Annotated in this window: 53 protein-coding genes and 3 pseudogenes (2 of these 56 cut by a window edge); 46 read left to right on the plus strand and 10 right to left on the minus strand. The window is 62.9% G+C overall.

Going from position 1 to position 56,224, the window contains the following annotated elements:
• The 10 genes from AC1RDS_RS14470 to AC1RDS_RS14515 form a co-directional block, all read left to right on the plus strand.
• A protein-coding gene (locus tag AC1RDS_RS14470) for a succinate dehydrogenase/fumarate reductase iron-sulfur subunit (protein WP_026437780.1) crosses the window boundary here: on the plus strand, window positions 1-262 show its end. 473 nt of this gene lie to the left of the window's left edge; 262 of the gene's 735 nt are visible here — the last part of the coding sequence; its start codon lies beyond the left edge, outside the window; its stop codon occupies window positions 260-262.
• Between the two features lies 1 nt (window position 263).
• Window positions 264-599, plus strand: coding sequence for a succinate dehydrogenase (locus AC1RDS_RS14475; protein ID WP_348682519.1), 336 nt, complete (start codon window positions 264-266; stop codon window positions 597-599).
• A complete protein-coding gene (gene sdhC, locus AC1RDS_RS14480; RefSeq protein WP_348682518.1) occupies window positions 596-943 on the plus strand; it encodes a succinate dehydrogenase, cytochrome b556 subunit in 348 nt (115 codons plus the stop codon). The genes AC1RDS_RS14475 and sdhC overlap by 4 nt, the downstream gene beginning before the upstream one ends.
• Complete coding sequence (locus AC1RDS_RS14485; RefSeq protein WP_348682517.1) at window positions 944-2,695, plus strand: L-aspartate oxidase; 1,752 nt, start codon at window positions 944-946, stop codon at window positions 2,693-2,695. It abuts the gene before it with no gap.
• 9 nt (window positions 2,696-2,704) lie between these two features.
• Complete coding sequence (locus tag AC1RDS_RS14490) at window positions 2,705-3,643, plus strand: fumarate hydratase (protein WP_348682516.1); 939 nt, start codon at window positions 2,705-2,707, stop codon at window positions 3,641-3,643.
• Window positions 3,637-4,326: a fumarate hydratase C-terminal domain-containing protein gene (locus AC1RDS_RS14495; protein WP_348682515.1), complete on the plus strand. Its 690-nt coding sequence runs from the start codon at window positions 3,637-3,639 to the stop codon at window positions 4,324-4,326. Before AC1RDS_RS14490 ends, AC1RDS_RS14495 begins: the two co-directional genes overlap by 7 nt.
• A 25-nt stretch (window positions 4,327-4,351) precedes the next feature.
• The gene (locus AC1RDS_RS14500; protein WP_348682514.1) at window positions 4,352-5,185 is read left to right on the plus strand and encodes an amidohydrolase family protein; all 834 of its coding nucleotides are present in this window, start codon (window positions 4,352-4,354) and stop codon (window positions 5,183-5,185) included.
• A 35-nt stretch (window positions 5,186-5,220) separates the two neighbouring features.
• On the plus strand, window positions 5,221-6,147 hold the full coding sequence (locus AC1RDS_RS14505; protein ID WP_348682513.1) for a LysR family transcriptional regulator: 927 nt from the start codon (window positions 5,221-5,223) through the stop codon (window positions 6,145-6,147).
• A gap of 85 nt (window positions 6,148-6,232) precedes the next feature.
• On the plus strand, window positions 6,233-7,267 hold the full coding sequence (locus tag AC1RDS_RS14510) for a Bug family tripartite tricarboxylate transporter substrate binding protein (protein WP_348682511.1): 1,035 nt from the start codon (window positions 6,233-6,235) through the stop codon (window positions 7,265-7,267).
• Window positions 7,268-7,351: 84 nt separating this feature from the next.
• Window positions 7,352-8,110, plus strand: a complete 759-nt coding sequence (locus AC1RDS_RS14515) for a sulfite exporter TauE/SafE family protein (protein ID WP_034713422.1) — start codon at window positions 7,352-7,354, stop codon at window positions 8,108-8,110.
• Between the two features lie 118 nt (window positions 8,111-8,228).
• Here the strand turns inward: AC1RDS_RS14515 and AC1RDS_RS14520 are convergent.
• Together AC1RDS_RS14520 and AC1RDS_RS14525 are read right to left on the minus strand one after the other, a co-directional pair.
• A pseudogene (locus AC1RDS_RS14520) lies at window positions 8,229-8,699 on the minus strand (IS3 family transposase); the annotation flags it as partial.
• A 105-nt stretch (window positions 8,700-8,804) separates the two neighbouring features.
• Window positions 8,805-9,398 (minus strand): transposase, encoded by a 594-nt coding sequence (locus tag AC1RDS_RS14525; RefSeq protein ID WP_238323243.1) that lies wholly within the window; start codon window positions 9,396-9,398, stop codon window positions 8,805-8,807.
• A gap of 138 nt (window positions 9,399-9,536) precedes the next feature.
• On the opposite strand from AC1RDS_RS14525, the pseudogene AC1RDS_RS14530 reads away from it, so the two are divergent.
• Window positions 9,537-10,225 (plus strand): annotated as a pseudogene (locus AC1RDS_RS14530) (IS3 family transposase); the annotation flags it as partial.
• Between the two features lie 14 nt (window positions 10,226-10,239).
• Here AC1RDS_RS14530 and AC1RDS_RS14535 read toward each other — a convergent pair.
• Window positions 10,240-11,104, minus strand: a protein-coding gene (locus tag AC1RDS_RS14535) for an IS5 family transposase (RefSeq protein ID WP_155885285.1) whose coding sequence is annotated in 2 segments (ribosomal slippage) — window positions 10,240-10,699 and window positions 10,698-11,104 — 867 coding nt in all. Because the reading frame shifts where the segments join, the coding sequence is not laid out codon by codon here.
• A 68-nt stretch (window positions 11,105-11,172) separates the two neighbouring features.
• Between AC1RDS_RS14535 and AC1RDS_RS14540 the strand changes: the two are divergent.
• Window positions 11,173-11,673 (plus strand): annotated as a pseudogene (locus tag AC1RDS_RS14540) (IS3 family transposase); the annotation flags it as partial.
• A gap of 126 nt (window positions 11,674-11,799) precedes the next feature.
• Here the strand turns inward: AC1RDS_RS14540 and AC1RDS_RS14545 are convergent.
• Both AC1RDS_RS14545 and metK read right to left on the minus strand, forming a co-directional pair.
• Window positions 11,800-12,837 (minus strand): bifunctional nicotinamide-nucleotide adenylyltransferase/Nudix hydroxylase, encoded by a 1,038-nt coding sequence (locus AC1RDS_RS14545; protein ID WP_026437103.1) that lies wholly within the window; start codon window positions 12,835-12,837, stop codon window positions 11,800-11,802.
• 253 nt (window positions 12,838-13,090) lie between these two features.
• Window positions 13,091-14,272, minus strand: coding sequence for a methionine adenosyltransferase (gene metK / locus AC1RDS_RS14550; RefSeq protein ID WP_026437104.1), 1,182 nt, complete (start codon window positions 14,270-14,272; stop codon window positions 13,091-13,093).
• 132 nt (window positions 14,273-14,404) lie between these two features.
• Between metK and AC1RDS_RS14555 the strand changes: the two genes are divergently transcribed.
• Both AC1RDS_RS14555 and AC1RDS_RS14560 read left to right on the plus strand, forming a co-directional pair.
• Entirely contained in the window at window positions 14,405-15,250 is an 846-nt protein-coding gene (locus AC1RDS_RS14555) for a lysophospholipid acyltransferase family protein (RefSeq protein WP_026437105.1), read from the plus strand.
• A complete protein-coding gene (locus tag AC1RDS_RS14560) occupies window positions 15,247-16,113 on the plus strand; it encodes a lysophospholipid acyltransferase family protein (RefSeq protein ID WP_026437106.1) in 867 nt (288 codons plus the stop codon). The genes AC1RDS_RS14555 and AC1RDS_RS14560 overlap by 4 nt, the downstream gene beginning before the upstream one ends.
• Before the next feature lie 125 nt (window positions 16,114-16,238).
• Here AC1RDS_RS14560 and AC1RDS_RS14565 read toward each other — a convergent pair whose 3' ends face one another.
• Both AC1RDS_RS14565 and yihA read right to left on the minus strand, forming a co-directional pair.
• Entirely contained in the window at window positions 16,239-17,159 is a 921-nt protein-coding gene (locus AC1RDS_RS14565) for an alpha/beta fold hydrolase (protein ID WP_026437107.1), read from the minus strand.
• 50 nt (window positions 17,160-17,209) lie between these two features.
• The gene (yihA, locus tag AC1RDS_RS14570) at window positions 17,210-17,953 is read right to left on the minus strand and encodes a ribosome biogenesis GTP-binding protein YihA/YsxC (RefSeq protein WP_026437108.1); all 744 of its coding nucleotides are present in this window, start codon (window positions 17,951-17,953) and stop codon (window positions 17,210-17,212) included.
• A gap of 72 nt (window positions 17,954-18,025) precedes the next feature.
• On the opposite strand from yihA, the gene AC1RDS_RS14575 reads away from it, so the two are divergent.
• The 5 genes from AC1RDS_RS14575 (at window position 18,026) to msrQ (ending at window position 24,124) form a co-directional block, all read left to right on the plus strand.
• Window positions 18,026-18,667 (plus strand): c-type cytochrome, encoded by a 642-nt coding sequence (locus AC1RDS_RS14575; protein WP_026437109.1) that lies wholly within the window; start codon window positions 18,026-18,028, stop codon window positions 18,665-18,667.
• Window positions 18,668-18,800: 133 nt separating this feature from the next.
• On the plus strand, window positions 18,801-20,957 hold the full coding sequence (locus tag AC1RDS_RS14580; RefSeq protein ID WP_287877621.1) for a cytochrome c biogenesis protein ResB: 2,157 nt from the start codon (window positions 18,801-18,803) through the stop codon (window positions 20,955-20,957).
• On the plus strand, window positions 20,954-22,288 hold the full coding sequence (gene ccsB / locus AC1RDS_RS14585; protein ID WP_287877623.1) for a c-type cytochrome biogenesis protein CcsB: 1,335 nt from the start codon (window positions 20,954-20,956) through the stop codon (window positions 22,286-22,288). Before AC1RDS_RS14580 ends, ccsB begins: the two co-directional genes overlap by 4 nt.
• A 142-nt stretch (window positions 22,289-22,430) precedes the next feature.
• The gene (msrP, locus tag AC1RDS_RS14590) at window positions 22,431-23,435 is read left to right on the plus strand and encodes a protein-methionine-sulfoxide reductase catalytic subunit MsrP (protein ID WP_492227115.1); all 1,005 of its coding nucleotides are present in this window, start codon (window positions 22,431-22,433) and stop codon (window positions 23,433-23,435) included.
• Between the two features lie 47 nt (window positions 23,436-23,482).
• A complete protein-coding gene (msrQ, locus tag AC1RDS_RS14595) occupies window positions 23,483-24,124 on the plus strand; it encodes a protein-methionine-sulfoxide reductase heme-binding subunit MsrQ (protein WP_492227116.1) in 642 nt (213 codons plus the stop codon).
• 71 nt (window positions 24,125-24,195) lie between these two features.
• Here the strand turns inward: msrQ and AC1RDS_RS14600 are convergent, their stop codons facing one another.
• Entirely contained in the window at window positions 24,196-25,023 is an 828-nt protein-coding gene (locus AC1RDS_RS14600; RefSeq protein WP_287877654.1) for an oxygen-binding di-iron domain-containing protein, read from the minus strand.
• A gap of 123 nt (window positions 25,024-25,146) precedes the next feature.
• The gene (gene lptM, locus AC1RDS_RS14605; protein WP_348682390.1) at window positions 25,147-25,338 is read right to left on the minus strand and encodes an LPS translocon maturation chaperone LptM; all 192 of its coding nucleotides are present in this window, start codon (window positions 25,336-25,338) and stop codon (window positions 25,147-25,149) included.
• A gap of 11 nt (window positions 25,339-25,349) precedes the next feature.
• Here lptM and cyaY point away from each other — a divergent pair, with 11 nt between their 5' ends.
• A complete protein-coding gene (cyaY, locus tag AC1RDS_RS14610) occupies window positions 25,350-25,679 on the plus strand; it encodes an iron donor protein CyaY (protein ID WP_348682391.1) in 330 nt (109 codons plus the stop codon).
• A 119-nt stretch (window positions 25,680-25,798) separates the two neighbouring features.
• Here the strand turns inward: cyaY and AC1RDS_RS14615 are convergent, their stop codons facing one another.
• Window positions 25,799-28,195 carry a penicillin-binding protein 1A gene (locus AC1RDS_RS14615; protein WP_092699608.1) on the minus strand — a complete coding sequence of 799 codons (2,397 nt, stop codon included), beginning with the start codon at window positions 28,193-28,195 and terminating at the stop codon, window positions 25,799-25,801.
• Between the two features lie 262 nt (window positions 28,196-28,457).
• Here AC1RDS_RS14615 and AC1RDS_RS14620 point away from each other — a divergent pair, with 262 nt between their 5' ends.
• The 26 genes from AC1RDS_RS14620 to hisG form a co-directional block, all read left to right on the plus strand.
• Window positions 28,458-29,537: a pilus assembly protein PilM gene (locus AC1RDS_RS14620; RefSeq protein ID WP_092699610.1), complete on the plus strand. Its 1,080-nt coding sequence runs from the start codon at window positions 28,458-28,460 to the stop codon at window positions 29,535-29,537.
• Window positions 29,534-30,154 (plus strand): PilN domain-containing protein, encoded by a 621-nt coding sequence (locus tag AC1RDS_RS14625; protein WP_092699612.1) that lies wholly within the window; start codon window positions 29,534-29,536, stop codon window positions 30,152-30,154. Before AC1RDS_RS14620 ends, AC1RDS_RS14625 begins: the two co-directional genes overlap by 4 nt.
• A 3-nt stretch (window positions 30,155-30,157) precedes the next feature.
• Window positions 30,158-30,826 carry a type IV pilus inner membrane component PilO gene (locus AC1RDS_RS14630; RefSeq protein WP_287877633.1) on the plus strand — a complete coding sequence of 223 codons (669 nt, stop codon included), beginning with the start codon at window positions 30,158-30,160 and terminating at the stop codon, window positions 30,824-30,826.
• Complete coding sequence (locus AC1RDS_RS14635) at window positions 30,823-31,365, plus strand: pilus assembly protein PilP (protein ID WP_348682392.1); 543 nt, start codon at window positions 30,823-30,825, stop codon at window positions 31,363-31,365. The genes AC1RDS_RS14630 and AC1RDS_RS14635 overlap by 4 nt, the downstream gene beginning before the upstream one ends.
• On the plus strand, window positions 31,362-33,521 hold the full coding sequence (locus AC1RDS_RS14640) for a type IV pilus secretin PilQ (RefSeq protein ID WP_492227117.1): 2,160 nt from the start codon (window positions 31,362-31,364) through the stop codon (window positions 33,519-33,521). Before AC1RDS_RS14635 ends, AC1RDS_RS14640 begins: the two co-directional genes overlap by 4 nt.
• Window positions 33,522-34,225: 704 nt before the next feature.
• Window positions 34,226-35,329, plus strand: a complete 1,104-nt coding sequence (aroB, locus tag AC1RDS_RS14645) for a 3-dehydroquinate synthase (RefSeq protein WP_287877639.1) — start codon at window positions 34,226-34,228, stop codon at window positions 35,327-35,329.
• 86 nt (window positions 35,330-35,415) lie between these two features.
• Window positions 35,416-36,585 carry a deoxyguanosinetriphosphate triphosphohydrolase gene (locus AC1RDS_RS14650; RefSeq protein ID WP_287877656.1) on the plus strand — a complete coding sequence of 390 codons (1,170 nt, stop codon included), beginning with the start codon at window positions 35,416-35,418 and terminating at the stop codon, window positions 36,583-36,585.
• Window positions 36,586-36,673: 88 nt separating this feature from the next.
• Window positions 36,674-37,303 carry a DUF1415 domain-containing protein gene (locus AC1RDS_RS14655; protein WP_348682305.1) on the plus strand — a complete coding sequence of 210 codons (630 nt, stop codon included), beginning with the start codon at window positions 36,674-36,676 and terminating at the stop codon, window positions 37,301-37,303.
• Window positions 37,300-38,214 carry a class I SAM-dependent methyltransferase gene (locus AC1RDS_RS14660; RefSeq protein WP_348682304.1) on the plus strand — a complete coding sequence of 305 codons (915 nt, stop codon included), beginning with the start codon at window positions 37,300-37,302 and terminating at the stop codon, window positions 38,212-38,214. The genes AC1RDS_RS14655 and AC1RDS_RS14660 overlap by 4 nt, the downstream gene beginning before the upstream one ends.
• A 72-nt stretch (window positions 38,215-38,286) precedes the next feature.
• Window positions 38,287-38,991 carry a transposase gene (locus tag AC1RDS_RS14665; RefSeq protein WP_348682303.1) on the plus strand — a complete coding sequence of 235 codons (705 nt, stop codon included), beginning with the start codon at window positions 38,287-38,289 and terminating at the stop codon, window positions 38,989-38,991.
• A gap of 175 nt (window positions 38,992-39,166) precedes the next feature.
• Window positions 39,167-43,900, plus strand: coding sequence for a glutamate synthase-related protein (locus tag AC1RDS_RS14670; RefSeq protein ID WP_348682301.1), 4,734 nt, complete (start codon window positions 39,167-39,169; stop codon window positions 43,898-43,900).
• A 51-nt stretch (window positions 43,901-43,951) separates the two neighbouring features.
• The gene (locus AC1RDS_RS14675) at window positions 43,952-45,430 is read left to right on the plus strand and encodes a glutamate synthase subunit beta (protein ID WP_092699959.1); all 1,479 of its coding nucleotides are present in this window, start codon (window positions 43,952-43,954) and stop codon (window positions 45,428-45,430) included.
• A 274-nt stretch (window positions 45,431-45,704) separates the two neighbouring features.
• The gene (locus AC1RDS_RS14680) at window positions 45,705-46,499 is read left to right on the plus strand and encodes an amino acid ABC transporter substrate-binding protein (protein WP_092699957.1); all 795 of its coding nucleotides are present in this window, start codon (window positions 45,705-45,707) and stop codon (window positions 46,497-46,499) included.
• A gap of 89 nt (window positions 46,500-46,588) precedes the next feature.
• Complete coding sequence (locus tag AC1RDS_RS14685; protein ID WP_092699955.1) at window positions 46,589-47,242, plus strand: amino acid ABC transporter permease; 654 nt, start codon at window positions 46,589-46,591, stop codon at window positions 47,240-47,242.
• On the plus strand, window positions 47,223-48,005 hold the full coding sequence (locus AC1RDS_RS14690) for an amino acid ABC transporter ATP-binding protein (RefSeq protein ID WP_092699953.1): 783 nt from the start codon (window positions 47,223-47,225) through the stop codon (window positions 48,003-48,005). Before AC1RDS_RS14685 ends, AC1RDS_RS14690 begins: the two co-directional genes overlap by 20 nt.
• Window positions 48,006-48,301: 296 nt before the next feature.
• A complete protein-coding gene (locus tag AC1RDS_RS14695; RefSeq protein WP_287880329.1) occupies window positions 48,302-49,135 on the plus strand; it encodes an ABC transporter ATP-binding protein in 834 nt (277 codons plus the stop codon).
• A complete protein-coding gene (mlaE, locus tag AC1RDS_RS14700) occupies window positions 49,132-49,914 on the plus strand; it encodes a lipid asymmetry maintenance ABC transporter permease subunit MlaE (RefSeq protein ID WP_287880330.1) in 783 nt (260 codons plus the stop codon). Before AC1RDS_RS14695 ends, mlaE begins: the two co-directional genes overlap by 4 nt.
• A 33-nt stretch (window positions 49,915-49,947) precedes the next feature.
• Window positions 49,948-50,436: an outer membrane lipid asymmetry maintenance protein MlaD gene (gene mlaD / locus AC1RDS_RS14705; RefSeq protein ID WP_092699947.1), complete on the plus strand. Its 489-nt coding sequence runs from the start codon at window positions 49,948-49,950 to the stop codon at window positions 50,434-50,436.
• The gene (locus AC1RDS_RS14710; protein ID WP_431603968.1) at window positions 50,433-51,221 is read left to right on the plus strand and encodes an MlaA family lipoprotein; all 789 of its coding nucleotides are present in this window, start codon (window positions 50,433-50,435) and stop codon (window positions 51,219-51,221) included. Before mlaD ends, AC1RDS_RS14710 begins: the two co-directional genes overlap by 4 nt.
• A gap of 127 nt (window positions 51,222-51,348) precedes the next feature.
• A complete protein-coding gene (locus AC1RDS_RS14715) occupies window positions 51,349-51,990 on the plus strand; it encodes an MlaC/ttg2D family ABC transporter substrate-binding protein (protein ID WP_287880334.1) in 642 nt (213 codons plus the stop codon).
• A 16-nt stretch (window positions 51,991-52,006) separates the two neighbouring features.
• Window positions 52,007-52,279 carry an STAS domain-containing protein gene (locus AC1RDS_RS14720; RefSeq protein WP_092699941.1) on the plus strand — a complete coding sequence of 91 codons (273 nt, stop codon included), beginning with the start codon at window positions 52,007-52,009 and terminating at the stop codon, window positions 52,277-52,279.
• 101 nt (window positions 52,280-52,380) lie between these two features.
• Window positions 52,381-53,319: an ABC transporter ATP-binding protein gene (locus AC1RDS_RS14725; protein ID WP_287880338.1), complete on the plus strand. Its 939-nt coding sequence runs from the start codon at window positions 52,381-52,383 to the stop codon at window positions 53,317-53,319.
• Window positions 53,316-54,071 carry an ABC transporter permease gene (locus tag AC1RDS_RS14730; RefSeq protein ID WP_287880340.1) on the plus strand — a complete coding sequence of 252 codons (756 nt, stop codon included), beginning with the start codon at window positions 53,316-53,318 and terminating at the stop codon, window positions 54,069-54,071. The genes AC1RDS_RS14725 and AC1RDS_RS14730 overlap by 4 nt, the downstream gene beginning before the upstream one ends.
• A 13-nt stretch (window positions 54,072-54,084) precedes the next feature.
• Window positions 54,085-54,327 carry a BolA family protein gene (locus AC1RDS_RS14735; RefSeq protein ID WP_092699938.1) on the plus strand — a complete coding sequence of 81 codons (243 nt, stop codon included), beginning with the start codon at window positions 54,085-54,087 and terminating at the stop codon, window positions 54,325-54,327.
• 93 nt (window positions 54,328-54,420) lie between these two features.
• A complete protein-coding gene (murA, locus tag AC1RDS_RS14740; protein ID WP_092699937.1) occupies window positions 54,421-55,707 on the plus strand; it encodes a UDP-N-acetylglucosamine 1-carboxyvinyltransferase in 1,287 nt (428 codons plus the stop codon).
• A gap of 2 nt (window positions 55,708-55,709) precedes the next feature.
• A protein-coding gene (gene hisG, locus AC1RDS_RS14745) for an ATP phosphoribosyltransferase (RefSeq protein WP_026437142.1) crosses the window boundary here: on the plus strand, window positions 55,710-56,224 show its 5' portion. Its footprint extends 133 nt past the window's final position; the window shows 515 of its 648 coding nt (coding positions 1-515); the start codon lies at window positions 55,710-55,712; its stop codon lies off the right edge, out of view.

Consider the following 56,224-nt stretch of genomic DNA (forward strand, 5'->3'; position numbering starts at 1 on the left):
GTGCTACGCCGCGTGCGACGTGGTGGCTTGGGACAAGGAATACCTGGGGCCCGCCGCACTGAACCGCGCCTGGACCCTGTTCAATGATGAGCGCCACGCCGACCCCAAGGGCGTGCTGCGCCAGGCCACCTCGGGCAGCGGCTGCAATTCGTGCCACAGCCAGGGCAGTTGTATGACGCACTGCCCGGTGAGCCTGAGCCCCACCGGCAGCATTGCGGGCCTGAAGAAAAACGCGCTGCTGAGCTTCTTCAAGGGGGACTGACGTGGAGCAACGCTTGTTCGTTCTGCAGCGTCTCACGGCAATGCTCATGGCTCCCCTGGTGCTGGGCCACCTGGCGGTGATTCTGTACGCGGTGCGCGGCGGACTCACGGCCTCGGAGATCCTGGCCCGCACCCAAGGCAACGCCTGGTGGATCGGCTTCTACGGCCTGTTCGTGCTGTGCGTTGCGGTGCACGTGCCGATTGGCATGCGCAACATCCTGATCGAGTGGCTGCGCCTTGGGCGCGGCGCTGCCGGTGCCGTGGCGCTGGTGCTGGGCCTGCTGCTGCTTGGCTTGGGTCTGCGCGCAGTGGTGGCCGTGGGAGGGTTGGCCGCATGAACTCGCCCCGTCGCCACAGGGCCTACTGGGCCTTCATCGGACACCGCGTGTCCGGCCTGCTGCTGGGGCTGTTCCTGCCGGTGCACTTCTATGTGCTGGGCATGGCCCTGGAAGGCGCGCAGCGCCTCGATGGATTCCTGAAGTTTTCCGAGATGCCCGCTGTGAAGTTCGGCGAGTGGGGCTTGGTGCTGCTGTTGACGGTGCACCTGGGCTTTGGCCTGCGCCTGCTGGCCATGGAGCTCTTGCCCTGGAGCTCGACGCGCGATGCCCGGCTGTCGTGGATCGTGCCGAGTGTCCTGGTGTCTCTGGTCGTTGGCCTGGTCTTCCTGGCAGGAGTTGTTTGAATGCAAATTGAAAACCACAAAACCGACATCCTCATCCTGGGCACCGGGGGGGCCGGTCTGTTCGCGGCGCTGCACGCGAAGAAGGCCAACCCCGCGCTGAAGGTGACTGTGGCCGTGAAGGGCCTGCTGGGCAAGTGCGGATGCACGCGCATGGTACAGGGTGGCTACAACGTGGCCTTGTCGTCCGGCGATTCGGTGGAGCGCCACTTCATGGACACCATTGAAGGCGGCAAGTGGCTGCCCCGCCAAGACTTGGCCTGGCGGCTGGTGGAGGGCGCGATCGAGCGGGTGCGCGAACTGGAGAACGAGATCGGCTGCTTCTTTGACCGCAACCCGGATGGCACGCTGCACCAGAAAGCGTTTGCCGGCCAGAGCTTTGACCGCACGGTGCACAAGGCTGATCTCACCGGCATCGAGATCATCAATCGGCTTATGGAGCAGGTGCGCGCGCTGGACGTGGAAGAGTTGGAGGAGCACCGCGCCATCGAGCTGGTGCCCGCCGCCGACGGCTCGGGCATTGCGGGCGTGCTGTTCATCGACATGCGCAGCGGCGTCTACCGCTTCGTGCAGGCCAAGGCCGTGCTGCTGGGCACGGGCGGCGGCCCCACCATGTACCGCTACCACACGCCTTCGGGCGACAAGACCTGCGACGGCATCGCCATGGCTTTGCGCTACGGCCTGAAGGTGCGCGACATGGAGATGGTGCAGTTCCATCCCACCGGTCTGCTGGGGGGCGCCAACACGCGCATGACTGGCACCGTGCTGGAGGAGGGCCTGCGCGGCGCGGGTGGCTACCTCATCAACGGTGAGGGAGATCGCTTCATGACGAACTACGACGCCCGCGGCGAGCGCGCCACGCGCGACGTGGTGAGCCGTGGCATCTACGCCGAGATGCGCGCTGGGCGCACTGGCCCTATGGGTGGCATCTACATCCAGATGAGCCACCTCGGCCCCGAGAAGGTGGCAAAGTCCTTCCCGGGCATGGTCAACCGCTGCAGCGACTGCGGCTTCGACCTGGCCGGTGGCCGCGTGGAGGTGGTGCCCACAGCGCACTACCTGATGGGAGGGGTGGAGTTCAACATCGACGGCTCCACCGCCTCGCCGGGCCTGTACGCCGCCGGTGAAGACTGCGGCGGCGTGCACGGCGCCAACCGCCTGGGCGGCAACGGCGTGGCCAACAGCACGGTGTTCGGGGGCATTGCCGGTGACTCGATGGCGGACTTCGTGGCCAGGGAAGGGCGCTGGCGCGACCCCGACGCCCGTGTCATCCAGCAAGGCGTGGCCAGGGCCGAGTACCCCTTCTCGCGCCCGGCCGGTGCCATTCACGACCTGCGCGAGGCGTTGTCGCAAACCATGTGGGACGACGTGGGCGTGCTGCGCAACCGCGCCGCGATGGAGCGCGGCCTGGCTACCGTGGGCACGTATCGCAGCGCGCTGCGCGACATGGGCGTGCCCGATGGCGACCGCCGCTTCAACCTCACCTGGCACGACTGGCTCAACGTCGAGAGCCTGGTGGATATCTCGCGCGTCATCACCGTCTCGGCCCTGGCCCGCGATAACAGCCGCGGTGCGCACTACCGCGAAGACTTCCCCGAGGCGGGTGACCTGCATACCAGTTGCTACACCCGCGTGAGCGCCGATGGCGAAGACCTCTCGCTGGAGATGGTGCCGGTGTCGTTTGACATCGTGCGCCCCGGCGAATCCCTGATCTCGGGCGAGGCGGGCAGCCCGCCAGTCCAGGTCGCGAACTGAGAAAGCCCCATGAAGCAGATACCCATTCAGAAAGTGCAGGAAGCGGCGCTGGAGATCATGAAGCGCGCGGCCATCGACATTCCCGAGGACTACAAGCAAGGCATCAAGGTCTCGGAGAAGGCCGAGACCGGCAAGCTCGCGCGCTTCGTGATCCACGCCATGCAGGACAACTGGGACGCCGCCAGTCAGGACCGTCGCCCCATGTGCGCCGACACCGGCGTGCCGCGCTACTACGTGAAGGTGGGCAACCACGCCATGGTCGAGTCGGGCTTCATCGCAGTGGAGCACGCGCTGCGCAAGGCCACGGCCGATGCCACCACCGCCATCCCGTTGCGCCCGAACCGCGTGCACCCGCTGTGGCGCACCGATCACAACAACAACGTGGGCATCAACGCGCCCGAGATTGAGTGGTCCTTTGAGCCCGAGGCCGACTGGATCGACATCACCACCGTGCACAAGGGCGGCCTCTTCGGCACCGACTACCGCATGCTGTTCCCGGGTGATGGCATCGACGGCATCAAGCGCTTCGTGCTGGACACGCTAATCGCCTTCGGCAAGCGCGGCCTGGCCTGCCAGCCCGCCATCGTGGGCATCGGCCTGGGCGGCTCGAAAGACACCTGCATGCAGCTGGGCAAGCAGGCTGCCTGCCTGCGCACCGTGGGCGACCGCAACCCCGACCCCAAGATCGCCGAGCTGGAGCTGGAACTGAAGAGGCTGGGCAACTCGATCGGCATGGGCGCCATGGGTTTCGTGGGCTCGCAGATGGTGGTGGATTGCCACATCGAGGTGGGCTACACGCACACCGGCGGCATGCCCATCAGCCTTCACACCTTCTGTCTGTCCTCGCGGCGCGCCACCGCCCGCATTCACCCGGACGGATCGATCGAGTACCGCACGGACCCGCAGTGGTTCACCCCTTACATGCGCCGGGAGACAGTGCAATGGTAGACCGCACCAACGACGACGAGATGAAGGTGTTTCACCTTCAGTTGCCTGCTCAGCCAGAGGACATTGCCAAGCTCGAACTGGGTGCGGCGGTGTATCTCACCGGGGTGGTCTACACCGCCCGCGAGGGGGTCTACAAGAAGGTACTCGACCAGGGCCTGCCCATGCCGGTGGAGAACCTGGCCGAGATCAGCAACGTGAACTTCCATTGCTCACCGGCTGCAGCCGAAGATGGCAAGGGCAGCTTCAACGTGGGGGCGGTCACCGCCACGGCCAGCTTCCGCTTCTCTAAGTGGTTGGGTCCCTGGATCGACCGCAGCGGCGCGCGAATCATCATCGGCAAAGGTGGCATGCCCGCCGATGACTACAAGACCGTGCTCGCCCCGCGCGGCGCGGTGTACCTCACCACGGTGGGCTACGGCACCGGCGCTTTGCTCGGGCGCGGAATCAAGGGCGTGCGCGCGGCGCACTGGATTGACGAGCTGGGCATTGCCCAGGCGATGTGGATGTTTGAGGTGGAGAACTTCGGCCCCTTCATCGTGGAGAGCGACGTGCAGGGCAACTCGCTGTTCGCTCTACACGGCGAAGAGATCAACGCCGGCATCGAGAAGCTCTACGCCGGCCTCAAGCCGCCGGCCTTGCACCGCTACGGCGAAACCGACAACCGCAAGAACGAAGTGATGTGAGGCCTCTGCGCCCGAAGGACCCGCCATGATTGTGGATTTTCGTCTTCGACCGCCAGTGGGCGGCTTTCTGGACACCCTGATGTACTCGGCCGGCGAACGGCGCGACGGCTTCACCCGCACCGTGGGCTTCGAGCCCTCGCCCGCGGCGCAGCAGCAGTCGATGGACCTGCTGCTGCAAGAGATGGACGCCGCCGGCGTGCATAAGGGCGTGGTGGTGGGCCGCCTGGCCGGCACCCTGGGCAGCGTGCCCAATGCCGACGTGCAGCGCATCGTGGCCGAGCACCCGGGCCGCTTCATCGGTGCGGCCTCCATCGACCCCACCTCGCGCAAAGGCGCTTGCGCCACCATCGACCAGGCGCTGCGCGACGGCTTCAAGCTCATCAATATTGAGCCGGGCTCCTACCCCGTGCCCATGTACGCCGACGACCGCCGCCTTTACCCCATCTATGCGCACTGCGAAGACGTGGGTGTGCCGGTGATCATGATGGTGGGGGGCACCGCCGGCCCCGACCTGAGCTACTCCGACCCCATCCGCACCGACCGCGTGCTGGCCGACTTCCCCCAGCTCAAGGTGGTGGTGGCGCACGGCGGCTGGCCCTGGGTGAACGAGATCCTGCACATCGCCTTCCGCCGCCCCAACCTCTACCTCTCGCCCGACATGTACTTCTCGCGCATGCCCGGCTGGGAGGAATACGTGAAGGCGGCCGACAGCTTCCTGGCCGACCGCATGCTCTACGCCAGTTCCTTCCCGTTCTGTCCGGTCAAGGACTACAAGACCTGGTTCGAGCGCTTGCCCATCAAGTCCGAGAACCTGGCCAAGGTGATGGGTGGCAACGCCTGCCGCTTGTTGGGGCTCTAATACGCGGCATTTCATCCACCCACGAGCCCCAAATCATGGATGTCAAAACGCTCTATACCCTCATCGCCATTGCAGACCGCGGCAGCTTTGCCGAGGCCGGCAATGCCATCGGTCTGTCGCTGTCTGCCGTCAGCCTGCAGATGCGCTCGCTGGAGGAAGAGCTGGGCATCCAGATCTTTGACCGTAGCCGCCGCCCGCCCGTGCTCACCGACAGTGGCCTGGTGCTGGTGGCCCGGGCGCGCGAGCTGATCGCCCACTGGGAGAGCATGAGTGCCGCGCTCAAGCGCGACGCCTCTGTGGGCCTGCTCAAGCTGGGCGCGGTGCACACCAGCGTGGCCGGCGTGTTGCCCCTGGCGCTCAAGCGCCTGCACCAGCAAGGGCAGGGCATTGACATCCACCTCACCACCGGGCTCACCCACGATCTGGAGAAGGCCGTTTACCACCGCCAGATCGACGTGGCCGTGGTCACCGAACCCGAAACGCCGCGCAGCGAGCTGGAGTTCTTTCCCTTTGCCGACGAGCCCTGCGTAGTGATCACCCACCGCGACACCGAAGGCGACACCGATCAGCAGGTGCTGGAGTCCACGCCTTATGTGCGCTTCAACCGCGCCGCTCGCGTGGGCAACCTAGTGCAGCAGGAAATCTTGCGCCGACAGATCGCGGTGCGCTCGGTGATGGAGATTGACACCCTGGAGGGCGTGATCGCCATGGTGGCCAACGGCCTGGGCAGCTCGGTGGTGCCCTCGCGCGGGGTGCGCCACGAGTTCCCCTCGTCCATCCGGACCTTGCCCTTCGGTTCCCCGCCGCTGACCCGCCGCCTAGGTCTGCTGGTGCCGCGCGACAACCCGCGCCTGCATTTGTCGCAGCTCTTGCTGGAGGCCCTGCGGGAAGTCTCGGCGCGCGCTGCCCCTTCACTCAGCGTCGCGGCCCCGCGCGCGCGCCGCCGAGCCCCATCGTCATGAGCGCATGACGGCCCATCCCGGACCCTGGCACAAAGAGCGACAAACGCCGGCCAGGGCTGGGCAACCCCCACCCCAGGAGACATGCATGAATCACCTGAAGAAGAACCGCACCAAAGTCCTTGAAGAGCCAGTCTTGGCGAAGCGGCGAGCAGGCCTGAAATGGCTGGCCATGGTAGGCATAGGCATGGCCGTGGCGTGGCCAGCGGCACAGGCCCAGTCGGGCGACTGGCCCAACAAGCCGGTTCGGGTGGTGATTCCCTTCTCTTCAGGTGGCGCCACCGATCTGCTGGGCCGCGGCTTGGGCAATGAACTGGGCAAGATCTGGAAGCAATCGGTGATTATCGACAACCGCACGGGCGCAGGTGGCGCGGTGGCCGCCGAACTGGTGGCCAAAGCCCCGGCCGACGGCTACACCCTGCTGCTGGCCTCGGGCAGCATGTTCACCGTCAACCCCCACCTCTACGCCAAGCTGCCCTATAGTCTGCAGAGCTTCGAGCTGATCGGCAAGACCGCCAGCGGCCCCATGGTGGTCACGATAAACAGCGCCCTGCCCGTCAACAACTTCAAGGAATTCATGGCCTACGCCAAGGCCAACCCGGGTAAGCTCAATATGGCCTCGGCCGGCAACGGCAGCCAGGTGCACATCGCCGGCGAGGCCTTCGCGCAGGCCAGCGGTATCGACGTAACCCACGTGCCCTACAAGGGCGAAGGCCCTGCCTACGCCGACCTGATGGGCGGCGCGGTGCAGATGGCCGTGGGCAACATCAACGCCATTTCGCCGCTGCTCAAGAGCGGCCGGGTGAAGGCGCTGGCCGTGACCGGGCGCGAGCGCTCGGGTCTCATGCCCGATGTGCCCACCGTGGCCGAGGCCGGCCTGCCCAACTTCGAGTTCACCGGTTGGTTCGCGCTGGTGGCCCCCGCCGGCATGCCCAAGGCCCTCACCGCCAAGGTCTACGCCGACATTCAGCAGGCCATGGAGCAGCCCGGCATGAAGCGCTACCTGGCCGAGCAAGGCATGCTGTCCTCGGTGGTGGGTCCGACTCAGCTCACCGATGACATCAACCGCGAGTCCGCCCGCTGGAAAGAGCTGGTGGCGGTGCGCAAGATCACGGCCAACTGAGCCGTCGGGGCGGCCCGGGCCCTTGGCCCTAGCCGCCTCTTTCGCCAGCCGCCCGGCCTCGCCGGGCCTTCGGGAGGGGCTCTCGTGAGCACAGTTGACTATTGGTGGGCTGTTTGCGCCGTCGTACTGGCCTACACGGTGTTCGGCCTCACTGGCTTTGGCGCGGCCATGATGGCCATGCCCGTGCTGGTGCTGGTGGTGCCCCTGAAATTCGCGGTGCCGATGATGGTGCTGCTCGACCTGGTGGCGACCTCGCTCGTGGGTTTGCGCACCTGGCGGCGCCTGTCCTGGCGCGACACCGCGCAGATATTCCCCTTCATGCTCATCGGTGTGGGCCTGGGTGCCACCATGCTGGTGCACTTCCACAGCGGCTGGCTGCTGGTGGGCCTGGGCGTTTTCATCGTGATCATTTCCTGGCGCAACCTGCGCAACCTCGGCGCGGCGTTTCGCCCCCTGCACGCGGGCTGGGCCGCGCCGGCCGGCACCGTGGGCGGGGTGTTCAGCGCCCTGTTCGGCACCGGTGGACCGATCTACACCATCTACCTAGCCCGCCGCCTGGCCGACCAGGAAACGTTTCGCGCGACCATCTCGGCCGTGATCTTCCTCAGCTCGGTGGTCCGCCTGTTGTCATTTGTGATGGGCGGGTTGTTTCTGCAGGAAGGTCTGCTGCCCCTGGCCCTTTGGCTGCTGCCCGCCAGCCTGCTGGGCGTGTTCCTGGGATCTTACAGTCGCCACCGGCTGCCGGTGCAGTCCATCCGCCGCTTCGTGCAGGTGTTCATGCTGGTGGCTGGCGGCGTGGTGATCCTACGAGGTGTCATTCTGATGTCGCCGGCAGGGGTGTGAGAAAGCCAACCCCCGACAACGTGCCAACCACGTCATTGCCATACTCGCCTGACTAGAACAAGCAGGCCACTTTGAATTCTGCGCAGCGGATCACTGTGTGCCGTTGAATAGCCCCGGCTTATCTAGACACTTTGAGCCGTTGGGAATGTCGCTGCTCGAACTCTACAGGTGATAGTCCTGCCGCCGACGAATGATGGCGCTGGGAGTTGTAGAACATTTCGATGTAGTTGAAGACGTCTGATCGCGCATCGTCACGGGTTGTATAGATCCGCCGGCGGATGCGTTCGCGCTTGAGCAACTGGAAGAAGCTCTCGGCCACAGCGTTGTCGTGGCAGTTGCCACGCCGGCTCATGCTGCTGACCAGGTTGTGCTCGCGCAGGAAGGTTTGCCACTCGTGGCTGGTGAACTGGCAGCCCTGATCGGAATGAACCATGACCGGCGCATGCGGCTGTCGGCGCCACAGTGCCATCAGCAGTGCATCGAGGACCAGGCTCGTGTCAATGCGGCTGCCCATGGACCAGCCCACTACTTGGCGCGAGAACAGATCGACCACAACCGCCAGGTACAGCCAGCCTTCGTGAGTTCGGATGGACCTGCATCACATTGCACATGCGCCGCACGCTGTATTCCTGCGCATGGCGCTGGATGAACGCGTACCTCACCCGGACTGTCTGGCAAAGTACGCGGCGGCTTCCTAAGAAACACCCGCCTCGGTCGGTTGCAATGAGAAACCAAAGTGAGCGGCACGTCGCTGTAACTGCTTGACGACGCGTTCGCGATATCGCTGCTCGTATTGATCGACGCCAGGATCTTCGTATCGCATACCGAAGCGCATCGTTCGGTAAAAGAGAATGGCGAGCTTGCGAGCTGTAGCCGTCACGGCCTTGGCTTTGCCGATACGCGCCGCCAGCCGTCGATAGAACGCTCCGAGTGCAGTTTCGGTGCGCCCGACATTGGACGCGGCGAGGCGCAACTGTGATGCCAAGCGGTTGGAGCTTTTACGGGTCCGCGCAGAAAGCACTTTTCCGCCGCTGATCTTGCATCCCGGCGACAGGCACAACCATGATGCGAAGTGCTTTTCAGTGGGCCACTTGCTCATGTCAGTGCCGCACTCTGCCACCAGCGACAACGCGATACTTGGCCCGATGCCGTGGATCAAGGTCAGGTCAGTGCCGGTTAATTGGTACAGCATCGACCGCACATCGAACTTGGGTGTATTGGCCTGTTTTGTCTTCGTCCACGCAGCAGGGAGCGGGGTCTCCAATTGCGGTCTGTCCGCGTTCAGCACTTGCAACGAGTTCTCGATCTGCTTATCGCAGTCCGCGATACGAGCCTGGTACGCATCGAACAGCGCCAGTGCCTGTGACCTTGCCCCTGAACAGTGGAGTTCTTGGCCTTGTTGAAAATACCGACAAGGAGTCAAGAGATGACGGCAAAGCAGGTGCGTGCGCAGTACACGCAAGAATTCAAGTTGGAGGCTGTGCGGCAGGTACGCGCGGGTCAGGCTATTGCGTTGGTGGCCAAGGTGCTGGGCATCCCCAAGGCCAGTCTAGGCAACTGGGTGAGGCTGGCGGCCAAGAGGCCATTGAGCGGCGTCGGTGACGCTGACAAGGCGATGAAGGTCTCGCCCGAGCAGATGGAGATAGCGCGCTTGCGCGCTGAGGTGGCTCGGCTTCGCATGGAGCGTGACATCGCAAAAAAAGCCGCGGCGTACTTCGCGCAGGACACGCTGCGAGGTACGCCTGGATTCACCAAATGAGGAGCCAGTACCCGGTGAGCATCTCGTGTGGCGTGCTGGAGGTCAGCGCCAGCGGCTACTTTAACTGGCTGCGCCGCCCCAAGGGCATGGCTGGCAGGCCTGGCGCTCGCCACAGCGACGAGGCCGTGCTGGCCCACATCCGTGCCATCCACGCACAGGTCAAGGGCGAATACGGCTGGCCGCGCATGCACAAGGAACTGCTGGCCCGTGGCATCCGGGTGGGCAAAGACAGGGTGCGCAAGCTCATGCAGCAGCACGGCATCCGGGCCAGGACTAAGTGCAAGTTCGTGGTCACCACCGACAGCAAGCACAGCTTGCCGGTGGCACCAGACCTGGTGCAGCGGCGCTTCAATCCCGAGGTACTTAGTATTTATCCGTAAATAACATTGACTGGTAGCTCAATCTTGCGCAGAGCGATGATGGCCGCAGCAAGGTGGTTGAGCGCCAGGAAGGTGTGTTCGAGCTTTTCGTAGCGCACCAATAGTTTCCTGAATCGGTTGAACCAGCCATGACAGGCCTCGACCACCCAGCGGCGGGCCTTCTTCTTTGGCTCTCGCTTTTTCTGCGCCGCTTCGCTCTTGCGACTGACCACATGCGGGATATAGCCATGGGCAAGGATCACGGCCATGGCGCCTTTGCCCCGATAGCCCGCATCGGCGCACAGATGTTTGGATCGACGCTGCTTGGGAGTCGGACGTTGGACCACGATGGCATCGAGCACGGCCTCAATTTGCGTCACGTCGTGCGCGTTGGCTCCCGTCACGACGAGGGACAACGGGACGCCACGCCCGTCCACCAGCAGATGGCGCTTGCTGCCGTTTTTTCTCCCGATCCGTCGGATTGGGGCCCACTGCCTCTTGCGCCAGCGGTGCCTTGAACATCGCTCCGTCGATGCTCTGCCAGCGCCAGGCAATGCCTTCGAGGTCGTCGTATTCAGCAAGGCCTGCCTTCCACAGTGCCTCGAAGAACCCGGCCCTGGACCATTGCATGAATCGCTGGTGCACCGCGCTGGCACTGCCAAAGCGTTCGGCTGGCAATGCCTTCCATTGGCAGCCCGTCCTCAGGACGTACACGATGGCCTCGAAGACCAATCGCGGCGCCTTGGGTGGGCGCCCCGCTCCCGCACTGCGCAGGTATTGCTTGTTCGGGTCGCGCACTGGCTGCGGCACCAGGGGCTCTACCCGGGCCCAGAATTCATCCGTCACTTCCCACGAATGGGCATGGGCCTTGGCCATCTGTCTGTCCTGCGCCGAGTGAAGGTCGGCTCAGGTTTGGAGTTTACTTAATTTACGGATAAATCCTTAACCAGCTGTGGAGTGGCGACATCACCTACATCGCCACCGACGAGGGCTGGCTGTACCTGGCTGTGGTCATCGACCTGTTCAGTCGCCAGGTGGTGGGCTGGAGCCTGCAGCCGCACATGCAGGCCAGCCTGGTCAAGGATGCACTGGCCATGGCGTGGTGGCGCCGTCGCCCAGAGCCAGGCCTGATATTCCACAGCGACCGTGGCAGCCAGTATTGCAGCCATGAGATGCAGGATGCCTTGAAGGGCTGGGGCATGCGCTCATCGATGAGCCGCAAGGGCAACTGCTGGGACAACGCGCCGACCGAGAGCTTCTGGGGTCGACTGAAAAACGCCAGTGTGCATGGCCACAAATTCGCCACCAGAGAGCAGGCCAAACAGGCTGTGATGGACTGGATGGCTTTCTACAATCACGGCAGGCTGCATTCGTCTCTGGGCGATCTCCGTCCGAAGCAGTTCGAGCAACGCTGGTACGAGGTACAGCGTAAAAAAGCCGCGTAAACGTGGGCTAAGAGCTACACGGAACGAGGGCAAGGTCAGTTCACCAAGGTTTCTGGGGTTTGACGCCGCTCACTTCGCGTAGCGAAGTTATGCGGCGGCACAAGCCGCGCAGCCTGGCCAAGAGCGTCACGGTGGAGTAGTCAGTTCCAGAAAGTGGTCCAGCATGTGGAAGTGGTCCTCAAAGAACTCTTCTTCCAGCGCGGCCAGCTTTTCGATATCGACCCACTCCACCTGCATGGCATCGTCGTCGGCCCGCACGGCCGGAAACGGCGCATCGCCCAGGTCGAAATAGTGCGCATGGGTGATGGTGCGGCCGCGCTGGCTGCGGTCGGGGTGGTCGAACACCGCCACCGACTGCAGCGCCGCGCGCATGCGGGCTTCGGGGAGTTCGCAATGGGTTTCCTCGGCCAGCTCGCGCAGACAGGATTGCCACACGGTCTCGCGCTGCTCGATGAATCCACCCGGCACCGCCCGCAGGCCCTTGCCGGGGGCGTGGGCGCGGCGGATCAGCAGCACATGGTTCTGGCAGCGCAGCACGGCATCCACCGTGACGAACACCGGCGGGTAGGGGGCTGCAGCCCAGGCCTCGCGGTAGCCACGCAGCATGCGCCACTCTTGCTGCAGCGCGGGGTAGTCGGTGGTCTGTGCAAAGCGCTCCAGAAAATCCAGCGTGCTCGCGGGCATCTGGGCGGCCAGGTTGTTCAAGGCGGCCCGCACGGTGCCGGGCGTGGCGCCGAAGTAGGCATCGCGGATGGCCGTGGCATCGATGCGGCCCTGGCGCTCGACGTGGATCAACTCCCAGCCTGGAAAGGCGCTCAGGTAGCTGCTGGTCGCATCCTTGAAGTGGCCGACCACGCCGATGCGGGCATCCGCGGCGGCGATCGGGGCCACGCCCTTGCGCACCGCCTGCACCCACAGGGCCTCGTTGTAGTAGTCGCGCATCGGCAGCGCCTGCACGCGGGACCGGTTGGCTGCGGGCAGGGCAGCCAGCATCATGCCGGCGCGTTCGTCGCAGGTGAAAGGGTTCTTGGGCGAACGCGCCTGCCAGGCCGAACCCATCACCACGATCACGTTGCCGGCGCTGTCGAGCGCACGCTGCAGCAAGGCCATGTGGCCGTTGTGAACGGGTTCAAAGCGCCCGATGTAGATGGTGGTGTCGAACATGGGTCTCCGGTCTGTTCTGGCGCAAGGCGGACTGGGCTGCATCAAAAGCAATAGCGCCCTGCGCTAGATTTTCCACCATGGAGTGTCCGAGGTGCTTCATCTGCAAGCACCTGGCGCTCTTCATGTGATAGCAATTGCCGGGTGAGGCAAGGGTGAGCGGCAAACGCGGTTGGCGGTCTTGGGTCTGTGCTCACATCGCCGCGCGATGTGAGCCTGTGCCGAAAGCCGGCCAAGCGCGCTGTGCGCGAGGGCCTTACAGGCCCGCAGCTGCGCGCAGTGCAGCCGCCTTGTCCGTACGTTCCCAGCTGAACTCGGGTTCTTCGCGGCCGAAGTGGCCGTAGGCGGCGGTCTTTTCGTAGATGGGGCGCAGCAGGTCCAGCATCTGGATGATGCCCTTGGGGCGCAGGTCGAAGTGTTCCTTGACCAGCGCGGCAATGCGCTCGTCCGGGATCACGCCCGTGCCTTCGGTGTAGACCGTGATGTTCATGGGCTCGGCCACGCCGATGGCGTAGGCCACCTGGATCTGGCACTGCTTGGCCAGTCCGGCCGCCACGATGTTCTTGGCCACGTAGCGCGCGGCATAGGCGGCCGAGCGGTCCACCTTTGTCGGGTCCTTGCCGCTGAAGGCGCCGCCGCCATGCGGGCAGGCGCCGCCGTAGGTGTCCACGATGATCTTGCGGCCCGTGAGACCGCAGTCGCCTTGCGGGCCGCCGATGACAAAGCGGCCCGTGGGGTTGATCAGGTAGCGCGTGTTCTGCAGCCAGTCCGCAGGCAGCACGGGCTTGATGATTTCCTCGATCACGGCGTCGATGAAGCTCTGCTTCATCTTGGTGGCGGTTTCCGACTGGTCGGGGTGGTGCTGGGTGGAGAGCACCACGGTGTCGATGCTGTGGGGCTTGCCGTCCACGTAGCGCATCGTGACCTGGCTCTTGGCGTCAGGGCGCAAAAAAGGCAGGCGGCCGTCCTTGCGCAGCTGGGCCTGGCGCTCCACCAGGCGGTGCGCGTAGTAGATCGGCGCGGGCATCAGCTCGGGCGTCTCGTCGCAGGCGTAGCCGAACATCAGGCCCTGGTCGCCGGCACCGGTGTTCAGGTGGTCGTCGCTGGCATGGTCCACGCCCTGGGCGATGTCGTTGGATTGCTTGTCGTAGGCCACGAGCACGGCGCAGCCCTTGTAATCGATGCCGTAGTCGGTGTTGTCGTAGCCGATGCGCTTGATGGTGTCGCGCGCCACCTGGATGTAGTCCACATGGGCGTTGGTGGTGATCTCGCCCGCCAGCACGACGAGGCCGGTGTTGGTCAGCGTTTCAGCGGCGACGCGGCTGCGGGGGTCTTGTTGGAAGATCGCATCGAGGATCGCGTCCGAGATCTGGTCGGCCACCTTGTCGGGGTGGCCTTCGGAGACGGATTCCGAGGTAAAAAGAAAGTCGTTCGCCATTTGAATAAACTCCAGTGCTTCGGCATTTAGGGCGCCGCCCTGACCCCGAAGGAGCTTTGGCGAACGCTTTAGCAGATTTTTTTAACGTCGCCCTGCAAGTTGCTCATTTAACTCAGCGACCTGTCTATTTTAATGCCTGTCGTCTTCCGATTCTTTTCCGTATTTCCACTGTGGTTGCTGCATGTCATGGGTGCAGCCATGGGCTGGGTGGCTTTTTGCGCGTCTCCCTCCTACCGGCGCCGCTTTCTTGCGAACTCGGCGCTGGCCGGGTATTCATTCGGCGCGGTGCGCGCCGCCGTGGCCCATGCGGGCCGCATGGTGGCAGAGTTGCCGCGGCTGTGGCTGGGTGCTCCCCTTCCTTGTCGGCTGGTGGGCGAGGCCTGTGTGGAGCAGGCCTATGCAGCCGGACGCGGCATTGTGTTCCTGACGCCCCACCAGGGCTGTTTTGAGCTGTCCGCCCAGGCCGCGGCACGCCACTGGAGCGCTGTGCGCGGCCCCATCACGGTGCTCTACCGGCCGGCGCGCCAGCCCTGGCTGGCCACGGTGATGGAGACTGCGCGCAATCGCCCCGGCATGCTGGCGGTGCCCACCACGCTGGCGGGCGTGCGCCAGATGATCAAGGCGCTGCGCCGTGGCGAGGCCGTGGGCCTGCTGCCGGACCAGGTGCCACCCGATGGCCAGGGCGTCTGGTCGCCCGTTTTTGGCCGCGACGCCTACACCATGACGCTGGCCGTGCGCCTGGCCCAGCAGACCGGTGCGGCCGTGGTGCTGGCGCGTTGCGAGCGCCTGCCCTGGGGCCGTGGTTTCGTCACCCGCTTCGAGCCTTTGTCAGCGCCGCTGGACGAGCGGCTGGAGGATGCCGTCTTGCAAATCAACCAGGCCATGGAACATCTCATCCGCCAGTGTCCCGAGCAATACCTGTGGGGCTATGCCCGCTACAAGCAGCCGCGCGCTGAAGCTGCCGGGGGCGTCGCATGAGCGGGCGCCTGGGTGTGTGGTTCATGCGGGTGCTGGCGCATGTGCCCTTGCCTGCGCTGCGCGCTATGGGCTGGTGCCTTGGCCAGTTGCTGTACCTGCTGGCCGTGCCGCGCCGCAAGGTGGCGCTGCGCAATCTGGCGCTGTGTTTTCCGGATGCGCCGGCGGCGCAGCGGCGCCGCTGGGCGCGCGAGGTCTTTGTCGTGTTCAGCCAGACCTGGCTGGACCGCAGCTGGCTGTGGGCCGCGCCGCGCGAGGTGGTGCTGGAGCGCGTGAAGCTGCAGGGCGCGCTGCACGAGCTCGACGGCGACACGCCCACCATCATCTTTGCGCCGCATTTCTTGGGCATGGACGCCGGTGGACTGGCATTGCCCTTGCGCACCCAGCGCGCGTTCACGTCGATCTTTTCGACCCACCCCGACCCGGCCGTGGACGCCTGGTTCATGGCGGGGCGCCAGCGTTTTGGTGATGTGCGCATGCTCAACCGGGCCGACGGGGTCAAACCGATCATTTCCAACCTGCGCAAGGGCGGGCTGCTGTACCTGCTGCCCGACATGGACTTCGGCCCCAACGAGTCGATCTTTGTGCCGTTCTATGGCGTGCGGGCCGCCACCGTGCCTTCGCTGCCGAGGTTTGCACGCCTGGGGCGGGCCAAGGTGGTGGGCATGTACACGCGGCTCACGCCCACCGGCTACGTGGCCGAGATCACCCCCGCCTGGGAGGGCTATCCGTCCGACGATGTGGAAGCCGACACGGCGCAGATGAATCTGCGCCTGCAAAGCTACATCGACACCATGCCTGGCCAGTATTACTGGGTGCACAAGCGCTTCAAGACGCGGCCGCCGGGCGAGCCATCGGTGTACTGACGCGTATGGCCCGCGGCTCCAGCCGCCGGTTGGGGGCGCCCCGTCAACGTCATTGGGCGGGTCTGCGCCCTGATCGAGAATATGAACAAAAAGGCTTGCAGCGCTTATGTGAAAAGCGCTGGCGGCTATTGTTTGGATTGCAAGAAGCGCTGCAGCTCCATGGCGACGCGCTCGGGGTGCTCATGCACGATCCAGTGCGTTGCCCCTTCCACCCGCCGCAGCTGCAGCTGCGGCACCCAGCCGGGCAGGCCGTCGAGCAGGCCTGGCAGCAGGGCGGGGTCGTCCATGCCCCACAGGACCAGCGTGGGCACGGTCACCGCCAGCATGGCATCGGGCAGGGTGATGGCCTGGGCGCCCGGGTCGCACCCATCTTCCGTCTGTCGCGGCGGGCGCAGCGGGCTGGCGCGGTAGTAGTTGCAGGCGCCGGTCAGGCCCTGTTGCCACAGGGCGCGGTACTGGGCGCGCACGGTGTCGGTCAGCCAGGCGGGGGCGCGGCCATCGGACGTGTTGAAAAAGGCGAACAGGCGGCGGAAGCCGTTTTCGGCCAGCAGCGCCTCGGCATCGGGCCTGCACAGGAAGTGCATGTACTGGCTGGCCGCCTGCTGCGCCGGGTTGTGCTGCAGCTCGCGCAGAAAGGCACCCGGGTGCGGGGAGTTGAGGATGGCCAGCCGCTTCATGTGCTGCGGCTGCTGGTTGGCGAGGTTCCAGGCCACCGCGCCGCCCCAGTCGTGGGCCACCAGGCATTCCAGCACGGCGCCAGGGCATTCGGCGGCGATCAGCGCCACCAGGTCCTGCACCAGGTGCTTGGCGCAGTAGGCGGCCACTTCCGTTGGACGGCTCGATGCGCCGAAGCCGCGCAGACAGGGGGCCACGCAGCGGTAGCCGCCATTTTCGGGGCGGGAAAAGTGCAGCAGCAGTTCGTCCCAGATGAAGGCTCCCTCGGGGAAGCCGTGCAGAAACAGCAGCACCGGGCGGCCCGCCACGCCGCTCACGCGGCATTGCAGGGTGGTGCCATGCGGCAGGGAGATGTCCCGGGTAGAAATCATGATGCTATGCATTCAGTAGCTTCTGCCGCTTGATGCATAAGCGCCAGTGCCTAGTTTGGGTGAGAATCCTCGGGGGTTTCGGGGGCGGGCTCGGGGGCATCATCTGCGGCCACGGGCGCTGGCAACACCGGGTGTGCCCATTGCCACAGCAGTTGTGCCACCTCGTCCACACCTTGCTTCTTGAGGGCCGAGAACATCTTGACCTCTCCGCCGCCCGCATTCAGTCGCGTAATCGACAGCACCTTGGCCTGCTCGGCGCGGGTAAGCTTGTCGGCCTTGGTCAGCACGATGAGGAACTTCAGGCCTTCTTCCACACGCGGGCGCACCACTTCGAGCAATGCTTCGTCCAGCTCGGTCAGGCCCAGGCGCGGATCGCACAGCAGCACGATGCCGGTGAGCCCGGGGCGGCTGACCAGGTAATTGACCATCACCTGCTGCCAGCGCACCTTGTCCGAGCGCGACACGGCGGCATAGCCGTAGCCGGGCAGGTCGGCCAGCACGGCATCGGTCACGCCCTGCTTGCCCAGCGAGAACAGGTTGATGTGCTGGGTGCGCCCGGGTTTCTTGGAGGCAAAGGCCAGCTGCTTTTGCTGGGTGAGCGTGTTGATGCAGGTGGATTTGCCCGCGTTGGAGCGGCCCACGAAGGCGATCTCGGGCACGTCGATGGGGGGCAGATGGTGCAGCTGCGCAGCCGTGGTCAGGAACCTGGCGGTGTGCATCCAGCCCATGGCGATTTTGGCGTCGGGTGCGGGCGGAAGTGAGCCAGCTATTGGCGCGGTGGAGGGTGTCGTCATGGAAAGTTGGGATGCGTTGGAGCCTCATTGTAGAATCGCGAGGTTTTGCGGACTTAAATACAGACCCTCGATATGAAGTTTCTCGCCTCTATGCTGATGGCTGCCGCACTGGCAGCACCCGCTCTCCCGGCTTTTTCTGCGGGCGCGGCCCCTGCGGCGCCGACCAAGGCGGCCAAGCCCGACCTGGTCAAAGGCGAGGCCAGCTTCACCGCGGTGTGCGTGGCATGCCACGCTGCGGATGGTAATTCCACCATTGCGGCCAATCCGAAGCTGGCACAGCAGCACCCGGAATATCTGGTCAAGCAGTTGCAGGAATTCAAGTCTGGCAAGCGCAACAACGCCATCATGGCGGGCTTTGCGTCGATGCTGACCGACGAAGACATGAAGAACATTGCCTACTGGGCGGCCTCCAAGCCAGCCAAGGCGGGTTTTTCTTCTGACAAGGATCTCGTGGCCCTGGGTGAGCGTATTTACCGCGGTGGCATTGCAGACCGCCAGATCGCCGCCTGCGCCGGCTGCCACAGCCCCAACGGCGCCGGCATTCCGGCCCAGTACCCCCGCCTGTCGGGTCAGCATGCCGACTACACGGCATCGCAGCTGAAGATGTTCCGCGACGGCTCGCGTGCCAACAGCCACCAGATGACCCAGGTGGCTGCCAAGCTCAACGACCGGGAAATCAAGGCAGTGTCCGACTACATTGCCGGCCTGCGCTGAGGTTTTGTGATTTTTCCAGCCCCGCCAGGCGGGAAACCTGGAACCAACCGCCAATAACAAACCCCAAGACGGGCGGGCCCATCGTTCAGATGGCCCCGCCCTTTTTGTTTTAGTGCCTCGCGTCCAACCACCCATGTCTGACATCACCCACGGCGTTCAAGTCCGGTCTGGCTCCCAGGCCCTGCGCGCAGGCATCGAGCTGCTGTCTTCCATGCGCTTTGCCATTTCACTGCTGACGGTGATCTGCATTGCGTCGGTCATCGGCACGGTGCTCAAGCAGCATGAGCCCGCGGTGAACTACGTGAACCAGTTCGGCCCGTTCTGGGCAGAGCTTTTTGCGGCCCTCCAGCTCAATGCGGTGTACAGCGCATGGTGGTTCCTGCTGATTCTGGCTTTCCTGGTGGTCAGCACCTCTTTGTGCATTGCCCGCAACACCCCCAAGATCTTGGTGGATCTGAAGGTCTACAAGGAAAACATCCGCGAGCAAAGCCTCAAGGCCTTTCACCACAAGGCCGAAGCGCCACTGGCTGAATCGGCCGAGGCGGCGGCGCGGCGCATTGGCAGCACCCTGGCCAGTGGCGGCTGGAAGGTGAAGCTGCAGCAGCGGGATTCGGCCAAGGGCGCTGGTGCAGGCTGGATGGTGGCGGCCAAGGCCGGGGCGGCCAACAAGCTGGGTTACATCGCTGCGCACAGTTCCATCGTGCTCATCTGCCTGGGCGGGCTGTTTGACGGCGACCTGATCGTGCGGGCCCAGATGCTGCTGGGCGGGAAAACACCTTATGCCGGCAGCGGCCTCATTTCCGAGGTGAAGCCCGAGCACCGCCTGTCCGAGCGCAATCCCACCTTCCGTGGCAACTTGGTGGTTGCCGAGGGCACGCAGTCGGGCACCGCCATCCTGAGCCAGTCCGACGGCGTGCTGCTGCAGGAGTTGCCCTTTGCCGTCGAGCTCAAGAAGTTCATCGTGGAGCACTACTCCACCGGCATGCCCAAGCTGTTTGCCAGCGAGATCATCATCCACGACAAGGCCACGGGCGAGAAAACGCCCGCCCGCATCGAGGTGAACCACCCCGCCAGCTACAAGGGCATCGAGATTTACCAGTCGAGCTTTGACGATGGCGGCTCGCACCTCAAGCTGCGCGCCGTACCCATGACCGCAGGTGCCAAGGCGTTTGACATCGACGGCACGGTAGGCGGATCCACCGAACTGGTTGGCAATGGCGTGGCTCCGGGCGGCGAGAAACTCACGCTTGAATTCACCGCCCTGCGCACCATCAATGTCGAGAATTTTGCCGATGGTGCTGGCGCTTCCGGTTCGGGTGCCGATGTGCGCAAGGTGGATCTGCGCGAGTCGGTGGAGTCGCGTCTCGGTGCTGCCAACAAGACGGTGACCAAGAAAGAGCTGCGCAACGTGGGCCCCAGCGTGAGCTACAAGCTGCGCGATGCGGCTGGGCAGGCGCGCGAATTCCACAACTACATGCTGCCGGTGGACACGGGTGATGGTGTGCCGGTGTTTCTGCTGGGGGTGCGCGAGAACCCTTCCGACCCTTTCCGCTACCTGCGTGTGCCGGCCGATGAGCAGGGTTCCATGGACGGGTTCATGCGCCTTCATGCTGCGCTGGGCGACCCTGCTGCGCGGGAGCAGGCCGTGCAGCGTTATGTGTCGCAGGCGGTGGAGGCTTCGCGCCCCCAGCTGGCCGAGCAGCTGACGCAGTCTGCGTTGCGTGCGCTGGCGCTGTTCGCCGGGAGCAGCGGACCCGATGGCAAGAAGACCGGTGGCTTGCCGGCCATTTCCGACTTCATGGAGGCCAACGTGCCCGAGGCGGAGCGTTCCAGGGCGGGCGAGGTGCTGGTGCGCATTCTGAACGGAGCCCTGTTCGAACTGAACCAGCTTGCGCGCGAGCGTGCCGGTCTGAAACCACTGGTCCAGAGTGACCAGACGCAATCGTTCATGACGCAGGCGGTGCTGTCGCTGAGTGACGCCCAGATTTACCCGGCACCGCTGGCGCTGGAGCTCAAGGACTTCACCCAGGTGCAGGCCAGCGTTTTTCAGGTGGCTCGAGCCCCTGGCAAGAACATTGTCTATCTGGGATGCGCCTTGCTGATTCTGGGCGTTTTTGCCATGCTCTACGTGCGCGAGCGCCGCGTGTGGGTGTGGGTCGCTCCACAGGGGGACCAGTCGCACGCACTGATGGCACTGTCCACCAATCGCAAGACCATGGACGGCGACCGGGAGTTCGTCCAGCTCGCTGAAAAACTGATCGGGGCCCATCCCCACCGAGGCAACGCATGAATACCGCCACTACCACTATCCTGCTCAACGAGGGGTTCTTCGCCCGTCGCAACTGGTTCGACTGGCTGTTCGCTGCCATCGTGGCAGCGGGAGGGCTGTATGCCTTGCAGCGCTATGGCAGCTACATGGATGTGTACGAAAAAGGCATCCTGCTGGGCGCCATTCCCTGCACCGTGTGGCTGGGCTGGTTCTGGCGCCCGCTGCGGGCGTTGATGCTCGTGGTGGTGGCGGTGGCGCTCATGGCGATCGGCCTCTACCAGCAAGACGGCGCTGGCAGTCTGGCGCGGGCGGACACGGTCTTTGGCCTCAAGTATTTCCTGTCGAGCCAGTCTGCAATTTTGTGGATGAGCATGCTCTTTTTCATGAGCACCGCGTTTTACTGGATGGGCATGTTCGCGCGCGGTGAAGGCCGCACCATGAGCATGCTGGGCTCGCGCATTGCCTGGGTGGCCGTGGCCATGGCGCTCATCGGCACGCTGGTGCGCTGGTACGAGAGCTACCTCATCGGCCCGGACATCGGCCATATCCCGGTCAGCAATCTCTACGAAGTGTTCGTGATGTTCTGCTGGATGACGGCTGCGTTCTATCTGTACTACGAGCAGCAGTACGACACGCGCGCGCTGGGTGGCTTCGTGATGCTGGTGGTGAGTGCCGCCGTGGGTTTTCTGCTCTGGTACACCGTGATCCGCGAGGCGCACGAGATCCAGCCGCTGGTACCCGCTCTCAAGAGCTGGTGGATGAAACTGCATGTGCCCGCCAATTTCATCGGCTATGGCACCTTCGCGCTGTCGGCCATGGTGGCCTTTGCCTACCTCATCAAGCAGCAGGCCAGCGAAACCCGCTGGTACAAGCTGGCGCCGCTGTGGCTGCTGGGCGTGGTGCTGTGTTTCGAGCCCATCGTGTTCCGCCAGGGGGCCGTCGAGACCGGCGGCAGCTACTGGATGGTGTATTTCGGCATCTCCGCCCTCGTCGTGGCGGGTATTCTGCTGGGACGCAAGCGCATTGCGGCACGGCTGCCGTCGTTCGAAATCCTGGACGATGTGATGTACAAGTCCATTGCGGTGGGTTTCGCCTTTTTCACCATTGCCACCGTGCTGGGCGCCCTGTGGGCCGCAGAGGCCTGGGGTGGCTACTGGAGCTGGGACCCCAAGGAAACCTGGGCGCTGATCGTCTGGCTCAACTACGCCGCGTGGCTGCACATGCGCCTGATGAAAGGGCTGCGCGGCACCGTGTCGGCCTGGTGGGCGCTGGTCGGGCTGGTCGTGACCACCTTCGCGTTTCTGGGGGTGAACATGTTCCTGAGCGGCTTGCACAGCTACGGCACGCTCTGATGGCGTGATGGGGGCATCGGGCTTGCGGGGCAGGCCTGCAAGCATTGCGTCCTGGGTGTAACCTGGGCGATCCAGGGAACGAACTGGTGGTTGTTGTGCTCTACCGCTCAGCTGTTCCATCCAAGAATGACCGGAGCTTCCCATGCTGATCCCATCGCGCGATTCGGGTTTCAACCATCCGCATTCCTCCGAGATCACCCCGCGCCTGGTGTACCGGGATCGCCGCCAGATGCTCCAGCTCATGGCGGGCGGTGCTGCCGGGGCAGTCTTGGCATCCTGGGCAGGCCGCGAGGCCATGGCACAACCGGCCCAGGCGGCACGCCCTGGCAAGCTGGCGGCGCTGGCGGGCGCCAGGTCTGCCGTGGCGGGTGCTGTCTCGATGGAGAAGCTGACCGACTATAAGGACGCGAGCAGCTACAACAACTTCTACGAATTCGGCACCGACAAGGCCGACCCCGCCCGCAATGCCCATACCCTGAAGACCACGCCCTGGACCGTGGAGGTGGAAGGCCTGGTCAAGAAGCCCGGCAAGTACGGTATCGAAGACCTGCTCAAGCTCAGCGCGCAGGAAGAACGCATCTATCGCCTGCGTTGCGTGGAGGGCTGGTCCATGGTCATCCCCTGGGTGGGTTACTCGCTGGCCGAGCTGATCCGGCGCGTGGAGCCGCAGGGCAGCGCCAAGTATGTGGAGTTCGTGACGCTGGCCGACAAGGCCACGATGCCTTATGTGGGCTCGCGCGTGCTGGACTGGCCCTATGTGGAAGGTCTGCGCATGGACGAGGCCATGCACCCGCTCACCCTGCTGGCCTTCGGCATGTATGGGGAAGTGTTGCCTAACCAGAACGGTGCCCCGGTGCGCCTGGTGGTGCCGTGGAAATACGGGTTCAAGAGTGCCAAGAGCATCGTGAAGATCCGCTTTGTCGAGAAAGAGCCGGGAACCGCCTGGAACAAGGCGGCCCGGCAGGAATACGGGTTCTATTCCAACGTGAACCCCAACGTGGATCACCCGCGCTGGAGCCAGGCCACCGAGCGCCGCATCGGCGAAGACGGCTTGTTCGCCAAGAAACGCAAGACACTGATGTTCAACGGCTACGAGGCCCAGGTGGGACAGCTCTACGCCGGCATGGATCTCCAGAAGTTTTACTGATCCAGCGCCGTTGCGGCCCCCTGGCGAAGCATTCGGTCCGTCGTGCCATGAAAAAACTCCTGCTCCATCCAGTGGCAAAGCCGGTGCTGTTCGTGCTGTGCCTGCTGCCCCTGTCGTGGCTGGTTTACGCCGCAGCCACGGACCAGTTGGGTGCCAACCCCGCCGAGGCCCTGGTCCGCGCCACCGGCGACTGGACCTTGCGGGCCCTGTGCCTTGTGCTGGCCGTGACGCCGCTGCGCGTGGTGACCGCCAGCCCGCAACTGGCCCGTTTTCGGCGCATGCTGGGGCTGTTTGTGTATTTCTATGCGCTGCTGCACCTGTTGAGCTACAGCTGGTTCGACATGGGCTTTGACCTGGCGGAAATCACCCGCGACATTGCCAAACGCCCCTTTATCCTGGTGGGTTTCCTGGCGTTTTGCCTGCTGACATTGCTGGCGGCAACCTCGTTCAACCGGGCCGTTCGGGCACTGGGAGGGCGCCGCTGGCAGGCCCTGCACCGGGCGGTGCATGGGGGGGCAGGATTGGCGATCCTGCATTTTTTCTGGATGCGCGCCGGCAAGAACGATTTTGCGGAAGTCGCCCTCTATGGTGCCATCCTCGCGGTGCTGCTGGGCTGGCGCCTGTGGCGGCGCATGGCCGCCGGTGCATCGCGGCCGGCGGGGCAGGGCAAGGCTGCTTCGATACCTTGATCGCTATATTATTTATAGCTTCAATTGATTGTTGTGTAAGCGCTGGAGGCTTTTTTACCAAGTATTTATGCTTACGCGTTGACTGCCCGCAGCGCTGGCCGCAGTTGCCTGGTCACGGGGTCGATGTGGGCGGTGGGGATCTGGTAGGCGCGATCATCAAAGAGGTCGATGCCGCACATGAGGTTTTCGATCCAGTCCAGAAAATCGTTGATTGCCTTCTTGCCCGCGATGGGAGCGCCATGCTGGGGCACCAGCATGGCGATGTCCAGCTGGCGCGCCATGCGCACCCACAGCCGCAGGATCTTGTTGGACACCATGTAGCGGCGGTGAAAACCTTCCATGCGCGGGATGTGCGGTCCCAGATCTGTCACAGGAATGCGCGCCTCGGCTCCGGACGTCATCGACACCCCGAGGTCGCCGGTGAACAGGATGCGGCTGACCGGATCGTAGAAATGGAAGTTGCCCTCGGAGTGCATGAAGTGTGCGGGCAACAGCACCAGCTCATGGCGGCCCAAAGGCAGGTGGCCACCCCCGTCCGGCACGCCGATCACGCGGTTTTCGGTCTTGCCCACCTTCGTGAAATGTGGGGCAAACCGCTCCCATACGCGTGAAATCACCAGGGATGCCTGGGTGGTGCTCATCCAGCGGTCCAGCGAGGCAATGATGTCCGGATCGGCGTGTGACGCAATGATGTACGAGAGTTTGCTGGGGGGGAAATGCTTGGACATCCCCATGAACAGTTCATTGAAAGCCAGGTTGCCACCCGGGTCGATGATGGCGCCCGTGTCATCGTCAACGATCAGGAATTGGTTGGCCTGGACCGCTTGCCCATCTTCTTCGATGAGGTCGGTGAACATGATGCAGGCGTGATTCTTGTCGCGATAGAGTTCCAGGGCCATGTCGATACTGCGGTGCGATAAAGCGCCGACTGTACGATTAACCACGTTTTCAGTGCTTGATAAAAATCAAGCCTCTGTTTTTGACTTGCGTCATCCACTGGCCGGCCATCTCCGGCGGTGCAGTTACCGGGGCGCGGACGCGGGTGCTGCAGGTGCTGTCTCTAAAGGGGAGAGCGTTTCCGGCAACGTGGCCCGTTGTGTGGCCTCGGGTGCGGCGGGGAGATACAAGGGGCCGCGCTGCCCGCAGCCCAGCAATGCCGCCGCACTGGTGGCAAGGGCAAAGGTCCTGATTAGAATTTGGAAAACTTTCACCATGCGTAATTGTAATGACCGACCTTGAATTCCTGGACCAGGCCGAGAAACTGCTGCTTGCCGTGGAGCGCAGTTGCGATCGCATCAATGACGATGGCGATGCCGATGTGGACAGCCAGCGCACTGGCGGCATGGTGACCCTGACATTCTCCAACCGCAGCCAGATCATCATCAATCTGCAAAAACCACTGCATGAAGTGTGGATGGCGGCAAAATCGGGCGGATACCACTACCGGTTTGATGGGGTCGCCTGGCAAGACACCAAGGGTGCCGGTGAATTCTTTCAACAGCTGAGCCAGGACGCAGAGCGCCAGTCTGGTACCTCTTTGCGATTCCACACCTGACCCACGCGGCGCTTGAAAGGGTGCGAGCGTAGGCAGCCTTGCGTTGGCACAACCCAGTGCATGCATTGCGCCTGCGGCGCCCGCTTTGCAGGCACCGCAGGACCACCCCCTGCAACGAATCAGTTGCGAAACAGATCGAGGATGCGACCGCGTTCTTCGGGAGGGGGCGGTGCCTGGGGGGCCAGCGTCGATGGGGCGGAGGACTGGCTTTCCTGTCCCACTTTCGCAACGCCTGCGTTGCGCGCGAATTCTTCGTAGAACCACTCGCCGCCCACATTCACCACGCCGGGTGGCACAGTGGATTCCATGACTGGCACCCCCTTGAGGGCCTGTTCCATGAAGTTGATCCACACCGGCAAGCTCAGCCCGCCCCCGGTTTCGCGGCTGCCCAGGTTACGGGGTTTGTCGTAGCCAATCCAGGTCACTGCGGTCAGGGTGGGCTGATAGCCCGCGAACCAGGCGTCCACAGAGTCATTGGTGGTGCCGGTCTTGCCATGCAAGTCAGGCCGTTTCAGGGTGGCCTGCGCTTTGGCGGCAGTTCCTGAGCGCGCGACTTCCTGCAGCAGGTTGTCCATGATGAAGGCATTTCTTGCATCAATGGCGCGTGGCAGTTCGCTGGCAGCGGGAGCCGGGTTTTCGGAAATCACGCGACCTTTTTGGTCGGTCACGCGCGCGATCAGCCATGGGTTGACGCGGTAGCCACCATTGGCAAATACCGAATAGGCAGACGCCATCTGCAACGGAGTGACCGAGCCCGCACCCAATGCCATGGTCAGGTAGGCCGGGTGCTTCTCTGCCTCGAATCCGAACCGGGTCACCCAATCCTGTGCCGTCTTGGGGCCCACCGCCTGCAAGATGCGGATGGAAACCATGTTCTTGGATTTTGCGAGGCCCGTGCGCATGGTCATGGGTCCATCGTATTTGCCGTCGTAGTTCTTGGGCTCCCAGGGCTGGCCACCGGTGACGCCTGCATCAAAAAAGAGCGGGGCGTCATTGATGACGGTGGCCGGAGTAAAGCCCTTCTCCAGTGCCGCGGAGTAGATGAATGGCTTGAAGCTGGACCCTGGCTGGCGCCAGGCCTGCGCTGCGTGGTTGAACTTGTTCTTGTCAAAGTCAAACCCCCCCACCAGCGCCTTGATGGCGCCACTGCGCGGATCCAGCGCAACCAGGGCGCCTTCCACCTCGGGCAATTGGGTGATTTCCCAGGCGTTCTTGGGCGTCTTAACAACACGGATGACAGCACCACGCCGAATCCTGATGTTGGGGGGCGCTTTGTCGCTCAGACCGGACTGTGCGGGCTTGAGCCCATCGCCCGTGATCTCCAGTGTGTCGCCATTGGCGCGCGCTGCCACAATCTTGCGTGCAGTGGACTCCAGCACCACGGCAGACATGACATCGCCATTGTCCGGATGACCGGCCAGTGCTTCGTCAATCGCGTCCTCCACATCCTCCGGGGCCTTGGGGAGATCGACGAATTGTTCTGGGCCGCGGTACTGCTGGCGTCGCTCATAGTCCATGATGCCACGCCGCAGGGCCGCGTAGGCGGCATCCTGGTTGGCTGCATTCAGCGTGGTGTACACGTTCAGCCCGCGGGTGTACGCCTCATTGCCGTACTGGCTGAAGATCAGTTGCCGCACCATCTCGGCGACATATTCGGCATGGACACGCGTGTTGTCCTGCCCTGATCGGATCTTGAGTTCTTCCTTCTTTGCGGCCGCAGCTTCCTGGGCCGTGATGAAGCCGTTCTCTTCCATCCGTTCAATGATGTAGAGCTGGCGCACCCGGGCGCGCTTGGGGTTGCTGATGGGGTTGTACGCAGAAGGCGCCTTGGGCAGGCCTGCCAGCATCGCCGCTTCTGCAATGGAAACCGACTTGAGCGGTTTACCGAAATAGGCCTCGGATGCAGCAGCAAATCCATAGGCACGATTGCCCAGGTAAATCTGATTCATATAAATCTCGAGAATCTGGTCTTTTGTGAGCAAATGTTCGAGTTTGAATGTCAGTAATATTTCGTAAATTTTCCGTGTAAATGTTTTTTCGGATGAAAGGTAAACATTGCGCGCCACTTGCATTGTGATGGTCGATGCACCCTGGCTTTTGACGCGACCCAGATTGGCCAGGACTGCACGCAGCATTCCTTTGTAATCAACGCCACCGTGCTGGAAGAACCGGGTGTCTTCGATGGCCAGCACAGCATCCTTCACAACGGTGGGAATTTCCCCGATGGGAGTCAGGTTGCGGCGCTCGTCGCCAAATTCCCCCAGCAATGCTCCCTCCGACGAGTAGATCCGCAGCGGCAGCTTGGGCCTGTAGTCGGCAAGGTCGGACACGTCGGGAAGATTGGGGTAGGCCATGGCGAGTGCCACACCGATGACCAGAAGCAAGGCCAGCGCACCCGCCAAGCCGAGCCCGCCGACCCATAGAAAGGCGCGAAAAATCCAGCGCAACCCGCCAGAACTTTGGGTGTTCGTTGAAGCGCGTTTTTGGGGGTGCTTTTGGGTGGGCGGCGGCGTCATATCGCTCCGGAAGAAACCAGCATTATAAAAACGGCGGCTTCCGATTCGGTCATTCAGGAGGCTGCATGATCTTACGGCCAACCACGGTGGCACGCGAACGCGCCCGAGACACTACTGGGCGGTCAACAATCGTCTGCTTTTGACAACGTTCAAAACAACGCACGCGGCCAAAACGCTTTGCTGGTCAACTACCTTACTGATAGCATTCATGTGAAGTGTTAAGTTTTGTTGCTTTGTGTTGGCAAGTTACAGGAGACCAATCTTGATCTCTACGGGGTCTTTTTTTAGTCGCCAGTCCGCTCCGCTGCTGGGGATCGACATCAGCTCTTCCAGCGTCAAGCTGGTGGAGCTAGGGCATGACAAGGCCGGTAGCCTGGTGCTTGAGCGCTGCGCGATTGAGCCGCTGGAACGTGGATGGATTACAGACGGTAACATCGAAAAATTCGATGAGGTTGCGGATGCATTGCGCCGGCTCATCAAAAAGAGCGGCACACGCACCAAGAACGTTGCCTTGGCATTGCCGCCATCCGCAGTGATCACCAAGAAGATCACGCTGCCTGGCGGGATGACCGAGCAGGAGCTCGAGGTCCAGGTCGAGTCCGAGGCGAACCAGTACATACCCTTCTCGCTGGATGAGGTCAGTCTGGACTTTTGCGTGATCGGGCCCAACAAAAATGCACCCGGCGACGTGGATGTGCTGATTGCTGCCTCGCGGCGTGAGAAGGTGCAAGACCGGCAAGGGCTTGCCGAAGCGGCGGGGCTGAAGCCCGTGGTCGTAGACATCGAATCGCATGCCTCCAGGCTTGCTGCTGGCCGTTTGATCGAAGCACTGCCCAACAAGGGCGTGGATGCGCTGGTGGCATTGTTTGAAGTGGGTGCGCTCACGACGAGCATGCAGGTCATCCGCAATGAAGAAGTCTTGTACGACCGCGATCAGGCTTTCGGTGGGGCGCAACTGACACAGCTCATCGTGCGCCAATACGGTTTTTCCGTCGAAGAGGCCGAGAGTAAAAAACGCAATGGCGACCTTCCTGAAGATTATCAAGTTGCCGTACTTCGTCCCTTCGTGGAAAGCATGGCTCAGGAAATCGGCCGAGCGCTGCAATTCTTTTTTACCAGCACGCCGCACAACCGGGTTGATCACATCATGCTGGCGGGTGGCTCGGCGCCGCTGCCTGGCTTGACGGAAGCGGTCACCCAGCAAACCGGTTTTGCTTGCAGTGCTGTCAATCCGTTTGATGGCATGGAGATTGGAAGTTCCGTCCGGCTGAAGAAAATGGTGCGTGAAGCTCCGTCGTATCTCACGTCATGTGGTTTGGCTATGCGGAGGTTTCTGCAGTGATATTGATCAATTTGCTCCCGCATCGGGAGGCTGCACGTAAACGCAGGCGCGAGGCTTTTCAGGCAACGATGTTTGCATCGTTTCTTCTGGGCCTCGCTATCGCTGGGGCTATCTATTGGTGGTTCCAGGTGATGATTACGGAGCAGCAAGAGAAGAATAGTTTTCTTCAAGGTGAAATCAAGGTCCTTGAAGGACAAATCAAGGAAATTGCGTCCATTGAAGAGGAAATTGCTGCTCTGCGTGCAAGGCAAAAGGCCGTGGAAGATCTGCAGTCTGACCGCAATTTGCCCGTGCATTTGCTGAACGAACTTGTCAGGCAATTGCCGGATGGTGTCTACATCACCAGCATGAAACAAGATGGCCAGACCATTTCCATGCAGGGCATGGCGCAATCCAACGAGCGTGTTTCGGAAATGCTGCGAAATCTCGCCAACAACACCCCCTGGTTTTCGAAGCCGGAGCTGGTGGAGATCGTGGCCAGCAATGTGGCATTGACTCCGCGAGACCAGCGCCGTGTGGGTGCCTTCAATTTGAGGTTTCAGCTTGTGAGATCCAGTGAAGCCCAAAAGGCCATGGATGCTGCTAGTTCAGCTGTTGCTGCGTCGGCTGGAAAGTAACGTATGGCGAAAAAACAACCCTCAAAGATCGATTTCGCTGCGCTGCAGGAAAATCTTCAGCGACAGTTCAAAAATCTGGATACCAAAGACCCCTCTCTTTGGCCCATTTTGCCCAAAATTCTGCTCTGTGCATTCATTGCCATCGGTGTTGCCGTTGTCCTCTGGTTCGTGCAATTGACGGATTATCAGGCAGAGCTGGAGATGGAGCGTGGCAAGGAAGTTGCACTTCGTGAGGACTACACGAAAAAGCTTGTGAAGGCCGTTAGCCTTGAAGCACTCAAGAAACAGCGGGAACAGATTCAGCAATATGTGATTCAACTTGAGAAGCAATTGCCCAGCAAGGCGGAAATGGCGGCCTTGTTGTCCGATATCAACCAGGCAGGGTTGGGGCGGAGCTTGCAATTTGAATTGTTTCGTCCTGGTCAAATCGTCGTCAGGGATTATTATGCAGAGCTTCCGATTGCCGTCCGGGTAACGGGAAAATACCATGACATGGGCTCATTCGCTTCGGATGTGGCGCATTTGTCCCGTATCGTGACTTTGAATAACATTTCCATTGTTCCTGCGGGTAAAGAAGCCGGTATCTTGGCCATGGATGCCACGGCGCGCACTTTCCGTTACCTCGATCCTGAAGAAATTCAAGCACAAAAGAATGCCGGAGGTAAGAAATGATGTGGTCCGGCCGTCTGGCTTTATTATGTTGTGCTGCCGTTCTGTGCGGTTGCGGTTCGACGGAAGAGGATGAATTGCGCCAATGGATGGCGGATCAGCGTGCCAACACCAAGCCGCGCATTACCCCCCTTTCCGAGCCCAAGCAGTTTCAACCGCAAGCATATACGGTGGAGAATGGTGTCGAGCCGTTTAATCAGTTGAAACTCATGCAGGCACTGCGGCGGGATTCGGTGCAAGTGGCCTCCAATGCCACATTGATTGCTCCCGAAATGGCTCGCAGAAAAGAGCCATTAGAGGTTTTTCCGCTGGATGCCATGGTAATGGTTGGCAGCCTGAACAAGACCGGAACGCCTACGGCACTACTCAAAGTAGATAATTTGTTGTACCAGGTTCGGGTAGGAAATTACCTTGGCCAGAATTATGGAAAAATCATCAAAATTTCCGAAACGGCAATTAGCTTGCGCGAGATAGTTCAAGACGCCACGGGAGATTGGATAGAGCGTACCGCTTCGCTTGAACTGCAGGAGGGAAAGAAATGACAACGAAAAATATCTGGGTAACGAACCGCTGCCGAAATGCCATATTTGCGGTAGTGGCCACGCTGGCTGCAGCGGCTGCCATGGCGCAAAGTGCGATCGAGGCTGTCACTGGCACGATGCAAGGTGGTGCCGAGGTAGTTCGTGTTGAGCTATCGCAGCCGCTCTCTGCGGTACCGACTGGCTTTGCAATTCAGTCACCAGCGCGTATCGCGCTGGATTTTCCTGGAACCACCAATGCAATGGGGCGATCCGTTGTCGATGTGAATCAGGGAAATTTAAAGTCCATCAACGTCGTACAAGCTGGTGATCGGTCTAGGCTGGTTCTGAATCTCAAACAGCCCACCTCTTACCAGGCGGAGCTGCAAGGCAAGACACTGCTTATTTCTCTGTTGCCTGTTAACACCTCGGTGGCAGCTTCGCCGCAGTCCACTACCACGATATTTGCGGCAAGCGGCGGCAGCGACACGCTTCCTTTGAAGGATGTGGATTTTCGCCGGGGCGCAGATGGTTCTGGCCGCATCATCGTCAGCCTTGCCAATAGCCAGGTGGGTGTAGATCTGCAACGGCAAGGCAAAGGACTCAATGTCGATTTTCTCCGCTCGTCCTTGCCAGAAGGGCTGCGCCGGCGCCTTGACGTGACGGATTTTGGAACACCTGTTCAGTTGGTGACGACCTCGCAGCAGGGTGACCGCGTCCGCATGGTCGTAGAGCCTGTTGGCGAATGGGAGCACAGCGCCTACCAAAGCAATAATCAATTTGTCGTGGAGATTCGCCAAAAGAAGGTTGATCTGACCAAGTTGACCCAGGGGCCTGGCTATAGCGGTGAAAAACTCTCGCTGAATTTCCAGAACATTGAAGTCCGCTCCCTGCTGCAGGTGATTGCCGATTTCACCAATTTCAACATCGTGACCTCCGACAACGTGACGGGTTCGCTCACGCTTCGGTTGAAGGATGTTCCATGGGATCAAGCGCTCCAGATCATCATGGATGCCAAAGGTTTGGGCATGCGAAAGTCCGGGACCGTGCTGTGGATTGCACCGAAAGATGAGATCGACGCGCGGACCAAGAAGGATTTCGAAGCTGCTTTGGCGATTCAGAAATTAGAACCATTGAAGACGCAGGCTTTCCAGCTGAACTACGCCAAAGCGGCAGACATGATTACTCAGCTGACAAACAGTTCAAGTAGTAGTAGTGGTGGTAGTGGTACTTCCACGCGATTCTTGACAGAGCGGGGGAGCGCCATTTCCGAGCCGCGCACGAATCAGCTTTTTGTAACTGACACGCCCAGCAAACTGGAAGAAGTACGCCAATTACTGCTGACACTCGACGTGGCAGTGCGCCAGGTTCTTATTGAGGCGCGAATTGTGGAGGCCCGTGATACTTTTGGTCGATCGCTGGGCGTGCGGCTGGGCGCTGCAGATCTGCGTGTAAATCGAGACGGTAATGGTGCTGTTATTGGAGGAACTGGTTATGGGGTTGGTGGTAACCGCGCTACATTTGGTACCAGCTACAGCAATGCAGTTGCTTCGACTCTTGGCACTACGGTGAATACAAACGGAAACTTTGTCAATCTGCCAGCAAGTTTGTCAAATGTCAGCAGTGTGGGGAGTTTTGCTCTCTCTATTTTTAATTCCGCCGCCAATAGGTTTCTGACGCTCGAGCTTTCCGCCATGGAAGCGGACGGTAAGGGCAAGATTGTATCGAGCCCACGGATCATTACTGCGGACCAAACCAAGGCCCTGATCGAGCAGGGTACGGAATATCCATATTCGATTACAGCACCCAATGGTGCTACCACATTGGCTTTCAAGAAGGCCGTCCTGAAGCTGGAGGTTATCCCTCAAATAACACCTGAAGGCAATATAATTCTCGACTTGGATATCAATAAAGACAGTCGTGGTGAAACAACGACTCAAGGTGTCGCCATTGATACCAAGCATATCAAAACGCAGATATTGATCGAGAATGGTGGAACCGTGGTGATTGGTGGTATTTTCGAGATGGAAGAAACCAATCAAGAAAATAAGATTCCAGTACTGGGTGATGTTCCTGTTTTAGGAAATTTGTTCAAGAGCAGGACGAAGGAATCTTCTAAACGTGAAATGCTCGTCTTTATCACGCCGAAAGTCATTTCTGATCGCGGACCAGTCCGATAAGAAGTACTTTTAAAAGAAACCGTGGAATCATCCGGTTCTTGGAGCTGACCTGCGCGGTTCTGGTGGTGATTTATCGCAATCGAACTGCAGGCTGGCAGTTGGTCATTTTCAGAGACCAATTGCAAGGGTTGGGTCTTGCTTTCATTGCAGTATCCGACGGGTTACTGAAGGGCCTCGAAATCCAGTGTAATCAAGGCCCGTGCGTGTCGTACTGAATGTCATGTTGCGTTAGCCTTTGATGGGTTGAATGCCGGCAACGCGCCGGCATTTTTCCGTGTCACGGTGTGATATATCGCATCAGGCGAGAAATTTTCTGTTGGAAATCCACCGCTCAATACTGTGTCTGGTTTGCCTGCATATGGTGCTGCGTGCGGCGCTATTTCAGGATCGCCACGCCTCATTCTTCGTGGAAATCTTTCGCTGGTCGTTTATTGACGGTCGTGGTGGGTTGGTAGATGGGAGTCACGATGAAGAGGAGGGCTTGATTGCATGGATCGATGGTCTGTGTCTCTGTGGTCTTCCGTGGTCGGTAACGCTGGCTGTGCTGAGGGTCGATTGCAGGTGCCGCCGAATTGGCGCTTGGCCTGCCCTAAACTAGCCACACCATGTCCACAGTCCATACACTCCCAAATTCAGCACTGCATCCCACCTCTGTTACATCGCCGGTTACTTCGTCGGATGTATTTCGGTCGGAGACCGCGCCAATGCCGTGCCAGGAAACGGTTGTCATTGACTTGGGTGAGCGAAGCTACGCCATCGCGATTGGCCCTGGCCTGTTCGATACGCCTGCGACCTATACCGCGCTGCCTGCCGCCGCCGCTGCCCTCATCGTCACCAACACCACCGTAGCTCCGTTGTACGGTGACGCCTTGCGCACCGCACTGGCGCCGAAGTACGCGCAAGTGCACCTGGTGGTCCTGCCCGACGGTGAAGAACACAAAAACTGGCAGACCCTGAACCTGATTTTTGATGCCCTGCTGCAGCATGGTTGCGACCGCAAGACCGTGCTGTTCGCCCTGGGCGGCGGTGTTGTCGGCGACATGACGGGCTTTGCCGCCGCCAGCTACATGCGCGGTGTGCCCTTCGTACAGGTGCCCACCACGTTGCTGGCACAGGTCGATTCTTCGGTGGGGGGAAAGACAGCCATCAACCATCCGTTGGGCAAGAACATGATCGGCGCGTTCTACCAGCCGCAGTTGGTGGTGTGCGACCTGGCCACGCTCGATACCCTGCCGCCGCGCGAGCTCAGCGCTGGCCTGGCCGAAGTCATCAAGTACGGGCCGATTGCCGACATGGACTTCATGGCCTGGCTGGAAGAAAACATGGAGGCACTGCTGGCCCGCGACCGTACGGCGCTGGCGCATGCGGTGCGGCGCAGTTGCGAGATCAAGGCCTGGGTAGTGGGGCAGGACGAGCGCGAGGCCGGGCTGCGTGCCATTTTGAACTTTGGCCACACCTTTGGCCACGCCATCGAAGCGGGCATGGGCTACGGCGCATGGCTGCATGGCGAGGGTGTGGGTGCCGGCATGGTGATGGCGGCCGAGCTGTCGCGCCGGCTGGGCCTGGTGGACGACGCGTTTGCGGCGCGCTTGAGCGCGCTGGTGCAGCGTGCTGGGTTACCCCTGCGTGGGCCGGTGCTGGACGCTGGGGACAATGCCGGCCGCTACCTGGAGCTGATGCGCGTGGACAAGAAATCCGAGGCGGGCGAAATCCGCTTCGTGCTGATCGACGGGCCAGGCCAGGCTTGCGTGCGCGCCGCGCCCGATGCGCTGGTGCGCGAGGTGATTGACGCCTGTTGCGCCGGGTGAGGCGCATGGATTGATTCTTATGGAAGAAATGGCCATTAATGTCATGGTTGCAAGCGTTTTTCATTAAAGCGCTAGAGGCCAATTTGATTCAAAACTCTTCTCTGGCGTGCTATGCCTGCGACCCTGCGCTGTCGCGCGGGCGCCGCTACCCCGAAGCTGCCGCGCCCACGCGCACCGACTACCAGCGCGACCGCGACCGTATCGTGCACTCGTCGGCGTTCCGTCGGCTGGTGTACAAAACCCAGGTTTTTCTGAACCACGAGGGCGATCTGTTTCGCACGCGGCTCACGCATTCGCTGGAGGTGGCCCAGCTGGGGCGCTCGATTGCGCGGTCCTTGTGCATCAACGAAGATCTGGTGGAGGCCATTTCGCTGGCCCATGATCTGGGCCACACCCCTTTCGGGCACGCCGGGCAGGACGCACTCAACGGCTGCATGCAGGCCCATGGCGGGTTCGAGCACAACCTGCAGAGCCTGCGGGTTGTGGACCAGCTGGAAGAGCGCTATCCCGACTACGACGGCATCAATCTCAGCTTCGAGACACGGGAGGGTGTGCTCAAGCATTGCTCGCAGTCCAATGCGCTGCGGCTGGAGGCCGCTGAACCGGATGGAGTGGGTGGACGATTTCTGCGCAGGGAACAGCCCAGCCTGGAGGCGCAGCTGTGCAATCTGGCCGATGAAATTGCCTACAACGCGCACGACATCGACGACGGTGTGCGTTCGGGTCTGATCACGCTGGCGCAATTGGCCGAGGTGGAGCTGTTTGACCGTTACCGCCGGGTGGCCGAAGCCGAGCACCCGCACCTGGTGGGTGCTGCGATGGAGCGGCGCCTGCTGTATGAAACCATCCGGCGCATGCTCAGTGCGCAGGTGTACGACGTGATTGATGCCACCCGTGCAGCGCTGGCCGATGCCGCGCCACGCAGTGTGGCCGATGTGCGCCGGGCCCCAGCGCTGGTGGGCTTCAGCGCCCCCATGCGGGCACAGTCCTCGGAGCTGAAGCGCTTTCTGTTCAAGAACCTCTACCGCCATCCGCAGGTGGGGGAGACCACCGGGCGCGCGCAGCGTGTGGTGACCGGGTTGTTCGCGGCTTACGTGTCCGAGCCCGGCGAGATGAAACCCCGCTTTACCCGCCAGGCCATGGAGGGCGAACCTTCGGTGCGTGCCCGGGCGGTGGCCGATTTCATTGCCGGCATGACCGACCGCTTTGCAGCGCGCGAGCACGAGCGCCTTACCGGCCTGCGCTTGCTGGGCTGAGGTGCCGGGAGCGCGTCCGCTGCAGATGCCGTGGCAGCGGGCCGGTAAAATGGCACTCCCTTGTTGTCGCCTTTCGAATCCACCTGCCATGAACCTTGCCACCCCTGCGTCGCCCTCCGCGTCCTCAGAACGGGCCGACCTCGTGACGGCAGACATGGTGCGCTGGCTGGAGCGGGCGGTGATCGGGCTCAATCTGTGCCCCTTTGCCAAGGGCGTGCATGCCAAGGGGCAGATTCACTATGTGGTGAGCGCCGCCACCGATACCGCAGCGCTGGCGCAGGACTTGCGGCGCGAGCTGGCCGATCTGGCCGCAACCCCTGCGGAGGTGCGCGACACCACCTTGCTGATGGCGCCAGGCTGCCTGCAGGATTTTCTGGAATTCAACGATTTCCTCGACGTGGCCGAAGGTGTTCTCCAAGAGTTGGACCTCGATGGAACCCTGCAGATTGCCAGCTTTCATCCCCAGTTCCAGTTTGCCGGAACGGACGCGGACGATGTCACCAACTGCACCAACCGCGCGCCGTATCCCACCTTGCACCTGCTGCGCGAAGGCAGCATTGACCGGGCGGTGCAGGCCTACCCCGAAGCGGAGGCCATCTATGAGCGCAACATGGAAGTGCTGGAGCAGCTGGGCATGACGGGCTGGCAGGCGCTGGAGGTGGGGGCAAGTATGAGTACGACGGCTGCCGCATCGCCAACGCCCAAGGACCTGGCATGAAGGCCGCGCACAACAAGGCCGCCGTCAACGCGACCGGCAAGAATGCCCCTGCGGCCAGCGCTGAGCTGTCCGAGCTGCGCCCGGGCCAGTCCGTTGAGCTGCTGAAGGAACTGCACATCCTCACGCGCGAAGGGCGCTTGAACCAGGATTCACGGCGCAAGCTCAAGCAGGTGTACCACCTGTTCAACTTCATCGAACCCTTGCTGCAGGAGCTGTCGGAGGGCGGGCGCAGCCCCACGTTGGCCGACCATGGCGCGGGCAAGTCGTATCTGGGCTTCATCCTGTACGACCTGTATTTCAAGGCACTGGGGCGCGGCCACATCTATGGCATCGAGTGGCGTGCCGAGCTGGTCGAAAAATCGCGTGCGCTGGCCGAGCGGCTGGGGTTCGGGCGCATGTCCTTCCTGAATCTTTCGGTGGCCGCATCCACCGGCGCGGCGGAGCTGCCCGAACGCATCGACGTGGTGACCGCGCTGCACGCCTGTGATACTGCCACCGACGATGCCATTGCCTTCGGCCTGCAAAAGCAGGCGCGTGCCATGATCATCGTGCCCTGTTGCCAGGCTGAAATGGCGGCCTGTCTGCGCCAGGGCAAGGCGCTGCAACTGGCGCGCACGCCGCTGGCCGAGCTGTGGCGCCACCCGCTGCACACGCGCGAGCTGGGCAGCCAGGTGACGAATGTGCTGCGCTGCCTGCACCTGGAAGCCAGCGGCTACCAGGTCACGGTGACCGAACTGGTGGGCTGGGAGCACAGCATGAAAAATGAACTGATCATCGCGCGCCATACCGGTCAGAAAAAGCGCAGCGCGCAGGAGCGGCTGCGCGCCATCCTGCGGGAGTTCGGTCTGGAGCAGGCGATGGGCGCGCGGTTCGGGTTGCCAGCGGATGGCATCGCCGTGCCGCAGGGCTGATCCGAGCCCCCCTCTTTAATGGGGGTCAGACTCCCATTAAGATTCAGGCTCCGTCATTGTCAGGAGCCCGCCATGGCCCGTTTGCCCCGTCTCACGCTTGCGGGCTATCCGCACCACATCATCCAGCGCGGCAACAACCGCCAGGTGATTTTTGTGGACCGGCAGGACTTCGAGACCATGCTGGCGCTGCTGGCCGAGAACGCGCAGAAGTTTGCCGTGGCCATTCACGCCTATGTGCTGATGGACAACCACTTTCACCTGCTGGCCACGCCGGCCACGGCCGAGGCGCTGCCGCTGATGATGCAGGCCGTGGGGCGCAGTTACGTGCGCTATTTCAATCAGCGCCATGGCCGCAGTGGCACGCTGTGGGAGGGGCGCTACCGCTCCACCCTGATCGAGAGCGAGCGCTACCTGCTGGCCTGCATGGTCTATATCGACCTGAACCCGGTGCGCGCCGGCATGGTGGCGCAGCCGGGCGCCTGGCCCTGGTCCAGTCATGCCCATTGCTTGGGGCAACGCATCGACAAGCTGGTCACGCCGCATGCCTTGTACTGGGCGCTGGGCAACACGCCGTTTGCACGCGAGGCAGCTTACGCCGCGCTGGTGCAGGCGGGGATTGGCAGCGGCGAGCAGGCGGCGCTGACCGATGCGGCGCTGCGTGGATGGGCGCTGGGCGATGCGGATTTCGTGGCGGAGCTGCAAAAAAAATCTCTCCGCAGAGTTACGAAAACCAGGCCAGGGCGGCCCAAACTGGCCGGAAAGTTACCAGCCAATTAAGTCTCCAGTGCTTGATGCATCAGTGTAAAACGCTATCAAATTAAATATGTCCCTTATTTAATTTGTTTCCATTTCCGTTGGGTTTAATTGGAGTCTGACCCCAAATATTGTGCTTGCCTGAATATGTTGCAATGCACTAATCTTGCGGTCCCTGCGAAAACTTGAGGAGTGCGCCATGACCACGGCTGCCGAGATCCAGCATCTGCAACAACACGGTTTGTATTCATCGGGCAACGAACACGACGCCTGCGGCCTCGGTTTTGTGGCCCACATCAAGGGCATCAAGCGCCACGACATCGTGACGCAGGCCCTGAAGATCCTGGAAAACATCGACCACCGTGGCGCGGTGGGTGCCGACCCGCTGATGGGTGATGGCGCAGGCATCCTGATCCAGATCCCCGACGCGCTCTACCGCGAAGAAATGGCCAAGCAGGGCGTGACCCTGCCAGCCGCCGGTGAATACGGTGTGGGCATGATCTTCCTGCCCAAGGAGCATGCCTCCCGCCTGGCCTGCGAGCAGGAGATGGAGCGCGCGATCAAGGCCGAAGGCCAGGTGCTGCTGGGCTGGCGCGATGTGCCGGTGAATGTGGACATGCCCATGTCGCCCACCGTACGCAAGAAGGAGCCCATCCTGCGCCAGGTCTTCATTGGCCGTGGCAACGACGTGATCGTGCAGGATGCACTGGAACGCAAGCTGTACGTGATCCGCAAGACGGCCAGCGCCAACATCCAGGCACTCAAGCTCAAGCACAGCAAGGAATACTACGTTCCATCCATGTCCAGCCGCACCGTGGTCTACAAGGGCCTGCTGCTGGCCGACCAGGTGGGTGTGTATTACAAGGACCTGTCGGACGAGCGTTGCGTCTCGGCCATCGGCCTGGTGCACCAGCGCTTCTCCACCAACACCTTCCCCGAGTGGCCTTTGGCCCACCCCTACCGCTACGTGGCACACAACGGTGAAATCAACACCGTCAAGGGCAACTACAACTGGATGAAGGCGCGCGAAGGCGTGATGGCCTCGCCCGTGCTGGCGGCCGACCTGCAAAAGCTCTACCCCATCAGCTTTGCTGACCAGTCCGACACCGCCACGTTCGACAACTGCCTCGAACTGCTCACCATGGCCGGCTACCCCATCAGCCAGGCCGTGATGATGATGATCCCCGAACCCTGGGAGCAGCACACCACCATGGACGAGCGCCGCCGCGCCTTCTATGAGTACCACGCCGCCATGCTGGAGCCCTGGGATGGCCCGGCCTCCATCGTGTTCACCGACGGCCGCCAGATCGGCGCCACGCTGGACCGCAACGGCCTGCGCCCCTCGCGCTACTGCATCACCGATGACGACCTGGTCATCATGGGCTCCGAATCGGGCGTGCTGCCCATCCCCGAGAACAAGATCGTGCGCAAGTGGCGCCTGCAGCCCGGCAAGATGTTCCTGATCGACCTGGAGCAGGGCCGCATGATCGATGACGATGAGCTGAAAGCCAACGTCGTCAACACCAAGCCCTACAAGCAGTGGATCGAGAACCTGCGCATCAAGCTCGACAGCATCGAAGCCGGTGCCGGGGCCTCCGCGCCACAAGTGGCTGACCTGCCGCTGCTGGACCGCCAGCAGGCCTTCGGCTACACGCAGGAAGACATCAAGTTCCTGATGGCGCCCATGGCCAAGAACGGCGAGGAGGGCATTGGCTCCATGGGCAACGACAGCCCGCTGGCCGTGCTCTCGGGCAAGAACAAGCCGCTGTACAACTACTTCAAGCAGCTGTTCGCCCAGGTGACCAACCCGCCGATCGACCCGATCCGCGAGGCCATCGTGATGTCGCTCAACAGCTTCATCGGTCCCAAGCCCAACCTGCTGGACATCAACCAGGTCAACCCGCCGATGCGGCTCGAAGTGAGCCAGCCCGTGCTCGACTTTGCCGGCATGGCCAAGCTGCGCGACATCGAGCGCCACACGAACGGCAAGTTCAAGAGCGCCACCATCGATATCACCTACCCGCTGAGCTGGGGCCGTGAAGGTGTCGAGGCCAAGCTGGCCTCGCTGTGCGCGCAGGCGGTGGACGCCATCAAGGGCGGCGCCAACATCCTCATCATCAGCGACCGCGCCGTGAGCGCCACGCAGGTGGCCATCCCCGCGCTGCTGGCGCTGTCAGCCATCCACCAGCACCTGGTGGGCGCGGGCCTGCGCACCACGGCCGGCCTGGTGGTCGAAACGGGCACCGCCCGCGAAGTGCACCATTTCGCCGTGCTGGCCGGCTACGGCGCCGAGGCCGTGCACCCCTACCTGGCCATGGAAACCCTGGCCGAGATGCACAAGGAACTGGGCGGCGATCTGTCGGCCGACAAGGCCATCTACAACTATGTCAAGGCCATCGGCAAGGGCCTGTCCAAGATCATGTCCAAGATGGGCGTGAGCACCTACATGAGCTACTGCGGCGCCCAGTTGTTCGAGGCCATCGGCCTGAACACGGACACCGTGGGCAAGTATTTCACCGGCACCGCCAGCCGCGTGGAAGGCATCGGCGTGTTCGAGATCGCCGAAGAAGCCATCCGCATGCACAAGGCGGCCTTTGGTGACGACCCCGTGCTCGAAACCATGCTGGACGCGGGCGGCGAATACGCCTGGCGCGCCCGGGGTGAAGAGCACATGTGGAGCCCCGACGCGATTGCCAAGCTGCAGCACAGCACCCGCGCCAACAACTGGAACACGTACAAGGAATACGCCCAGATCATCAACGACCAGAGCAAGCGCCACATGACGCTGCGCGGCCTGTTCGAGTTCAAGATCGACCCCTCCAAGGCGATCCCGATCGACGAAGTCGAGCCCGCCAAGGAAATCGTCAAGCGCTTTGCCACTGGCGCCATGTCGCTGGGCTCCATCTCCACCGAGGCGCATGCCACCCTGGCCGTGGCCATGAACCGCATCGGCGGCAAGAGCAACACGGGCGAAGGCGGTGAGGACGCTGCGCGCTACCGCAATGAACTCAAGGGCATCCCGATCAAGAAGGGCGATACCTTGAAGAGCGTGATCGGCGCCGAGAACGTCGAGGTCGATCTGCCTTTGCAGGACGGCGACTCGCTGCGCAGTCGCATCAAGCAGGTGGCCTCGGGCCGCTTCGGTGTGACGGCCGAATACCTGTCGTCGGCCGACCAGATCCAGATCAAGATGGCCCAGGGCGCCAAGCCCGGCGAAGGCGGCCAGCTGCCCGGCGGCAAGGTGTCCAACTACATCGGCAAGCTGCGCCACAGCGTACCCGGTGTGGGCCTGATCTCGCCCCCGCCGCACCACGACATCTATTCGATCGAGGACCTGGCCCAGCTGATCCACGATCTGAAGAACGTCGCGCCGCATGCCGGCATCAGCGTCAAGCTGGTGTCCGAAGTGGGCGTGGGCACCATCGCTGCGGGCGTGGCCAAGTGCAAGAGCGACCACGTGGTGATCGCGGGCCATGACGGCGGCACGGGCGCATCGCCCTGGTCGTCCATCAAGCACGCGGGCGGCCCCTGGGAAATCGGCCTGGCCGAAACCCAGCAGACCCTGGTGCTGAACCGCCTGCGCGGCCGCATCCGCGTGCAGGCCGACGGCCAGATGAAGACCGGCCGCGACGTCGCCATCGGCGCGCTGCTGGGCGCCGACGAGTTCGGCTTTGCCACCGCTCCGCTGGTGGTCGAGGGCTGCATCATGATGCGCAAATGCCACCTCAACACCTGCCCCGTGGGCGTGGCCACGCAGGACCCAGCGCTGCGCAAGAAGTTCTCGGGCAAGCCCGAGCATGTGGTGAACTACTTCTTCTTCATTGCCGAAGAAGTGCGCCAGATCATGGCCCAGCTGGGCATCCGCAAGTTCGACGACCTGATCGGCCGTACCGACCTGCTCGACATGCGCCAGGGCCTGGAACACTGGAAGGCCCGTGGCCTGGACTTTGGCCGCCTGTTCGCGCAGCCCAACGTGCCCGCCGACGTGCCGCGCTTCCATGTGGATGTGCAAGACCACAACATCGGGCACACGCTGGACCGCAAGCTCATCGAGCGCAGCCAGCCTGCCATCGAAAAGGGCGAGCGCGTGCAGTTCATCGAAGTGGCGCGCAACGTGAACCGCTCCGTGGGCGCCATGCTCTCGGGCGCGGTGACCCGCGTGCACCCCGAAGGCCTGCCCGACGACACCATCCGCATCCAGCTCGAAGGCACGGGCGGCCAGTCGTTCGGCGCCTTCCTCACGCGCGGCATCACGCTGTACCTGATCGGCGACGCCAACGACTACACGGGCAAGGGCCTGTCGGGCGGCCGCGTCATCGTGCGTCCCAGCATCGACTTCCGCGGCGACACGGTGCGCAACACCATCGTGGGCAACACGGTGATGTACGGTGCCACCGCGGGGGAGTCCTTCTTCAGCGGCGTGGCAGGCGAGCGCTTTGCCGTGCGCCTGTCCGGCGCCACCACCGTGGTGGAAGGCACGGGCGACCATGGTTGCGAATACATGACGGGCGGCACCGTGGTGGTGCTCGGCAAGACCGGCCGCAACTTCGCCGCCGGCATGAGCGGCGGCGTGGCCTATGTGTACGACGAAGACGGCCAGTTCGACACCCGTTGCAACATGTCCATGGTCACGCTGGAGCGCATCCTGCCCTCGGCCGAACAGGAAGCCACGGTACCGCGCTCCATCTGGCACAACGACCAGACGGACGAAGCCCAGCTCAAGAAGCTGCTGGAAGACCACAACCGCTGGACGGGCAGCAAGCGCGCACGCGAGCTGCTCGACAACTGGGCCGCATCGCGCAGCAAGTTCGTCAAGGTTTTCCCGACCGAGTACAAGCGCGCGTTGTCTGAAATTTATGAACGAAAAGTGATGGAAGAGCAAGCTACGCCTGCGGTAGTAGCTACCAAAAAGGACGCGATCCCGGCCAAGTAAGGCGGCATTGCAACCCTTTGCACACCATTCATAGACAAGGACACCGACATCATGGGAAAGACCACCGGCTTCATGGAATACGAGCGCATCGAAGAGGGCTACAAGCCCGTGCCCGAGCGCCTGAAGCACTACAAGGAATTCGTCATCGGCCTCGACGAGAGCCAGGCCAAGCTGCAGGGTGCGCGCTGCATGGACTGCGGCACGCCGTTCTGCAACAACGGCTGCCCGGTGAACAACATCATTCCGGACTTCAATGACCTCGTGTACCACGCGGACTGGAAGAGCGCGATCGAGGTGCTGCACAGCACCAACAACTTCCCCGAGTTCACCGGCCGCATCTGCCCCGCGCCCTGCGAGGCCGCCTGCGTGCTCAACGTGAACGACGACGCCGTGGGCATCAAGTCCATCGAGCACGCGATCATCGACCGCGCCTGGGCCGAAGGCTGGGTGCAACCGCGCCCTGCCAAGCACCAGACGGGCAAGAAGGTGGCGGTGGTGGGTTCCGGCCCCGCAGGCTTGGCCGCTGCCCAGCAACTGGCCCGCGCAGGCCACAGCGTCACGCTGTTCGAGAAGAACGACCGTGTGGGCGGCCTGCTGCGCTATGGCATCCCCGACTTCAAGATGGAGAAGTCGCACATCGACCGCCGCGTCAAGCAGCTCGAAGCCGAAGGTGTGGTCATCCGCACCAGCGTGTTCGTGGGCGCCGCCAAGGACGGCCTGGGCAAGGACTCCAAGGTCACCAACTGGGCCAAGGAAACCGTCACGCCCGAGCAGCTGAACAAGGAGTTCGATGCTGTGCTGCTGACGGGGGGCGCCGAGCAGTCGCGCGACTTGCCCGTGCCGGGTCGCGAGCTCGATGGCATCCACTTTGCCATGGAGTTCCTGCCCCAGCAGAACAAAATCAACGCGGGCGACAAGCTCAAGGGCCAGATCCTGGCCACGGGCAAGCATGTCATCGTGATCGGTGGCGGCGATACAGGCAGCGACTGCGTGGGTACCAGCAACCGCCACGGAGCGGCCAGCGTGACCCAGTTCGAGGTGATGCCCCAGCCCCCCGAAGTGGAAAACCGCCCTCTGACCTGGCCCTACTGGCCGCTCAAGCTGCGCACCAGCTCTAGCCACGAAGAGGGCTGCGTGCGCGAGTTCGCCATCTCCACCAAGGAGTTCACGGGTGAAAAGGGCAAGGTCAAGGGCCTGACCACCGTGCAGGTCGAGTTCAAGGACGGCAAGCTGGTCGAGATCGCAGGTACCGAAAAGCACTACCAGGCCGACCTGGTGCTGCTGGCCATGGGTTTTGTGAGCCCGGTGGCGCCCGTGCTCGATGCCTTTGGCGTGGACAAGGATGCGCGCGGCAACGCCCGCGCCACCACGGAGTTCGACGGCGGCTACGCCACCAATGTGCCCAAGGTGTTCGCCGCCGGCGATATCCGCCGCGGGCAGAGCCTGGTGGTCTGGGCGATCCGCGAAGGCCGCCAGGCGGCGCGTGCGGTGGACGAGTTCCTGATGGGCTACTCCGACCTGCCGCGCTGAGCGGGCAACCGCACCGGCCTTTCCAACGGCGCCCGCGGGCGCCGTTGGTGTTTGTATTGCTACAATTTTAATAGCTTGAGGCGCTTGTCCAGTGCGCGCTGGTGCCATGCTTCGCTCGTTATCCCCAGGGTGGCGCATGGTGGCCAGGGTGCCGGCAGGCCGCATCGATGGGAGAATGCAGGGTTTTCCCGGGGCGTGAAACACTGCACCAGTGGTGGTGCATGCCCCCTCCGGCGTTGCCGTCCTGTCTGTTCTTTTTGAAAATCGTCACACCATGAAGAAAATTGCTGCTGTTGCTTTGCTGACCCTGGGCGCCGTACTGGCGGGATGCTCCAAGCAGGAGTCTGCCGCGCCCGCCGCCGCACCGGCGCCAGCCGCTGTCACCAAGATCGTCGTCGGCCTGGACGACAACTTCCCGCCCATGGGTTTTCGCAACGAGAAGAACGAACTGGTCGGTTTTGACATCGACATGGCCAGGGAGGCCGCCAAGCGCCTGGGCCTGGAAGTCGAATTCAAGCCCATCGACTGGAGCGCCAAGGAAGCCGAGCTGTCGGGCAAGCGCGTGGACGCGCTGTGGAACGGCCTGACCATCACCGAAGAGCGCAAGCAGAACATTGCGTTCACCGCGCCCTACATGGAAAACCACCAGATCATCGTGGTGCCTGCCAACTCCGCCATCAAGTCCAAGGCCGATCTGGCGGGCAAGGTGGTGGGCGCGCAGGAAGGCTCCAGCGCCGTCGATGCGATCAAGAAGGAAGACGCCGTCTTCCGGTCCTTCAAGGAGTTCAAGACCTTCGGCGACAACGTGACCGCCCTGATGGACCTGAGCACCGGCCGCCTGCAAGCCGTGGTGGTCGATGAGGTGGTGGGCCGCTACTACGTGGCCAAGAAGCCGGGCGACTACGCCGTGCTGGATGACAACTTCGGCACCGAGGAATATGGCGTGGGCCTGCGCAAGGACGACACCGAGCTGCACGGCAAGCTCGACAAGGCCCTGACCGACATGAAGCAGGATGGTGCTGCAGCGAAAATTGCCGAACAGTGGTTCGGCAAGAACATCATCAAGTAAGCTCCCCGCCATCAGGCCCGTGGCCCGCACCGGCAGCGCCCTTCATCGGCCTGCCGGTGTTTTTCGTTCACGCGACTGGAAGTCATTGCATGGACTACGTTCTCTCCCTCCTGGGGCCGCTGGCGCAGGGCGCCACAGTCACCCTGAAACTGTTTGCGATCACGCTGGCGCTGGCCGTGCCGCTGGGGCTGTTGCTGGCGCTGGCGCGGGTGTCGCATGTCAAGCCGTTGTCGGCGGCGGTGAATGGCTACATCTGGCTCATGCGGGGCACGCCGCTCATGCTGCAGATGCTGTTCATCTACTTTGCGCTGCCCTTCGTGCCGGTGATCGGGGTGCGCCTGCCCGACTTTCCGGCTGCCGTGGCGGCTTTTGCGCTGAACTACGCAGCCTACTTCGCCGAAATCTTCCGTGCGGGTATCCAGTCGGTGGACCGGGGCCAGTACGAGGCCGGCAAGGTGCTGGGCATGAACTACGGCCAGACCATGCGCCGCATCGTGCTGCCGCAGATGGTGCGCAGCATTCTGCCGCCCATGAGCAACGAGACCATCACCCTGGTCAAGGACACGTCCCTCATCTACGTGCTGGCCCTGAACGACCTGCTGCGTGCCGCGCGCGGCATCGTGCAGCGCGACTTCACCACCACGCCCTTCATCGTGGCCGCGGCCTTTTACCTGCTCATGACCCTGTTGCTTACCTGGGGTTTCCAGCGCCTGGAGAAACGCTATGCCAAGTACGACCAGTGACGCCGCGCCCATGATCGAGGCGCGCGACGTGCGCAAGCGCTTTGGCCACAACGAGGTGCTGCGCGGCGTGTCGCTGCGGGTAGCGCCCGGCGAGGTGGTGGCCATCATCGGCCCCTCGGGCTCGGGCAAGAGCACCTTTTTGCGCTGCCTGAATCACCTTGAAACCATCGACAGCGGCCATGTCGCCATCGAAGGCGAGGCGCTCGCCACCACCGATGCCCAGGGCCGCTGTACCTATGTGCCCGACGCCGAACTGCGCCGCATCTGCGCCAAGACCGGCATGGTGTTCCAGCACTTCAACCTGTTCCCGCACCTCACGGTGCTGGAGAACCTCATCGAGGCGCCGATGGTGGTGCAGGGCCTGGCGCGCGACGCTGCAGTAGCCCGCGCCGAGGCGCTGCTGGCCAAGGTGGGCCTGTCCCCGAAGCGCGACAACTACCCCGCGCGCCTGTCGGGCGGGCAAAAGCAGCGCGTGGCCATTGCGCGCGCGCTGTGCATGCAGCCCGACATCATGCTGTTCGACGAACCCACCTCCGCGCTCGACCCCGAGCTCACCGGCGAGGTGCTGCGCACCATGCGCGAACTGGCCGAGGAGCACATGACCATGCTGGTGGTCACCCACGAGATGGGTTTTGCACGCGAGGTGGCCCACACGGTGGCTTTCATGGACCAGGGCGAGCTGGTGGCAGCGCGTGCGGCGGGGGAGTTCTTTGCCGATCCAGGGCATGAGCGGGCGCGGGCGTTTTTGCAGCACATGCTGTGACTATGGGATGGAATGGGAATTTTTCCTTGCCTGGCAAGCGGTAGTAGCTATGGTTTTTATGGTTTTTGCTCGTTTTTCTGCTCCGGCCTGTCCCGCTACAGCACGCGCCAGGTCCCGCAAGGTGGGCCACGGTGGGCGCGCGTGCAACGAATTTTTTATAACCGTCAAGCATAGGCAAGCGTCACTTGCATGCCACAGGTTTTAACGATCGGCTGGGCAGTACTGAGGGGTTTCCCCTATGATGCGGGTCCTGCTGTCAGGGTCCCGGCCCTCGACGGCGTTTTTTGTTCTGCACCATGCCATCCAACGATTCATCGGCTGCCAGCGCGCTGGCGGAACTGCGCAACGTCACCTTCGGGTACGGCGAGCGCGTGATCCTGCGCGACCTGTCGTTGAAGATTCCGCGTGGCAAGGTCACGGCGCTCATGGGTGCTTCGGGTGGCGGCAAGACCACGGTGCTGCGCCTCATCGGCGGCCAGTACCGGGCGCAGCAGGGCGAAGTGCTGTTCGATCGGCAGGATGTGGGGCGCATGGATGCGGCGGGCCTGTATGCGGCGCGCCGGCGCATGGGCATGCTGTTCCAGTTTGGTGCCCTGTTCACCGATCTGAATGTGTTCGATAACGTGGCGTTTCCGCTGCGTGAGCACACCGACCTGTCGGATGCGCTGGTGCGCGACATCGTGCTCATGAAGCTCCATGCCGTGGGTCTGCGCGGTGCGCGCGACCTGATGCCCAGCCAGATATCCGGGGGCATGGCGCGGCGCGTGGCCCTGGCCCGGGCGATTGCGCTGGACCCCGAGCTGGTCATGTACGACGAGCCCTTTGCCGGGCTCGACCCCATTTCGCTGGGCACGGCCGCGCAACTCATCCGGCAGCTCAATGACGCCATGGGGCTCACCACCATCCTCGTGTCGCACGACCTCGAAGCCACCTTTGCCCTGGCCGACCATGTGGTCATCCTGGGCGCCGGCGTGGTGGCGGCCCAGGGCACCCCCGATGAAGTGCGCGCCAGCACCGATCCGCTGGTGCACCAGTTTGTCAACGCGCTGCCCACGGGCCCGGTGCCCTTCCATTACCCGGGGCCCACGGTGGCGAGCGACTTTGGTCCGGTGCAAGGGAGGTCGGCATGAGTTGGTGGCGTCCTTCCGATGTGGGCCTGGCCGTGCGCAGCCAGCTGGCGGATGCGGGGCAGGCGGCGCGCCTGTTCTGGCAGCTGATACGCCAGGTTCCGGCGGCCGTGCAGCGCCCTGGACTGGTGCGCGACCAGGTGCATTTCCTGGGCAATTATTCGCTGGCCATCATTGCGGTGTCCGGCCTGTTCGTGGGCTTTGTGATGGCGCTGCAGGGCTATTACACGCTGCAGGATTTTGGTTCGACCGAGGCGCTGGGCCAGCTGGTGGCGCTGAGCCTGCTGCGCGAGCTGGGGCCGGTCATCACCGCCTTGCTGTTTGCCGGGCGCGCTGGCACCTCGCTCACGGCCGAGATCGGCCTGATGCGCGCGGGTGAGCAATTGAGCGCCATGGAAATGATGGCCGTGGACCCCGTGCGCCGCATCCTGGTGCCCCGTTTCTGGGCGGGTGTCATCGCCATGCCCCTGCTGTCGCTGGTGTTCAATGCCGTGGGCGTGGTGGGCGGCTGGATCGTGGCCGTGCCCATGATCGGCCTGGACGGCGGGGCATTCTGGAGCCAGATGCAGGGCGGCGTGGATGTTTTCAGTGACCTGGGCAACAGCGTCATCAAGAGCCTGGTGTTTGGTTTTACCGTGACCTTCGTGGCGCTGCTGCAGGGCTACACGGCCAAGCCGACGCCGGAAGGGGTTTCGCGCGCCACTACGCGCACCGTGGTGATGGCCTCGCTGGCGGTGCTGGCGCTGGACTTCCTCCTCACGGCCATGATGTTCAGTATCTGACGCGGGCGCAGCCGGCGTGACAAGGAAAGCACGATGCAACAATCCAAAAACGATCTCTGGGTAGGCCTGTTTGTGATGCTGGGGGCGGCCGCGCTGGTGTTTCTGGCGCTGCAGTCGGCCAATCTGCTGCACCTGAACTTTCAGACCGGCTATCGCGTGACCGCGCGTTTCGACAACATTGGCGGCCTCAAGCCCAAGGCGGCGGTGCGCAGTGCCGGCGTGGTGGTCGGGCGTGTGGAGTCGATCACGTTTGACGACAAGACCTTCCAGGCGCGTGTGACGCTGGAACTGGACAAGCAGTATGCTTTCCCCAAGGACAGTTCCCTGAAGATCCTGACCAGCGGCCTGCTGGGTGAGCAATACATCGGTATCGAGGCAGGTGCCGACGAAAACAACCTGGTGGCGGGTGACAGCCTCACCGCCACCCAGTCGGCCGTGGTTCTGGAAAACCTGATTGGACAGTTTCTTTACAGCAAGGCGGAAGAGGGCGGCAAGCCGTCGGGCGCAGGTAGCAAAAAATGATGATGTGGACGACTGCGGGCTTCGCTCGCCATGATGGACAGCCCCGGTTTGCCCGCGCTACATTGAGCGGGTGCGCCCTGGTGCTGGGGGCTGTGCTGCTGGCCGGATGTGCCAGCGGGCCGGGCGCCCATCCCCGGGATCCGCTGGAGCCCTACAACCGCAGCATGACCCGGTTCAACGACAGCGTGGACGAAGCGGTCCTGAAACCCGTGGCCACGGCCTACAAGGATGTCGTTCCCTCCCCCGTGCGCACGGGGGTGAACAACTTTTTCGGCAACCTGGGGGATGTCTGGTCGTTTGTGAACAGCGTCCTGCAGTTGCACCCCGAAGAGGCGATGTCCAGCCTGGTGCGCTTCAACGTCAACACGGTGTTTGGTCTGGGCGGGCTGCTCGATATCGCCACGGAGATGGGAGTGGACCGCAACCGGCAGGACTTCGGTCTCACGCTGGGGCGCTGGGGCGTACCCACGGGGCCTTATCTGGTGCTGCCGCTGCTGGGACCCTCCACGGTGCGCGACACTGCGGCATTGCCCGTGGACATGCAGGGCAACCTGCTCGGCCAGTGGGATTCGGTGGCTGCGCGCAATTCACTGTATGCCTTGCGGGCGGTGGATACCCGGGCCAGCCTGTTGGGGGCCGGGGCCGTGCTGGAAGGTGCTGCGCTCGACAAATACAGTTTCACGCGGGACGTGTTTCTGCAGAGGCGCGCTCTGCGCTCGGGTGCCCAGGAAGCCGACGGGAACGACGACAGCGGCGGTGTGCTGCCGCCAGAACCCGACCAGTGAGCGCGGGCGTTGTTGCGGGCGGTTGCAACTGCTTGCAACCTCGCAACACAACGATGCATGGCGTACACCGCGTGCCACCACAATGAATTGACCGGCGACACCGTCGCCCGATGGAGAGAAGACCCACATGATGAATCGACGCAACCTGGGCCGCATGGCCGCAACACTGGCGGTGACCAGTTCCATGGGGATGCACTGGGCGGCTTTCGCTGCCGACGAGGCACCTGATGCGTTGATCAAGCGCCTGTCCCTCGAAGTGATGGGTAGCGTTCGCGGCGACAAGGCCATCCAGGCCGGCGACATCAACAAGGTGATCGCCCTGGTGGACAAGGTGATCATGCCCAACGTGAATTTCCGGCGCATGACGGCGGCTGCCGTGGGTCCGGGCTGGCGCCAGGCCAGCCCCGAGCAGCAAAAGCGCCTGCAGGAAGAGTTCAAGGTGCTGCTGGTGCGCACCTATGCGGGCGCTCTGGCCCAGGTGAACGACCAGACCATTGCCATCAAGCCCCTGCGTGCTGCGGCCGATGACAAGGATGTGCTGGTGCGCACCGAGATCACGGGCCGTGGTGATCCGATCCAGCTCGATTACCGGCTGGAAAAAACCCCGGGTGTCGGTGCGGGCTGGAAAATCTACAACCTCAACGTGCTGGGCGTGTGGCTGGTGGAAACCTACCGCGGCCAGTTCGCCACCGAGATCAATGCGCGCGGGGTGGATGGCCTCATCGAGGCGCTGGTCGCACGCAACAAGAACAATGCCGCCAAGGGCTGACAGCGAGACCCCGCGCATGCTGGTGCTTCCCTCCGAGCTCACCCACCGCCAGGCCAGCGGCTGCCTGCGCATGCTGGTGCAAGGGCTCCAGGTTCTCAAGGGGCCCGAGGTGGTGGTGGATGCCAGCGCGCTGGCCGTGTTCGACACCTCCGCGCTGGCGGTGCTGCTGGAGTGCCGGCGCGAAGCGCTGGCAGACCGCAAGGCTTTTGTGGTCAGGGGCCTGCCTGCAGCCCTGGTCGGCATGGCCGGGCTGTACGGCGTGGACGACTTGCTGCAGGTGGCCGGCTGAGCTGGGTGCCGGCCCGCAAGGCCGGCAATGCCCTCGGGCGGCGGGTGCTGTTGGTCTGAACGCGGCAGCTTGCGGGCCAAGGCCTTAAAATCAAAGGTTCCATGCCTGCAGTCTCCTTCCAAGCCATCTCCAAGACCTTTGTCACCCCCAAAGGGCCCTTCCAGGCACTGAACCAGGTCAGCCTGGACATCGAGGAAGGCGAATTCTTCGGCCTCCTCGGCCCCAACGGTGCCGGAAAAACCACCCTCATCAGCATCTTGGCGGGCCTGGCGCGCGCTACCCAGGGCAGGGTGCTGGTGCAGGGCAGCGATGTGCAGTCCGACTTTGCCGAGGCCCGGCGCAAGCTGGGCGTGGTGCCCCAGGAACTGGTGTTTGATCCGTTCTTCAATGTGCGCGAGGCGCTGCGATTCCAGTCGGGCTACTTCGGCGTGAAGAACAACGACGCCTGGATCGACGAACTGCTGGCCAACCTGGGCCTGGCCGACAAGGCCAATGCCAACATGCGCCAGCTCTCGGGTGGCATGAAGCGGCGCGTGCTGGTGGCGCAGGCGCTGGTGCACAAGCCGCCCATCATCGTGCTCGACGAGCCCACGGCCGGCGTGGACGTGGAGCTGCGCCAGACCCTGTGGCATTTCGTCGCCCGCCTGAACAAGGAAGGCCACACCGTGCTGCTGACCACCCATTACCTCGAAGAGGCCGAGGCCCTGTGCGGCCGCATCGCCATGCTCAAGGCGGGGCGGGTGGTGGCGCTCAACCGCACCAGCGAGTTGCTCAAGACGGCCTCAGGCAGTGTGCTGCAGTTCAAGACCGACGCCTTGTTGCCGCCGTCCCTGGCCCTCCTGGCGCGGGTCACGGGCCGCATCGTGCAACTGCCCGCACACGATGCGGCGGAAATCGAAAGCCACCTGGCCGCCCTGCGCGTGGCCGGTGTGGAGGTGCAGGACATGGAAATCCGCAGGCCGGACCTGGAAGACGTGTTCCTGCAGGTCATGTCGGGAACGTCGGCCTCGAACATTCCGCTGTCGGAGGTGGCACTGTGACCGGCTGGCAAACCCTGTTCTACAAAGAAGTGCTGCGCTTCTGGAAGGTCAGCTTCCAGACCGTGGCCGCGCCCGTGCTCACGGCCGTGCTGTACCTGCTGATCTTTGGCCATGTGCTCGAAGGCCATGTGAAGGTGTACGACCGCATCAGCTACACCGCCTTCCTGGTGCCCGGTCTGGTGATGATGAGCGTGCTGCAGAACGCCTTTGCCAACAGCTCGTCGAGTCTGATCCAGAGCAAGATCATGGGCAGCCTGGTGTTTGTGCTGCTCACGCCGCTGTCGCACTGGGCCTGGTTTCTGGCCTATGTGGGCTCGTCGGTGGTGCGCGGGCTGGTGGTGGGGTTGGGGGTGTTCATCGTCACCCTGGTGTTTGCGCGGCCGGAGTTTGCGGCGCCGCTGTGGATCTTCGTCTTTGCGTTCCTGGGCGCAGCGCTGCTGGCCACGCTGGGGCTGATTGCAGGCCTGTGGGCCGACAAGTTCGACCAGCTGGCCGCGTTCCAGAACTTCGTGGTCGTGCCCATGACCTTCCTGTCGGGCGTGTTCTATTCCATCCAGTCGCTGCCACCGTTCTGGCAGACCGCGAGCCATCTCAATCCGTTCTTCTACATGATCGACGGCTTCCGCTATGGCTTCTTCGGCCAGAGCGATACCTCGCCCTGGCTCAGCCTTGGCATCGTGGGCATGGCCTGGCTGGCCGTGAGTGCCTTGGCCGTGCACCTGCTGCGCACCGGCTACAAGATTAGAAATTGACAGAGAACCGACCATGACTGCAGACCAGCTCAAAGACATCATCGCCGCGGGCCTGGCCTGCGACCACATCACGCTCGAAGGCGATGGCCGCCACTGGTATGCCACCATCGTTTCGGTCGAATTCGAGGGCAAGCGCGCCATCCAGCGCCACCAGCGCGTGTACGCCACGCTGGGCGCCAAATTGGCCACCGACGAGGTGCATGCGCTGTCGATGAAAACCTTCACCCCCGCAGAATGGGCGGCGCAGGGGCAGTGACGCTGTTGCCCTGTCAGCTCATTTATTGATAGCTTCTGGCGCCTGATGGATAGGCGCTAGAAGCCATTTTCTTCATATTTCTGGTTTTTCGAGATGGACAAACTCCTGATCCGCGGTGGTCGCCCCCTCAATGGCGAGGTGCTGGTGTCTGGCGCCAAGAACGCCGCCCTGCCGGAGTTGTGCGCCGCGCTGCTCACGGCAGAGCCCGTGACCCTGCTCAACGTGCCCCAGCTGCAGGATGTGAGCACCATGCTCAAGCTCATCCGCAACATGGGAGTGTCAGCCGAGCGTTCACAGGATGGCACCGTGCGCATTGATGCCGGTGGCCTCAACACGCCCGAAGCCCCCTACGAGCTGGTCAAGACCATGCGCGCCTCGGTGCTGGCCCTGGGCCCGCTGCTGGCCCGCTTTGGCGAGGCCACGGTGTCTCTGCCTGGCGGCTGCGCCATCGGTTCGCGCCCGGTCGACCAGCACATCAAGGGCCTGGCCGCCATGGGCGCCGAGATCGTGGTCGAGCACGGCTACATGATCGCCAAGCTGCCCGCGGGCTGGACGCGCCTGAGGGGCGCGCGCATCACCACCGACATGGTCACGGTGACGGGCACCGAAAACTTCCTCATGGCCGCTGCGCTGGCCGAAGGCGAGACCGTGCTCGAAAACGCCGCGCAGGAGCCCGAAATTTCCGACCTGGCCGAGATGCTGATCGCCATGGGCGCCAGGATCGAAGGGCACGGCACCAGCCGCATCCGCATCCAGGGTGTGGACCAGCTGCACGGCTGCACGCACCGCGTGGTGGCCGACCGCATCGAGGCCGGCACCTTCTTGTGCGCCGTGGCGGCCACGGGCGGTGATGTGGTGCTGCGCCATGGCCGCGCAGACCACCTGGATGCGGTCATCGAAAAGCTGCGCGAAGCCGGTGCCACCGTGCAGGCGGTGGACGGCGGCATCCGCGTGCACAGCGCGGGCGGCGCCACGCTCAAGGCCCAGGGTTTTCGCACCACCGAATACCCGGGTTTCCCCACCGACATGCAGGCCCAGTTCATGGCGCTCAACTGCATTGCGCAGGGCACGGCCACGGTGACCGAAACGATTTTTGAAAACCGCTTCATGCACGTCAACGAGCTGGTGCGTCTGGGGGCCAGGATCCAGGTCGATGGCAAGGTGGCGGTGATCGAAGGCCTGGCTTCCACGTCCGCGCGCCTGTCGGGCGCCACCGTGATGGCCACCGACCTGCGGGCCTCGGCCAGCCTGGTCATTGCCGGCCTGGTGGCCGACGGCGAAACCGTGGTGGACCGCATTTACCACCTCGACCGGGGCTACGACTGCATGGAAGCCAAGCTGCGCGGCCTTGGCGCTGACATTGAGAGAATGAAAGCATGAGCATGATCACCCTGGCGCTCTCCAAGGGCCGCATCTTCGACGAAACCCTGCCCCTGCTGGCCGCCGCCGGCATCGAGGTGCTGGAAGATCCCGAAAAATCGCGCAAACTCATCCTGCCCACCAACCAGCCCGATGTGCGCGTGGTGCTGGTGCGCGCCACCGATGTGCCCACCTATGTCGAATATGGCGGCGCCGATCTGGGCGTGACGGGCAAGGACACCCTGATCGAGCATGGTGGCCAGGGCCTGTACCAGCCGCTCGACCTGCGCATTGCCAAGTGCCGCGTGAGCGTGGCCGTGCGCGATGATTTCGACTACGCCCAGGCCGTCCAAAAGGGCTCACGCCTGAAGGTGGCCACCAAGTACACCAGCATTGCCCGCGACTTCTTTGCGAGCAAGGGCGTGCATGTGGACATGGTCAAGCTCTATGGCAGCATGGAACTGGCGCCCCTCATCGGCCTGTCCGATGCCATCGTCGATCTGGTCTCCACCGGCAACACGCTCAAGGCCAACCACCT

Source organism: Acidovorax sp. GW823-FHT02H02 (genome assembly GCF_058797075.1).

Excerpts from the sequence above, each read along its gene's own strand:
- sdhC (WP_348682518.1), top strand. The coding sequence starts at position 596 with ATGAACTCGCCCCGTCGCCACAGGGCCTACTGGGCCTTCATCGGACAC.
- AC1RDS_RS14485 (WP_348682517.1), top strand. The coding sequence starts at position 944 with ATGCAAATTGAAAACCACAAAACCGACATCCTCATCCTGGGCACCGGG.
- AC1RDS_RS14490 (WP_348682516.1), top strand. The coding sequence starts at position 2,705 with ATGAAGCAGATACCCATTCAGAAAGTGCAGGAAGCGGCGCTGGAGATC.
- AC1RDS_RS14495 (WP_348682515.1), top strand. The coding sequence starts at position 3,637 with ATGGTAGACCGCACCAACGACGACGAGATGAAGGTGTTTCACCTTCAG.
- AC1RDS_RS14500 (WP_348682514.1), top strand. The coding sequence starts at position 4,352 with ATGATTGTGGATTTTCGTCTTCGACCGCCAGTGGGCGGCTTTCTGGAC.
- AC1RDS_RS14505 (WP_348682513.1), top strand. The coding sequence starts at position 5,221 with ATGGATGTCAAAACGCTCTATACCCTCATCGCCATTGCAGACCGCGGC.
- AC1RDS_RS14510 (WP_348682511.1), top strand. The coding sequence starts at position 6,233 with ATGAATCACCTGAAGAAGAACCGCACCAAAGTCCTTGAAGAGCCAGTC.
- AC1RDS_RS14545 (WP_026437103.1), bottom strand. The coding sequence starts at position 12,837 with ATGTTCGACACCACCATCTACATCGGGCGCTTTGAACCCGTTCACAAC.
- metK (WP_026437104.1), bottom strand. The coding sequence starts at position 14,272 with ATGGCGAACGACTTTCTTTTTACCTCGGAATCCGTCTCCGAAGGCCAC.
- AC1RDS_RS14555 (WP_026437105.1), top strand. The coding sequence starts at position 14,405 with ATGCCTGTCGTCTTCCGATTCTTTTCCGTATTTCCACTGTGGTTGCTG.
- AC1RDS_RS14560 (WP_026437106.1), top strand. The coding sequence starts at position 15,247 with ATGAGCGGGCGCCTGGGTGTGTGGTTCATGCGGGTGCTGGCGCATGTG.
- AC1RDS_RS14565 (WP_026437107.1), bottom strand. The coding sequence starts at position 17,159 with ATGATTTCTACCCGGGACATCTCCCTGCCGCATGGCACCACCCTGCAA.
- yihA (WP_026437108.1), bottom strand. The coding sequence starts at position 17,953 with ATGACGACACCCTCCACCGCGCCAATAGCTGGCTCACTTCCGCCCGCA.
- AC1RDS_RS14575 (WP_026437109.1), top strand. The coding sequence starts at position 18,026 with ATGAAGTTTCTCGCCTCTATGCTGATGGCTGCCGCACTGGCAGCACCC.
- AC1RDS_RS14580 (WP_287877621.1), top strand. The coding sequence starts at position 18,801 with ATGTCTGACATCACCCACGGCGTTCAAGTCCGGTCTGGCTCCCAGGCC.
- ccsB (WP_287877623.1), top strand. The coding sequence starts at position 20,954 with ATGAATACCGCCACTACCACTATCCTGCTCAACGAGGGGTTCTTCGCC.
- msrP (WP_492227115.1), top strand. The coding sequence starts at position 22,431 with ATGCTGATCCCATCGCGCGATTCGGGTTTCAACCATCCGCATTCCTCC.
- msrQ (WP_492227116.1), top strand. The coding sequence starts at position 23,483 with ATGAAAAAACTCCTGCTCCATCCAGTGGCAAAGCCGGTGCTGTTCGTG.
- AC1RDS_RS14600 (WP_287877654.1), bottom strand. The coding sequence starts at position 25,023 with ATGGCCCTGGAACTCTATCGCGACAAGAATCACGCCTGCATCATGTTC.
- lptM (WP_348682390.1), bottom strand. The coding sequence starts at position 25,338 with ATGGTGAAAGTTTTCCAAATTCTAATCAGGACCTTTGCCCTTGCCACC.
- cyaY (WP_348682391.1), top strand. The coding sequence starts at position 25,350 with ATGACCGACCTTGAATTCCTGGACCAGGCCGAGAAACTGCTGCTTGCC.
- AC1RDS_RS14615 (WP_092699608.1), bottom strand. The coding sequence starts at position 28,195 with ATGACGCCGCCGCCCACCCAAAAGCACCCCCAAAAACGCGCTTCAACG.
- AC1RDS_RS14630 (WP_287877633.1), top strand. The coding sequence starts at position 30,158 with ATGGCGAAAAAACAACCCTCAAAGATCGATTTCGCTGCGCTGCAGGAA.
- AC1RDS_RS14635 (WP_348682392.1), top strand. The coding sequence starts at position 30,823 with ATGATGTGGTCCGGCCGTCTGGCTTTATTATGTTGTGCTGCCGTTCTG.
- AC1RDS_RS14640 (WP_492227117.1), top strand. The coding sequence starts at position 31,362 with ATGACAACGAAAAATATCTGGGTAACGAACCGCTGCCGAAATGCCATA.
- aroB (WP_287877639.1), top strand. The coding sequence starts at position 34,226 with ATGCCGTGCCAGGAAACGGTTGTCATTGACTTGGGTGAGCGAAGCTAC.
- AC1RDS_RS14655 (WP_348682305.1), top strand. The coding sequence starts at position 36,674 with ATGAACCTTGCCACCCCTGCGTCGCCCTCCGCGTCCTCAGAACGGGCC.
- AC1RDS_RS14660 (WP_348682304.1), top strand. The coding sequence starts at position 37,300 with ATGAAGGCCGCGCACAACAAGGCCGCCGTCAACGCGACCGGCAAGAAT.
- AC1RDS_RS14665 (WP_348682303.1), top strand. The coding sequence starts at position 38,287 with ATGGCCCGTTTGCCCCGTCTCACGCTTGCGGGCTATCCGCACCACATC.
- AC1RDS_RS14670 (WP_348682301.1), top strand. The coding sequence starts at position 39,167 with ATGACCACGGCTGCCGAGATCCAGCATCTGCAACAACACGGTTTGTAT.
- AC1RDS_RS14675 (WP_092699959.1), top strand. The coding sequence starts at position 43,952 with ATGGGAAAGACCACCGGCTTCATGGAATACGAGCGCATCGAAGAGGGC.
- AC1RDS_RS14680 (WP_092699957.1), top strand. The coding sequence starts at position 45,705 with ATGAAGAAAATTGCTGCTGTTGCTTTGCTGACCCTGGGCGCCGTACTG.
- AC1RDS_RS14685 (WP_092699955.1), top strand. The coding sequence starts at position 46,589 with ATGGACTACGTTCTCTCCCTCCTGGGGCCGCTGGCGCAGGGCGCCACA.
- AC1RDS_RS14690 (WP_092699953.1), top strand. The coding sequence starts at position 47,223 with ATGCCAAGTACGACCAGTGACGCCGCGCCCATGATCGAGGCGCGCGAC.
- AC1RDS_RS14695 (WP_287880329.1), top strand. The coding sequence starts at position 48,302 with ATGCCATCCAACGATTCATCGGCTGCCAGCGCGCTGGCGGAACTGCGC.
- mlaE (WP_287880330.1), top strand. The coding sequence starts at position 49,132 with ATGAGTTGGTGGCGTCCTTCCGATGTGGGCCTGGCCGTGCGCAGCCAG.
- mlaD (WP_092699947.1), top strand. The coding sequence starts at position 49,948 with ATGCAACAATCCAAAAACGATCTCTGGGTAGGCCTGTTTGTGATGCTG.
- AC1RDS_RS14710 (WP_431603968.1), top strand. The coding sequence starts at position 50,433 with ATGATGATGTGGACGACTGCGGGCTTCGCTCGCCATGATGGACAGCCC.
- AC1RDS_RS14715 (WP_287880334.1), top strand. The coding sequence starts at position 51,349 with ATGATGAATCGACGCAACCTGGGCCGCATGGCCGCAACACTGGCGGTG.
- AC1RDS_RS14720 (WP_092699941.1), top strand. The coding sequence starts at position 52,007 with ATGCTGGTGCTTCCCTCCGAGCTCACCCACCGCCAGGCCAGCGGCTGC.
- AC1RDS_RS14725 (WP_287880338.1), top strand. The coding sequence starts at position 52,381 with ATGCCTGCAGTCTCCTTCCAAGCCATCTCCAAGACCTTTGTCACCCCC.
- AC1RDS_RS14735 (WP_092699938.1), top strand. The coding sequence starts at position 54,085 with ATGACTGCAGACCAGCTCAAAGACATCATCGCCGCGGGCCTGGCCTGC.
- murA (WP_092699937.1), top strand. The coding sequence starts at position 54,421 with ATGGACAAACTCCTGATCCGCGGTGGTCGCCCCCTCAATGGCGAGGTG.